Below are 57,671 nucleotides of genomic sequence, written 5' to 3'. Positions count from 1 at the left end.
GGCACCACGACGAACAATAAAAATAATTTTCAGGGGGACGCCTTTGGCAAAGGAAATGTGATCGCAAAAATTGCTTTGGCAAATGGAGACTTACGCTTTATCACTGAAGATCAAAAAAACGATGCAGAGAAAAGAATAACCGATATTGTTGCCGATCATCTTCCTGGAACTTCAGCCTCCATTAAGTTTGAAGATGGGATTCCCAGCATGCCACCTACTGCTGCTAATGAAGCTTTATTAAGACAATATAGTCAAGTGAGTGAAGACTTAGGGCAAGGGATGATACTTCCTCTTGATCCAGGAACACGAGGTGCAGGTGATATTTCACACATTGCGTCCCTGGTGGATGGTGCATTAGCTGGTTTAGGTCCTGTAGGTACAGGAGCACATTCTGCCGAAGAAACGTTAAACATTCCTTCTCTTACAACCCAAACTCAACGCGCGGCTTTATTGCTTTATCGGTTAAGCACTCAATTAAAATGAAGTCATCTTATTAACCCAAAAAATTATTCCATCTGATATATACTTATAAAAATAACACTCCCTCTTGGAGTAATTTATGAAATCAAAGATAGAAGAAGAAAAAAAGGCTGCAAAAGAACGGTACGAACAACTGTTAGAAGCATTGGCTGTGACGAATAGAGCCCACCAAAATGTATTATTTGAAATTCGACCTAATCCGACTTTTTTTGAAGAAATGTATGATAAGGGTAAAGTGACGCCGCTACATGTTGATTTTGTATCTAAAAATTCAGGCGCCAAATTTACTATAGAGAATAAATTTTATCCTGATAGCTGGGTCATTAAAATACCAGAAAATGCAACCAAGGAAGAAAAAGACTGTATCAGGGATATAACTCTTGAAGTCATTGCTCATCCTAAAAATCCAGCTCCAGGTTATCAACCTAAAATGGTAGCGTTTTTTCCTGATAATACTCCGGAAGAAGAGATTGTTGATTTTGTTAAAGCAGCTAAAGAGAAAGGAATAGCAGTTAATTTATTTATTGGAAAAAAAGAAGAATTTGACAAAATCCAAGAGGTTCATGAAAAAAAGACAAAAGAGATTATTGCATCAGGAAATTTAGATAAACTTCCAGGGTGGGATGGTTATGCAAAAACCATTCAGCGAAGTGAGGGAGGAAGAAAAGGTGAAGAATTTCTAAGCAAATATAACTCAGAACAAACTAGCTCCTTAACTCATAATTGAAATTTATTCCTTTTATTCCTTTAATTTTAGCAATGGTTCCTAACAGAGACGTTATAATATAGATAAGAGGCTCCCTTTTTTCAATTTATTGCTATTCAAGGGATTTTATTAATCATTCAAGAACATAATTTTTATGGATTGGCCCAATTTGATTTCTTCAATTTATTGCAGTTCTTATTTAAAGTTGCCCTCTAATTTTTATGAGGTGATCGCCCCAACTCCGATCGCAGCCCCATATTTCGTCAAATACAACCATGAATTAGCTGCCTATCTTGGTGCTCCCAACTCCTCTACTTCTGCTAATGAAGATGAGCTCTTATCTTTTTATGCCGGGAACTCAGTCCCCCCGCAGCTTAAAAGTATTGCCTTAGCCTATGCAGGCCATCAATTTGGGTACTATGTTCCTCTTTTAGGAGATGGTCGCGCTGTGTTGCTTGGCGAAATACGGAGTCATGATGGAAAACGATGGGACATTCAGCTCAAAGGTTCTGGAAAAACAATGTTTTCACGAATGGGTGATGGCAGGGCACCGCTTTCTGCAGTCTTAAGAGAATATCTGATCAGCGAGGCAATGCATGGATTAAACATTCCTACCACCCGTTGTTTGGCTGCAATTGCAAGCAAAGAAAAAATTTATCGCCAAAACGGCCTCGTACCTTTAGGTGTATTAACACGTGTTGCCTCCAGTAGTTTACGAGTTGGTTCCTTTGAATATGCTGCAGCTCAAAAAGACAACCACTTGCTGAAAATGCTGGCAAATTACGCCCTTGAAAGACACTATCCTGAGATTGTATCCTGTGAAAGCCCTTATCTCGAATTATTTAAAAAAGTTGTAGATCGCCAAGCATATCTAATTGCTGAATGGATGGGAGTAGGCTTTATTCATGGCGTCATGAATACCGATAATATGACGATTTCCGGCGAAACAATTGATTATGGACCTTGTGCATTTATGGATGAATTTGACTTTGGTACTGTATTTAGCTCCATTGATGTTACTGGTCGTTATGCATTTGGAAATCAAGCAACCATAGCAAAATGGAATTTAGCACAGTTTGGTAAAACCTTGTTGCCTATATTTGAAGCAGATAAAGCACCTCAACAATTACAAGAAGTTCTCGATTCGTTTAATACGCTTTTTGCTCAATATTGGAATAAAAAAATAAGAGAAAAATTGGGTTTGTCCGATAATAATACGAATCCCGCAGATCTTATTAAAAATTTCTTTGGATTATTACAAGAATATAAACCAGATTTTACCAATACCTTTCGCCTCCTCAATCAAGCAATTGATTGTGAAAGCCATCAGAACGAGTTAATCAAAGCTTTAGGAAATCAGCCTCATAGTAAGCAGTGGGTTGCTGACTGGTTAAATTGTATTAAACAGCAAGATGTTGATGTGACGGCAATAAAATCTAAGATGCATCAGGTAAATCCAGCATATATCCCAAGAAATCATTTAGTTGAAAATGCAATTAATGCAGTTATTGAAGACAATGACAGTACTTTAATGGATGCTCTTTTAGCCGTATTGAAAAATCCTTTTCAACAACAAGAAAATACCGAAAACCTACAGTGTTTGCCTTCGCCAGATGAACGAGTATATCAAACGTTTTGTGGAACTTAAGTTCATCCATTTTGCAAGAAAGCCCCGACTTCACGGCTGCAACTTAAAGAACTTCCCTTCTCCCATCGAAAGATGCCCACGAGGACAAAACTCATGGGAGGAGAAACGTTTCTCTTCATGGCAATGATGCTGTGCACAACATTCAAATTCTAAATTTTTTGGATGCTAAAACTTACTCAATTACTTTTTGATACAGAACTTCTTTTAATAATGCCCCGCCCTCATAAAACTCTTCTAATTTGGTTGCGCTTGTGGCTTCAAAACCTAAAGCATCATAAAATTTACGTGCTTGAATATTGTCTTCAAATACCCACAAAAGTATCTTTTTATATCCTTGACTTGCAAGTTCAGAAATTGCAGCCATACACAGTTTAGTCCCCAAACCTATTCGCCAATAGTCTGGATGTAAATAGATCGCACTGATTTCACCCATCGAGTTGTCTGCCCTAAAATCTCGAAAAGGACAAATGCTTGCAAAGCCAATGAGTTGACTGTTTACTTCCATCACTAATACTTTAACATCCTGTTTTATCAAATCATGCCATTGTTGCGTTCGCTCTTTTAAGGATAAGTTTTGTAATATAATTTCCGGAATGAAATCTCGATACATCTTTTGCCAGGAGCAGATATGAATCTGAGCGATCGCTTCGGCATCCTCTAATGTAGCGGTTCTAATATCGGGCGTTGAATAATTCTTAATCATAATAAAAGCTCATAAAGACGTAATTAATTTCTAACAGTCAATAATGATTCACGTTTTTTAAATTCAATATTTAAGTAATGTATTAGTGATATGCTATGTTAGAATAGAAAAATTGTCACTAAAGGATTTATCCATGAAGAAAAATAAACAAAAAGAACAGGTGATCATGGGTGCTTTGACCTTATTTATTGCGTCAATAGCTTCTGCAGATACAGTAACAAGTGATATTACCACCACAGATGGAACTGCAATAGGAACAGTTGTTTTTGAAGACAGCAAATACGGTCTGCTGATTAAACCGCAATTGACAGGACTTCCTGCTGGCATTCGTGGTTTCCATATCCATCAACATCCTGACTGTGGTGATCATGCTAAAAATGCTGGCGCTCATTTAGACCCAGCGAACACCAATAAACACCTTGGTCCTTACGGCGAAGGCCACTTAGGTGATTTGCCTGTGTTAATTGTTGATAATAATGGAACAGCCAATACTCCCACATTGGCACCACGTTTAAAAACCCAAGACATTAAGGGACATGCCGTAATGGTCCATGGAGGTGGGGATAATTATAGTGATAATCCTCCCTTGGGTGGCGGGGGTGAGCGAATTGCTTGTGGAAAAATTACGGGCTAAGCACTGAGGCGAACGTTTAGATAAATTCCTGTCATTCCTGCCCGCGCGGGAATGACACAATCACTAATTTGTCCTATAAAAAACCAATAAATGACTCAAAAAAGATGATATTTCAGCACTGCCTCATCTCCATTATTCTCATCCTAAGCCAACTAATTTTTAAGACAAAGTATTTTCTTTTTTTTTATTACTTGGCATGATACGCGCCTCAAAAATAATAAAGAGGGATAAAGTATCATGGCTGGTTTTTTTTCATCAAAGTGGAATAGATATTCTAGTCTAAGAAATAAATACGCTGAATTAATTCCTATTCCTAATCCATCCTATTTTAAACCTATTCATGAGCTTGGTGAATTTACTGACCTGCTTGTTCGCCCAATCCATAGCCCTATCTGGTTAGGAGTGAACGCCTTTTTGCTCTTTTTGAAAAGTTTTATTTACTTGGCAGCGAGTATGTTATTAGTTATACCTGCCTTGTTATTAGCAATTTTTGCCCCGAGGTCTGAAATCAGCGCCAATACCTCTTCTGCATTTAAATCGTGCGTTGCACATACTGTTGTTGATGCGGTAATGGGAATTATTGCAACCTGTGCAGCCATTGCTTCTCTTATTTTTAATCCCATCTATCTATTTACCCGATGTCTAGCCAGCGTTGTTGAACATCTCAATGATGTAACTGAAGGATGCTGCGATTTACAGATTGCCCGATTTTAATTTCTTGTAGGCTGGGAATAGCGGTGAGGCTCTTAAGTTGCGATCCAATACCCTCATCCGCCCTGGCGGGCACCTTCTCCCTATGGGGAGGGATTCTCCCCAGCCCTCACGTTCATTTTAAGAGGATTGACTGTATCTCCCAATTAATTCGGTCTGCTCTATAATATGATTTTGCATCGCCGTTTCTATCTCTTTTTTCGTCGCATGCTCACCTAAATTTAAGAAGGCATCTAAAGCATACAGCTTGAAAAAATAACGATGAGTACCGCTGGGTGGACAAGGCCCACCATAGCCTGTTTTTCCCCAACTATTTCGTGCACTAATTGTTTGAGATGGAGTGTCAGTTCCTGTTTTAAGCTCATGACAGCCAGCAGGTAGATTAAATAAAATCCAGTGCACCCATAATCCCATAGGTGCATCAGGATCATCCATAATCAAAACAAACGATTGGGTATTCTTTGGTGCATCATTCCACACTAAGGGAGGTGAATGATTGACACCATTACAGGTATATTCTTGAGGAATAAAGGCATTATGGGTAAATGCGGGACTCTCAAGTATCATAGCACACTCCTTATGCGAAAGCTTTATTTGCAATTTAGACTAATTTTGCTCAAAAATACAGGAACGTAATATAGTCCTCCTGAATTAAAACTTTAATTTCCCACTCAAAATCTGCCAGAGCATGACAAAATCTCCCATTAAACTGTATAGAGGATAATGAAATGTTGCCGGTTTATTTTTTTCATAGACATAATGTCCGATCCATGCAAATCCATAGCCTGTCACCAGCATCAGAATAAACCATAGCCAATACCAGGAAATAAGAAAAAAAAGGAAACACAAACAGGCCAAAGAAGTTCCAATAACATGCAAACGCCGGCACATTATTGTTTTATGCTCATTGAGATAAAAAGGATAGAACTCATTAAAATTCACAAATTTCTTTTCGTTCATCACCGTGTATAAAATAGCCCTAATTATTTAAAGTATAGTTTAAAATCTCATTCCGATGTTATGATTAAATAAAGATGCTTTTTTATTCATCAACGTGGCGCATGGCAAATAATGAACGAGATTAACCCAGAGCAATTAAAAAATTTACTTAGCGAAGCAACTCAAAGTATTGAGTCATCCAAAAATCTTCTCCAGGAAATACTGAACGCTCCTACAGAAGAAGACTCTTCTATGGAAGATACCATTTGCTCAATCCAATTAGTTCTCCAATATCGGTTAAATAGTCAGGATGCTCTTGCTATTCTGTTAAGCATTGATCAAAACGTACTTTTTCTCCTAGGCATTCAACCTCGACATTCCCCTAAAATGAACCTTGATCGTCTTGCCTATGCTTTAGGTAATGAAGATTTGAAGCAACTACTCCATGCGCTTTCTCTCCTCGTGAATTCCTTATTAAAAATCGCAAACCGATATCAAAAAAATCATTTAAGTTTTGAATTAAGTCATCAAAGAAAACCCAGCCGACAGAATATGCTAATTAAAGGGATGCAAAAACTAATTTCACAACAAAATCATTTTTTAAATTTGATAAAGAAACTTGAAGAAAACGTAACGCTGCTTTTAGAGTATCAGTCCGTTGGGCCACTTTTTGATCATATAGCTGCACTTAGAGGACCAATTTCACAATATTACCAAGCCATATTGAATGGTCTTGATGAAACAAAACAACTTTACGAAAAAATAAATAAGCCTGAATTGTTGGAGCACAAAGTAGAACTGCTGTTAAAACAAGCTGAAGAAGTACTCAACATCATGCCTTCCCTATACAAACCTCGCCCTTCGTACAGCCCCCAACCAAGCAAGATGTCTTCAGAACAACTGGAACAACGTGCGACTGCAAAACGTTTACGCCCTTTTTTCTAGAATGTATCTTTCTTTCATTAAGCTATCTGTCGCTCACATTCGCTATCGTCCTCGCAAACGGTCATACCGTTGCTAGGAAGAAAGTGTATGTGAACTTTCCGAAGAGTTCATTGAGTAGAATGCGCCAAATGCAGCTGTTCAAAGGGTAAAGTGGAAAGGCAGACTTAAGCTCAGATTGAACGAAAAGTATGCTAAGTAAGCGCAGCATTCAGTATGCGGGCAGTTATCCGCATATTTTTTCGTTCAACCTGAGCCAAACATGGCTTTCCAGTGAATGCTTATAAATAACAACCCACCCCATCATAACCAATCACATGGCATGACTTGTAAGCACTTTGATCCAATCGATAACTTACAGAACCATAATAAGCAATAATGTTTCCATTTTTATCTTGTTCTATATAAGGCTTTTGGAAACTTTCTGCGATATCACAATTCGTATGATTTTGTATCCAAACCCCATCTCCTGAAACAATGCGCGTTTTGCTAGGAGTTAAGGCGTTCTTTCCACAATCCTTCATTGCTAAATACTCTACTTTAGGGGCAGAAAAGATAAGATCATAACCTGCCGCAGCTGCTTTAACTGCATTTTCCGCATCTAGAATGCCATGTCCGCAAGGCTTTTTACCCACACAGGATTTATTGGGGTCAGTACTTACACCAAAATCATGGGTTGTGGTATACAGGAGTTGTTCCACTTGTTCCGGGCTCAGTCCCTTTTCACTCGCAGCTAAAATCAATCCAGCAACACCCGCAACATGTGGCGTAGCCATGCTCGTTCCTTGATAAAAATCAAACCCTGATCCATTATAACCACCACCTGGGTTCACTGTAGATAAAATCCCACCCCAAATGCCATAACGCTTATCTCCGCCTGGAGCAGCTAAGGTAACACTTGGACCATAGTTGGAAAAATAGGATCTAAGGCCTTCAGGGCCGGTAGACGCGACTTTAATGGTTCCATTACAAATTGCTGGCGCATTAAAATGCTCCCAGACGTTGTCATTTCCCGCCGCAACGGCCAATACCGCACCTTTCTTGCGTGCAAAAAAGACTGCTTCTTGTAGGGCTTGGTCACAATAATCAATTTCGTCTTTAGGGCCCCTATCCACCCCAAAGCTCATATTCAATATTTTTGCTGGATGAATGTTAGTCGGAACGCCGGGAACCTCGCCACCTACAGCCCAATAAATCGCGTTAATCACTGAACTTTCATAAAACATGCCATTAGCAGCAGGGATTTTTAAAGGAAGAATTTTTAAATCCTCACCCATACCGCTCATGACACTCCCATAGCCTGCAATGGTTCCTGCAACATGAGTACCATGATAAGAGCGGGTTTCATCGATCAAGTTATTATTATTTCCTGCAAAATTCCAACCCCATAAATTACCTACACTGTCCTTCACCAAGTTGTTGATCAGACTATCATTTAAAGCAATCCCCGTATCGAGGACGGCTACAACTATTGGCTTTTTAGAAAGCCCTGTCGTATAGGCCCAAGCACCATCTCTAAATCCAGGTTTCGATTCCAACATAATTCCGGCAGGAGGAGTAAACTCATCCCATTGGCTTTCATGAGATAATAAATTCCCTGCATCTAGAATTTCAGGATCAGGAACCGGTTTAAAGTAACTTATTCTGTCTTTAACCGCATATAAAACTTGAGGGTTTTTGCGTAAACGCTCCAAAATCGAAGAAGTTTCATCCTCATCATTTACTTTAGCCCAGGGACTGTTTGTGGTGTCTAAAATTAATAAAAAAGCACCATTCGCCATAGGATTAAATTCTTTTACAGGTAGTTGGGTTACTTGTTTTATCTGTGACTTTAAAGAAGAAACGCTGGTTATTTGTTCTTTATATTTGATAATTACTCGAACTGCATTTTGCTCCGGTGCAGCAAAAACGCCATGAGCTATTGATAAAAGACCTAGAGCTAAAATCCCTGATTTAAACATGCAAAAATCTCCTTATAATATACATCGCAATTCAGTATGCTATAAGACACAGGGCAAAACAAGGGCAAAATTGTCCAAAAATGTTACTACATTATCCCGAATGTATTAAAATAAAAACCACATTGAAATTCCTGGGATGCTCGATATACTGTATCTATCTCTTTGTTTGTATTCAACAATGTCATGGACTTGCGATCACTTTTTTTTAAATCAGCCACACGCTTGATAAGAAAATTACAATCATGGTTTGGCTTCATAACCCTTGGTTCGCGGGCTATTATTTTAAATCGTGATCATCAGATCCTTTTGGTAAAACACACATATCAACCGCATTGGTATTTACCTGGTGGTGGCGTCAAAAGCGGCGAGTCAGCTCAAGAAGCTCTAATACGTGAATTAAAAGAAGAAGTCGGAATAATTCCTGCTGAGGAACCGCAATTATTTGGTATTTATTTCCATACCTACATGGGAGTCAACGACTATCCGATCATCTTTATCGTTAAAAATTTTACCTCTGTAAAAGCGTATTCTCACGAAATTGAACAGATGGCCTGGTATGATTACGACCATTTGCCTGAGATGGTAAGCCCAGGAACGAAACGTAGGCTTGATGAGTATTTTGCTAAAAACGCATGTTCCGATAGATGGTGACTCCCTGTATTTGTAATAGGTTGGGCTACAAGCCCAACCCTCAACTAATATCGATATTGCTCAGGTTTATAAGGACCATTAATCGCCACACCTAAGTAGTCTGCTTGTTCCTTAGTGAGTTGAGTCAATTTTGCTCCGATTCTTCCTAAATGCAAACGAGCTACTTTCTCATCTAATAATTTGGGAAGAACATAGACATCTCGGTCATATTGATCCGCATTTTTAAATAATTCGATTTGAGCCAAAATTTGGTTGGAAAAAGAGGCCGACATCACAAAACTTGGATGACCTGTAGCACATCCTAAATTAACCAAGCGTCCCTCAGCCAAAAGAATTAAACGCTTACCGTCAGGAAATATTATATGATCAACCTGTGGCTTAATATTTTCCCATTGGTATTTCTTTAAACTCTGTACATCAATTTCAGAATCAAAATGACCAATGTTGCATAAAATAGCCTGATTATGCATACGCTGCATATGCTCATGAGTCACTACATGGTAATTTCCCGTTGCAGTAACAACGATATCTACCTGCTCGGCAACATCATCCAGAGTCACAACACGATATCCCTCCATTGCCGCTTGCAGCGCACAAATAGGATCAATTTCGGCGATTAAAACAATCGCACCCTGGCCACGTAATGCCTGTGCACAGCCCTTGCCTACATCCCCATAACCTAAAATTAGAGCTAATTTGCCAGCAATCATCACATCAGTAGCTCGTTTTATTCCATCCAATAAAGATTCACGACAACCGTACATGTTATCAAACTTGGATTTGGTAACTGAATCATTCACATTAATTGCAGGAATTTTTAAGGTACCGTTTCTGGCCATTTCATACAATCGGGCGACACCAGTAGTTGTTTCTTCCGAAACTCCTTTAATTCCTGATAATAATTCCGGAAACTTTTGATGTACTACTTGAGTCAAATCACCTCCATCATCCAGCAATAAATTAGGAGTCCAATGATTCGGTCCGGAAAGCGTTTGCTCAACACACCACCAATACTCTTCCTCAGTTTCACCTTTCCAAGCAAAGACCGGGATACCCTTGGCTGCTATAGCTGCGGCAGCATGATCTTGAGTAGAAAATATATTACAAGACGACCAGCGAACCTCAGCACCTAAAGCAATTAATGTTTCGATCAGTACGGCTGTTTGAATTGTCATATGCAAACAGCCTGCTATACGAGCACCTTTTAAAGGCATTTTTGCAGCAAATTCTTCACGCAACGCCATTAATCCGGGCATTTCAGTTTCAGCAATCGCTATTTCCTTACGCCCCCAAGAAGCCAGCGACATATCTGCTACTTTATAATCTTTTACCATATTGCTTCCTGCTCCTGCTTTATTGGCTAATTCCATTAGAGTCTCCTTTATAAGGCTTTACGTAGCTCCGTCACTTTATCCAATCGTTCCCATGGAAAGTTTTCACGTCCATAATGGCCGTAAGTTGCTGTTTGTTTGTAGATTGGGCGCAGTAAATCATGATGTTCAATAATACCTTGTGGCGTTAAATCAAAATGGGTATGTATTAATTCAATGATTTCACTATCTTTTAAACGACCTGTGCCAAAAGTTTCAACAAAAATAGAGGTAGGCTCAGCGACACCAATTGCATAAGAAATCTGTAACTCGCACTTATCAGCCAATCCTGCTGCAACAATGTTTTTTGCTACATGCCGTGCTGCATAAGCTGCAGATCGATCCACTTTAGAAGGATCCTTACCCGAAAAACATCCGCCGCCATGTCGCGCCATACCACCATACGTATCTACAATGATTTTGCGGCCAGTAAGTCCACAGTCTCCCAAAGGACCACCTATAACAAAACGACCTGTTGGATTAATAAAATAGCGGGTCTTATGAGTTAACCATTCGGCGGGTAACGTTGTTTTAATAATTTCCTCTCGTACCGCCTCGATTAAATCACTGTATCCAATTTCAGCCGCATGTTGCGTGGAGAATACTACCGTATCGACTTCAACAGGTATTCCCTTTTCATATTTTAAAGTTAATTGACATTTCGCATCAGGCCGTAACCAGGGTAATGCGCCTGATTTACGTAAATGAGCTTGTTTTTCCATCAAACGATGTGCATAAGCAATAGGGGCAGGCATGTAGACATCTGTTTCACGGCTGGCATAACCAAACATTAAACCTTGATCCCCTGCGCCAAGAATTCTTGTTTCTTTATTATCTACACCCTGGGCAATATCAGGAGATTGTTTACCAATAGCAGAAAGTACAGCACAAGATTCCCAGTCAAATCCCATTTGCGAGCTGTTATAACCTATTTCTTTAACTACTTGCCGCGTTACTGCTTCCACGTCCACCCAAGCTTTGGTAGTAATTTCCCCACCAACTAAGACCATTCCAGTTTTAACGAACACCTCGCAAGCAACACGCGCAGCGGGGTCTTGCATTAAAATAGCATCTAGAATTGCATCAGAAATCTGATCTGCGATTTTATCAGGATGCCCTTCAGAAACCGACTCTGAAGTAAAGACGTGAGTGTCATTCATTAGTTAATCCTCTTTAAATTTTATATATCCTATTTCATCAACTGTATAAATTCATTAAATATTATTTCTATATCATGGGGTCCAGGGCTAGCCTCAGGATGTCCTTGAAAGCCAAATGCCGGTTTTTCCTTATGCTTGATGCCTTGAAGGGTATTATCAAATAACGAACGATGTGTAATCGCGAGGCAGTCAGGCAAACTCTCTTCATCCACAGCAAATCCATGGTTCTGGCTGGTTATAAAAACACGTTTTTGCCCTTCAGTTTCAATTACAGGATGATTTGCTCCGTGATGACCAAATTTCATTTTTTTTGTCACGCCCCCACAGGCTAAAGCCAAAATCTGAAAACCCAAGCAAATGCCAAATAAAGGAATATTATGAGCCAAAAATTCTTGGGTTGCACGAATGGCATAATCACAAGCTTGTGGATCTCCTGGGCCATTTGATAAAAATACCCCATCAGGATTCATCGCTAAAACTTCTGCAGCAGAGGTTTTTGCTGGCACTAAGGTTAAATGACACCCTTTGTCATGCAAAATACGTAAAATATTGTGCTTTACTCCAAAATCATAAGCAACCACGTGGAATTGTTGAGGCTGAGAGCCTTTACCCCATTCGCCTTGCCCCTCATGCCAGCGCTCTATAGTTTTCCTAGAAACTTCTAAAGCCAAATCAACTCCCTGTAAACCAGCGAAGGAACGTGCTTTTGCCAAAACCAGCTCGGGGTCTTCTACACGGGTACTGATGCATGCACCGACAGCACCATGCTCTCGTAAACGAAGGGTCAAATCGCGAGTATCAATGTCAGCAATAGCAACTACATTATTTTTTTTGAGCCAATCAGGAAGAGAGAGTTCAGCGCGATAATTACTATGGATTATAGAGGAATTACGAATCACCAAACCCGCACCCCAAATTTTATTAGATTCCATATCCTCATGAGTGCATCCTGTATTGCCTACATGAGCTGTAGTCAAAGTAATGATTTGCCGTGCATAAGAAGGATCTGTAAGCATTTCCTGATAACCGGTTAGAGACGTATTAAAAACCAACTCTCCGACAGAATCGCCTGTTGCTCCTACCGAAATTCCTTCGTAAATGGTGCCATCGGCTAACACTAAAATTGCTGGTTGGTTCATCATGGTCTACTCTGTTAGTTATTCAAAGTGTCTTTTGAGCGGCCTTGGCGAATCCGTAGCTTAGGTAATCGAAGCGCAACTCCTGTCATCCCTCATTGCATGTGGCATGAGGTCTAAAAGATTCCGATTTCGTTTCGCTTCAACCTGGACTACAATCAATAACGATTAAAAATCCCGCAGCCAGAAAGCTCAAAAAATACACATTTAGACAAATGTGTGCAATTGTAACTTACTTGCTTCAAAATTTCATGTCTTCAAAGAATTTTTTCACACCTGCGAACCAAGAATTAGAGCGTGGAGAGTGTTTTCCTTTAGCATTTTCCAGTGATTCTTGAAATTTAGTTAATAAATCTTTTTGCTCGCGTGATAAATTCACTGGGGTTTCTACAACTACTTTACATAATAAATCGCCTTGACCATGCCCGCGTACGGATTTCATCCCCTTTCCTCTTAAACGAAACACTTTACCGGTTTGTGTTTCTTCAGGGATCTTTAAAGTAACGCGTCCTTCTAGGGTTGGTACTTCTATAGAACCACCCATGGCAGCGATAATGAAACTTATGGGTACTTCGCAATGCAAATCATTTTCATGACGTTCGAATATAGTATGTTTTTTTACACTGATTTGTACGTAAAGATCGCCCGGGCCTCCCCCATGCATACCGGCTTCGCCCTCTCCGCTTAAACGAACACGATCTCCATTATCCACCCCGGCAGGAATCTTAACTGTAAGCTTTTTGCTTTCACGGATTCGACCCTGACCATGACAATCGGAACAAGGATCAGTAATAATGGTTCCTTCACCATGACAGCTAGGACATGTTTGCTGAATGGAGAAAAAGCCTTGCTGAATTCTGACTTGCCCCATACCATTACAGGTTTCACACGTCTTTGGCTGGGTTCCTTTTTTAGCACCGCTACCACTACACGTAGCACAAGCACCATGTCGAGGAACAGTAATTTGTACTTCTTTACCCAGCGCAGCCTCTTCCAGGGTTAATTGGACATTGAATTGTAAATCAGCGCCGCGTTGGCCACGAGATTGTCGTCCTGCACCGCGTCCGCCTGAAAAGATATTTTCAAAAATGTCCTCAAAGACATCGCCAAAACCACCAAAACCGCCAAAACCTCCAGGACCACCTCTCATGGAAGGATCAACGCCCGCATGACCGTATTGATCATAGGCTGCACGCTTTTGTGGATCGGAAAGAATGCTGTAAGCGTATTGGATTTCTTTAAATTTTTCTTCAGCAGCAGAATCGTCAGGATTACGATCTGGGTGATACTTCATTGCCAATCTACGATATGCCTTTTTAATTTCGGCATCACTTGCAGTTCGACTTACCTCTAAAAGTTCATAATAATCCCGCTGTTCCATAACTACTCACATATTAAAAATTAAAATGGACAATGTAGCCTGATACGCACAACATCACTGCCTTTAGTTAAAATCTCCTCTCCCGCTTGTGGGAGAGGGTGAGGGCAAGGGTTAGTTAGCCACAATCCATTCCCTCATCAGCCCTAAGGGGCACCTTCTCCCCGCGGGGAGAAGGGAAACACATTAACTTAATAGGCAGTGACATTGTACGTATCAGGCTACATTCCTAGACGACTAAGTCACGATATAACTGATTATTTCTTATCGTCTTTAACTTCCTCGAACTCAGCATCAACAACACCTTCATCCGCTTTAGCTGATTCTTGAGCGGATGCCTGCTCTTGTTGCGCTTGACCTTGTCCTGCTTGGCCTTCAGATGCTTTTTTAGCATAAACTCGTTCAGCCATTTTTGCAGAAGCATCACTTAGCACTTTTAATTTGTCTTCAATTTGTGCTTTATCGCTGCCTTGGATCGCTTCTTTTAATTCAGCAATGGCTTTTTCAATACCTTGCTTCTCATCTTCAGCAAGTTCAGCGGCTAAATCTTTCATGGATTTTTCACAGCTGTGAATCAAACTATCAGCCTGATTGCGTAGCTCTGCCATTTCCTTAAATTTCTTGTCTTCTTCGGCATGAGACTTAGCATCTTTGACCATTGCTTCTACTTCTTCATCACTCAAACCACTTGATGCTTTAATCACAATCGATTGTGCCTTACCCGTAGCTTTATCTTTTGCAGAAACATTAAGGATACCATTCGCATCGATATCAAAAGTTACTTCAATTTGTGGTACACCACGTGGTGCAGGAGGAATATCACCTAAATCAAATCGACCCAAGGATTTATTCGCTGATGCTTGCTCTCTTTCGCCTTGCAATACATGTACAGTAACCGCAGTTTGATTATCATCAGCAGTAGAAAATACTTGATTGGCTTTGGTAGGGATTGTGGTATTTTTCTCGATGAGCTTGGTCATCACCCCACCCATAGTTTCGATACCTAAAGATAAAGGAGTTACGTCAAGTAACAGAATATCTTTCACTTCACCCGATAAAACTGCAGCTTGAATCGCAGCACCCACAGCAACTGCTTCATCAGGGTTAACGTCTTTGCGTGGTTCTTTACCAAAAAATTCTTCTACTGTTTTTTGTACCAAAGGCATACGGGTTTGACCGCCTACCAAAATAACTTCATTAATTTGGGATACATTCAATCCAGCATCTTTCAATGCGATTTTGCAAGGCTCAACGGTACGCTCAACCAATTTCTCAACCAAAGACTCCAACTTAGCGCGAGTCAATTTAATGTTTAAGTGTTTTGGTCCTGTAGCATCAGCCGTAATGTAAGGTAAGTTAACATCTGTTTGTTGGGCTGAAGAAAGTTCAATTTTCGCTTTTTCAGCTGCATCTTTCAGACGTTGTAATGCCAATGGATCATTATGCAAATCAATGCCAGTATCTTTTTTGAATTCAGAAGCCAGATAATCAATTAAAGCCAAGTCAAAGTCTTCACCTCCCAAGAAGGTATCACCATTCGTTGCGAGTACTTCAAATTGGTGTTCTCCATCAACTTCTGCAATTTCAATAATTGAAATATCAAAAGTACCACCACCGAGATCATATACAGCAATAATTGAATCACCACGTTTTTTGTCCATACCGTAGGCAAGAGCTGCAGCAGTAGGTTCGTTAATAATACGTTTGACTTCAAGTCCAGCAATACGTCCTGCATCTTTGGTGGCCTGACGTTGGGAGTCATTGAAATAAGCAGGTACGGTAATTACCGCTTCTTTCACTTCTTCGCCGAGGTAATCTTCAGCGGTTTTTTTCATCTTACGCAATACTTCAGCAGAAATTTGTGGTGGCGCTTTGTCTTGGCTTTTCACACGAACCCAAGCATCACCATTATCCGCTTTGATGATTTTGTAAGGTACCATTTTGATATCTTTTTGCACTACTGCGTCTTCAAAACGACGACCGATTAATCGCTTAATTGCAAATAAAGTATTATCAGGGTTGGTTACAGCTTGGCGTTTTGCAGATTGCCCAACCAATACCTCACCATCGTCAGTATAAGCAACGATGGAAGGCGTGGTTCGGTGGCCTTCACTGTTTTCAATTACCTTAGGTTTATCACCTTCCATTACCGCAACACATGAGTTGGTGGTACCTAAGTCGATTCCTATAATTTTAGCCATTCTATTCATGCTCCAAATTAAGTAATTTCTAATGCGATGGTTCTTATATGGGGCATAACCTGTCGATTTCAACCCATATAATCCACATTTTTATTTTTTTGCTACGACAACACGCGCCGGTCTAATCACTCGGTCGCTCAATTTATATCCTTTTTGGAATACCGCGAGCACTGTATTGGGTTCAGCACCAGGCACATCTTGCATCGACATGGCTTCGTGAAGCTGTGGATCGAAAGGCATGCCTACAGGATCGATTTGTTGCACATCAAATTTCTTCAATACATCGGTAAAAAGCTTTAAAGTTAATTCTAAACCTTCCTTCATTGATGAGTCTTCCGCTTTGACAGCCAATTGTAAAGCCTGCTCTAGACTGTCAATTACAGGTAACAAATCAGAAATCAACTTTTCAACGCCATAGCGATGCGCATTAGCTACTTCGCGCTCGGCACGACGACGTACGTTATCTAACTCAGCTTGAGCACGCACTGCTTTTTCCCAATTTTCATGAGCCTGTTGTTCAGCAAGAGTCAGTTTTTCACTCAACTCGATATAGCTTGGATGATCTAAGGAAGGTTCAGGATGTGCTATTTCTTCGGGTAAATCCAAAGTATCCTCATGATCACCTTGTTCCGATTCTTTAGATTGATGTTCTTCATTTTGATGTTGTTCTTTAAATTGATGCCAATTTTTTTTGTCTTGTTTACTCATGCAAATTACTCCTCTCCACAGCCTAGCAACGTGAAAACCACAAATGGGGGCAGCAAATAAGATTTCAAGCCCTTAATTATTTTTATTTTATTGTAGCCTGGTGAAGGCTATGCGATAACCCTGTTTTTTTATCGTCATCCCGAATGCAACAAGAGATGGCGAAAACTCCAGCAGTTGGGCCCAAGCTATCTATCCTAGAGGATAATCACTAGAATAATAAGCCGTTCGCTTGCAGTATGTGTTCATTTATTCCATACTTAGACTCAAAAAAGTTACATGGGTTTTTTATGCAAAAATGGTCGCCTACCTCTTGGCTCCAATATTCTTATTTACAAGCTGCAAATTACGCGGATGACGAACAGTTAAATAAAATTGTAGAGCAACTGAGCCTTTTACCTCCACTAGTTACCAGCAGTGAAGTAAGAAATTTGAAAAAGGAAATTGCACGTGCCGGGCGTGGAGAAGCGTTTATTCTTCAAGGTGGCGACTGTGCTGAATCGTTTAATGATTGTCGATCAGAGATCATCAGCAATAAATTAAAAATCATCTTGCAAATGAGTTTGATTCTATTGCATGGCTTACGAAAACCTATTATTCGTGTTGGACGAATTGCAGGCCAATATGCAAAGCCTCGATCTTCGGATTATGAAACAATTGAGGGTATTACTTTGCCCAGCTACCGGGGTGATCTCGTAAACTCCCCGGAGTTCACTCAAGAAGCACGTGAACCCAACCCCAAATTATTGTTGCAAGCCTACAGCTGTTCGGCTATTACTTTAAACTTTATTCGCGGCCTACTCGACAGTGGTTTTGCCAGCCTCAATCATCCTCAACAATGGGACTTGGGCTTTGTGGAACATTCCAAACAAAAAGAAGAGTACCAAACGCTGGTTAAATCAATCGCTGATGCTTTAGATTTTTTGGATACCATTGATGGGATACAGTCCAGTAATTTATCCAAGGTGGATTTTTATACTTCACATGAGGCTCTGCATTTGCACTATGAGCAGGCATTGACTCGTCAGATGGATGATGGTTTATGGTATAACCTCTCCACACACCTGCCCTGGATTGGGATGCGTACAGCACAGCTCGATAGCGCCCATTTGGAATTTTTACGTGGGGTAGAGAATCCTATTGGTATCAAAGTTGGACCAGGAGCTACTCCAGAATGGTTGGAAGAAGTATTGCAAAGAGCCAATCCGCAACGTGAAGAAGGACGTCTTTTGTTATTCACTCGTCTAGGAGCAAAGCACATAGATAGGTTGCTGCCCCCTCTTATCGAAACGGTAAGGAAAACAGGAGTGCCAGTTACCTGGTCTTGTGATCCTATGCATGGCAATACAGAAACTACATTGGATGGCATTAAAACCCGTCACTTTGACAACATTCTTTTAGAGCTGAAACAAGCTTTGGAAATTCATCGCAATATGGGCAGTTATCTCGGTGGTGTTCATTTTGAACTAACAGGCGACAACGTCACAGAGTGTATTGGTGGCGCTCGCGGGTTAGCCGCTGACGATCTAAAAAAAGCTTATCATAGCCTCGTTGATCCTCGGTTAAACTATGAACAATCAATAGAAATGGCCATTCAATTGAGTAGACAATTCAGGAACGAATAACGCCCAATTAGTTTATCTTGATTAGGGTCTGTTACAGACCCTATTACTCATCATAAGTACGCAATACTCTTAATGCCTATCCTAAGAATCAAAACACATTTTCACTTCTTCTAGATCAAACGAAAACAAGTTCTCAGCTACAAATAATAAATTCTTTAGTAAACCTATTGAACAATTAGCACTTCCTGAAAACATAGATACAGCACGTTTAGTTGCGGATTATTAGGAGGGTCTTCTTGTATCTAACTTAGCATTATTTCACTGGCATTATTTTTATTTCTCATAGAAAATCCTCTTACCATTAATAAACCTTTCCTTGACATGTAACCATTTGGTTACATATACTATAGATATGGACAACGATCTTATTTTTAAAGCATTGGCAGATAAAAGTCGGCGAACCTTGCTTGATGCATTATGTGCTCGTAACGGCCAAAACCTTAATGAGTTGTGCGAGCATTTGAGCATGAGCCGACAGGCTGTTATGAAACATCTTCATATTCTGGAGGATGCGAACCTGGTCGTTGTTCATTGGGAAGGCCGAGAAAAGTTGCACTATCTCAATCCAGTACCGCTACAAGAAACGTTCGGACGCTGGATCGCCAAGTACGAACGTAATCGGCTACTCGCTTTAGATAACTTGAAAAGTATTTTAGAACACGACAAGTCATCATCGTCACCTAAAAAAAGGAAATGAACATGAGCAAGCCACAATTCGTTTATACAACTTATATTCAAACTACAGCTGAAAAACTGTGGGACGCCTTAACGAAGGGCGAATTTACTAAAGAATACTGGGGTGGTTTTCGTATTGAAAGTGATTGGACTGTAGGGGCATCTATGAAATTTTATGCACCCGATGGCAGTCTGGCCCATTCAGATAAGGTATTGCGTGCAGATAAACCGAAGGTACTTTCATACAGTTGGAAGCCCTTAATGGAATCGATGCCTGACGAACCCGCATCAACAGTTATTTTTGAACTTGAACCCGAGGGTAATCTGGTGAAATTAACGGTCACACACAGCGGCTTTCCTGAACACTCCGAGATATTGCCCAAAATCAGTTACGGCTGGCCACTTGTTCTTAGCAGCCTTAAGAGCTTCTTGGAAACAGGCACAGCGTTGGCTTATTCGTTTAAGTCTGATTGCAGCAAGAAATAAAGTAATAAGGCCATAAAAAGACTTCAAAAGAAGTAAGATGGCGTCAACTTAAGGACGTGTAGAAAATTGTAGTCTGGCTGAAGCAATAGCGTAACCTGGGATCGCTACCCACATAAGGTTTTGATCCCGGGTTACGGCTTTGCCTTCACTCAGGCTACGTCTAAGAAAGGCATATCATAGCCTCGGTTGAACTGTGAACAATCAATAGAAATGGCCATTCAATTAAGTCGACAATTCAGGAACGAATAGCTCTCTATGAGTCCAAAAACATTTCATTCCTACCCATTACATCGTTTTTATTACTAATTATAATTTGGTTTAGCCCAGTCATCCTCATCATAAGTAGTGCTTACTTTAGTTCTATAAATATAAGAAGCATCAATCGCTTTCGTATAATGATGTTCTTCAAATAAGTTCTCAGACGCACTTAGAATAAGATCCTTTAGCAAATCGGTTGGTGATGTTTTAGGATTTGAATTTAAAAAATTTGCCACAAATTCCGGGTAAAGAGCACAGAGCTCCGATAGGCTTTTATTAAAGGGGTTGTCACTACCGCTGAATTGATTATAGAACTCTAAATACGCTTCAGTATAAGCGCGTAAGGCACGTTTCTCTTCTTGCTTATCTACTTCCTGAGTGTATTTTTTTCTTAAAAGTGACACTAATTGACAATAAAGTGTATCAAACTCCATTATTGCTTCCTGATTGTTGGCAGATATGTTGAGATAAAAAGGGTTAAGGAATTCTTTATTGTGAATCATTATTTTTTTTATACTACAAAAGGGTACAGCTAAGGCAATATGCTCTTTTTCTCGTTCCATTCGAGCAGGTAGAGTGAGGCTATTTTCACGATAGCTTGCATGGACATCAACAATATAATTGGAGAATAAAGCAGGGTCGATGGTAATAAGGCTGTCCCTTCCCCACTTTGATGCAATCTGCAGATCTTCTGACATACTCACCATATGAAAATCATTAGATAAGTTGGTTAATTTGTGCAATCTTATTTGCTCCATATCAATTACTTCAGGGAAGCATTGACAAAAAACCCCTGTAAGCAAGGTGGGCATGAGAAAAATTATTTCGGGAAGATGAACATCACCTCGATATAATGTTTCGATTGCAGAGGAAGTTTTTTCAACATGTGAAAACTCCACACATGGAAAAGACTTTATCTTGTTACTGGGAAAAAATGCTGGATATTTACTTTGCATAAGCTGTTTCATGTCAGGACAGTATTGCGCAATAATATATCATATTGATCATAATAATTAAACAATGTCAGCGCACAATACTCTTGGCAGATGGATATGTTGGACACCGAACCATAAAAAGACTTCTGTATCTATCTGTAAATGATGTATGGATGGTGCTCCTGGCAATGCAGACATCGTTCGACTAATGCTGCAGCAGGAGCAAGATACTCCAGCTTCGAAATGCTAAAACAATCAGTAATAATTATCCAAGTAAAATCTCGAGGATTCCCATGAATTAAACTCCCTCAAGTAACACATCGAGGTCAAGTGATGAATTTTTTCCAAGGTTTTTCCCATGCTCCGTGAGAAAAGCTTCAGCTGCACGACGTCCTTCGTCTCGCAACATGAGCAAAAAGTCCCATTCAGCATTGAGCTTTGAGGAAGAACTGAGTTCCAGCATAATGTCACTGCTCACCCGGTGTATTCGCATGCCCGCCCATTTAGCCCCTTCGGAATTACCTGGATGCGCCAATTGCCGTAATAAAGCAATCATGCGAAGCTCTTTAAGTAATACCGTGTTAAATGACACTTCATTTAGGCGGTTGAGGATATCTCGTGCAGACCGAGGAAAACCTGGTCGTGTTACGGGATTAATTTGGACTAAAATCGTATCTTGTGATTTACATTCTCGCACAAGCGGTGTAATTGTCGGATTTCCTGAATATCCTCCATCCCAGTAATGCTCCCCATCGATCTCGACAGCCTTGAAAATAGTGGGCAGGCATGCCGAGGCAAGAAGCACATCAGGGGTAATTTCGTTGTTGCGAAATACTCTTCCTCTACCCGTGCTCACGTTGGTCGCAGTAACAAATAATTTGATTGAGCTTTGTGATAACCGTCTGAAATCAATGAGCTCTCCTAAAATATTGTGGAGTGGATTAATCCCAAATGGATCCAGATCATATGGAGAAAACAGTCGAGACAATACATCCATGGTGATGAAAAAAGGAGAATGATCCAGAGACCATTGCCCCAGCATCATATCAAGAGGACTGCGTTGCAAGGGACTAAAGCGTGCGGCATCAGAAACATTCTTCCAGAACAATTCGAGCGCATAGCGTGCTCCTTGAGGACCATCTTTGATATATCCGTCAGCAAGAACCACCGCATTCATAGCCCCTGCTGATGTGCCAGAAATACCATCAATTCGGAGCTTCTTTTCTTCTAACAAACGGTCCAGTACGCCCCATGTAAAAGCACCATGAGCACCACCACCTTGAAGCGCTATATCAACAAGAACCTCATCCGCTATTTTTTGAGAGTGTGTCATAATAAACGACTTCCATTTCTTTGATTGTATGTATCGAAGAATCCATTTCTTGATCTATTAATGAAACAATTTATTTATAGCAACTTGACTTCACAATATCAATTAGCTTTCTTTAGAAGAGCAGTTTCTTCATAGCAAAGAATCATTACTGAATATTCGTTGGATCTTTGCTATCTAATAACTCCCAAAGCTTAACAATTTTGCCTTTATTATCAAATTCAACAATTGCAAGATCATTGATGTGCTGTTTCATTTTAGCAGTTAAAGTAATGACGCAACTTAATGCAACTTTATTTCTATCAACTAACAATTCATTCAACGGTAAAGTAATATGCATTGAAGTGTATTGAATTCTAATCTCTTCATACTGTTTATATAAATCAGCATAACCTTTCGCAACTAGTTTTCCATTCGTATAAACTTCGATATTAGGAGCATAATATTGTGCTAAATCATTTTCACTGAAACGCGTATTGGGAAGACCAATTATATTTAACCAATTCACCCATGAATAAATCAGAGTTTTTGTTTTAGTCTTAGATAGTTCTTTGCTATACCCTAAATTTTGGATAAAAAAATTCAGTATAATTATCAAACTAATAAAGAAAAGCTTATGGAATTTAAACATAAATTAACTCATTTCTTGTCACATCATTCAACATCTTTTGCATAGTAAAAATAGTGACTAGTAATTCAAGACAGTTGCTTAAATAGAAATTCTATTTTAATTTTTGTATCATATCATCAATGAGGACGACCTCATCCATTAAGGTTTTAATTCTGGACGACCAGACCATAACATTGGAGCTTTTATGGACTGGTTATTTTTGTTTTTTGCAGGAATACTCGAGATTATATGGGCTTACTGTATGAAGCAATCTTTAGGATTCACAAAACTCATTCCCTCAATTCTTACAATCCTGGCCATGGTCGCTAGTTTTACACTTTTATCAATCTCCATGAGAAGCATTCCTTTAGGAACAGCATATATCATTTGGACAGGAATAGGTGCTGTAGGGGCTTTTTTAATCGGTGTTCTTTTTCTGGGAGAAGCGGCAAATGCACTAAGAGTTACTGCCGCACTCTTCATTATTTTTGGATTGATATCGATAAAGTTGTCTTCTTAATTAAATAACCTGGCGGGCTATAAGGAGGTGAATGCATGACATGGGTAATTGGTTTGATTGGGCTTTCTCATCAAGGGAATTTAAACCAGCTAAGAACTGTCTTAAATTAACAATTTAAGACAGTTGCTATTCACTGTATTTGAGCTGACTCCCCACTTTGTTCAGAATGACGTATCTCAGATAAGGTAGATAATTGATTTAAATTCTGACTAATTATAGCCTGAGTGCTAGTGAAACCCAGGCCATAATGGATCTCAATTTTGATGATAATAAGGGCTGAATTCATGAACGGCCTCAATCATCGCAGCAACATGCTCAGGTGGTACGTCAGGAGTAACACCATGACCGAGGTTGAATATATGTCCTGAGCCGGTCCCATAGGATGCTAAAATCTTTTTAACTTGCTCTCGAATACATTGCTTTGAGGTTAACAATACCGAAGGGTCAAGATTTCCTTGTAATGCAACCTGATTACCAACTCTGCGTCGTGCTTCACCTATATCACACGTCCAATCCAGTCCTAGTGCATCACATCCGGTAACAAGCATTTTTTCCAACCATTGCCCTCCCCCTTTAGTAAATAAAATAACGGGGATTTCAGGGAAATTGGTTTTAATTTGGTGTACGATTTTCTGCATATACTGGAGAGAAAAATTTTGATAATTCTCTGGAGTTAAAATTCCCCCCCAAGTATCAAAAAGCATGACTGAATTAACACCCGCTTTGATTTGTTCTATCAGATAATCTGCAACTGATGCTGCTAATTTACTCAGTAAAATATGGGCAGCCTCACTCTCAGTGTAGATCAGAGGTAAAATGCGTTTAAATTCTCTCGTGCTTTTACCTTCAACCATATAACACGCTAAAGTCCATGGACTGCCTGCAAAACCGATTAGCGGAAGCTCTTTGGGCATTTCTTTGCGGATCAAGCGCACCGCATTCATCACGTAAGCCAAAGAATCCGGCTCCGGGATTTGTAAGTTGGCAATTGCTTGGGTATCTCGTATCGGATGTTGAAAACACGGCCCTTCGCCTTCAACGAAATATAAACCGAGCCCCATCGCATCAGGAATGGTCAAAATATCAGAAAATAAAATGGCTGCATCCAGTGCATAACGACGCAAAGGCTGTAATGTGACCTCACAAGCAAGTTCAGGATTCTTACAAAGACTTAAAAAATCACCGGCCTGTTCTCTAGTCTTGCGGTATTCGGGTAAATAACGCCCTGCTTGACGCATCATCCATACTGGAGTTCGCTCGACAGGCTGTCGTCTTAAAGCGCGTAGGAACAAAGATTGATCCCAATCATACATCATATTATCCCAACATTATCAAAATGCCCAATGCTAACATATTTACACTCTAAATTATGCAAGAATTGTTTCTGAATTGACTCTGAGCAAACTTGGAAACATAATCAGTCCCATTTTATTATCAACTAGAGCGTATTATGGGATTAACTAAAAATTTGTCAGAATCGATCGGAGCAGGATACCCCAAGAACACTGGCAGATTAAAACAGGTGCTTGGAAATTCTGAAACACCCCCAATAAAAGCTGCTTTTATGGGCGATTCTACGCTAGATAACCCCCATTGGGTAAGTGGGGAACCTTATGCAGAGAAAACACATACAGTACCGCATCAAACTGCAGAGGCGCTCGCTCGAGGTACCTCAAATTCTTACCTTATCGGTAATTTTGCTGTTGATGGCGCAACAACCGATGATTTATTGTCTGATTGTTCGTTGGGTAAAGTTCTAACCGATGAAGACCATATTCGCTCTAATTCGGTACATCAGCTCAAGGCAGTTACAGCATGGAAACCCGATGTTGTGGTGTTAAGCGTAGGAGGTAATAATTATAGAGAAGCTCTAGCGGATACTTTAATGGAAGAAATGAATTATCCTCAACTTCTTTTAAGAATTACGCCAGAAAATGCAAAACCAGCCATTCACTTAGCGTTTGAACAAGTAAAAGCCAATATATTAAAAGATTATAAACAAATTATTGATGAATTAATTGAAAATAATCCTCAACTTAGCCGTATCGTTCTCTTGTCGCAATATTATCCCTCGATTACCCAATTAACTCCTTATTTTATTTATACCGGATTTTCGCACCTGGCACGGGCGGAAGGAAAAGGACGAGCTCCTTTTACTGTAGTTGAAGAAACGATGAATGCGCTTTATAGGGAAATCCTGGCCTATGCAGCAGCTAAAGATAAAGAGATTGTTTTTGTTGATACAACCTCATCGTTAAATCCTTTAGGCGGAAAGCATGCTCTGCAGATTGAGCCTAATGAACAAGGTTCTGAGGTTATGGGGCGATTAATTGCCGGTGCGATTGAGTATAAATTTCCAGGATCTAAATCTGAGCAAGGTGAACCCTTCATTCCTAGAGTTTATTTGAGCTCTGATGAGAAGCAGATTCAAACACAGGTTTTAAATAAAAAAGATATAGAAGCATTTCGCGTCAAAAGTATAGGGCAGTTTATCAGCGAAAATCGATATCGTCATTTACGATTATTGTTTTCTCCCTCATCCAGCTTAACCGTACGTTTTGAAAGCGCTTATCGCGCAATTACAGGAAATCAGTTTGATGATGAATACACTGGATTACCTGCTTTTGGCTTACTGGATCTGACGCTACTGCCCGTTATGGCTTCTTATTTATGGCATGTTGCAGTAAATGAAAACGTTCATACCTCGTTGAGAGTAATAGCAGGTGGCGTTGCCGCCCCTATTTTATTAGGGAGAACAGTCCTTGGTTTATCATTAATGCTCGCACTTTCGTTGCCAATACTTGGATACGATAAAGCAGTACACTTGATTACGAGCCCAAATACTGAAAATCAAAAAGAGGATACTGAGACTAATAAATTAGAGGTATAAATGATCGTAGCCCCGATTAGCACAGAGTAATCCGGGGAACACACTCTATACATCATGATAACTATTTAGATAAAATCACCAATAAATCACTTCTGGATTAGTAGGAATAACATTGGATACCTTAAATATCAAAGCTCTTAATGTAAGCACCAAAATTGGTGTTTATGCATGGGAACAACGTATTCTTCAACAATTATTAATTGATATCAGTATCGATACTGATTTCAGTGACTGTCAGGAAGATTTAAGTAAGACCATAGACTACGAAGCATTGTGTAAGAATGTTACTCTTTATGTAGAATCAAAATCATTTCAACTCATTGAAACAGTTGCCAATGAAGTCGCAGATTTAATTAAAAGACAATTCAGTGTTTCGCAAGTGACAGTGGGAATCAGCAAACCTCATGCAATCAAAAATGCAGGAACCATTCAGGTCGTTGTGCGGCGCTGAAATATCTTGGGACTCCTTCATGTGTAGCCTGGGTTAGTCCAAGTCCTAACCCGGGTTTCAGCTGTTCTACCCCAGGCAATATAATTTATCCACCTCGTGTAACCATACCGTTTAGACGCTCATTTCTAGCCAAAGTCACCTGAGCTTGTTGTGCAAGAGCTCGGTTAGAATATGGACCTACCACTACACGGAACCAATTACCTTTTGCAGGATGGCTTACAGGAATTATGTATGCGCCAAAACCCTTAAGAATCAAAGAGCCTTTCATTTGTTCCGCATCTTTACGTGCCTTAAAAGAGGCCACTTGCACTAAAAACTTTCCTTTCTCAGTTGAAGCAGCATTTGATTGCGGTGGTGCTTTAGCCACATTCTGTTTCTCTGCTGGGGTTACTGAGGGTGTTGTATTTGCAATACTACCTGATGCAGTTTTTTGAGTTGCTGTAGATACTGAAGCGGCTGCCGTTACGGTAGTAGTAGGGGGATTTGTTGCCGTGGGCTGAGCCGAAGCTGTGGGGTTAGCATTGGGTTGTGTGCTAGGAACTTTTTCATTTGTGAGGAGCGTGTAAAACTCAAATTTTGGTTTAGGCGGAATCGCTGCGTGTTGTGCTTCGGGTTTGGAGGCTTCTTTTTTCATTTCATGATGAGCCAAAACCTGAGTATTTACCCAATTGCTCAACATTTCAAAATCAAAAAAAGAAGCGGTCAAATAACCTAATAAAAAGGTAAAAGTAATCGTTAGAAGCTGGTGTGGTGCATTACCGCGCGACCGTGAAGAACGCCTATTACCATATTCTCTTGTCATCACATACTCTCAGGAGCTGATACGCCCAATAAGTCCAAACCATTTTTTAACACCTGACGCACTGCCTCGAGCAAACAAAGACGAGCGCATCGTAATTGCTCATGCTCACACAAAAGTGGAACAGCATTATAATAACTATGCAAGCCATTGGCTACTTCACGTAAGTAATAAGCTACTTGATGCGGCTCACAATGTACAGCTGCTAATTCTACAATCTCGGGATAACGGCCAATTAAAGAAATCAAATGAGTTTCATGCGATTGTTCTAACAAATCGATATGTTTTAGACCAAGTGCCTTATCCCAGGATAAGCCTCGTTCCTTCAATTGTCTTAACACTGAGCATATTCTTGCGTGAGCATACTGAATATAATAAACCGGATTATCACTGGACTCTGACTTAGCTAAATCCAAATCAAAATCCATATGTTGTTCTGACTTACGTGCCACATAAAAGAAACGTGCTGCATCATTGCCTACCTCATGACGCAACTCTCTTAAAGTGACAAAAGAACCGCTGCGTGTAGACATTTGTACCCGCTCAGAACCACGATATAAAATAGCAAATTGGACAAGTAATACATCCAGTGCATTTTCATCATGTCCTAAAGCTTTAACCACGGCACGTAAGCGAGTGATATACCCATGATGATCTGCACCAAAAATATCAATTACCCGATCATAACCTCTATCGTATTTATTCCAATGGTAAGCGACATCAGAGGCAAAATAAGTAGTATGACCATTAGCACGCACCAGTACGCGATCTTTTTCATCGCCAAAATCAGTTGCTCTAAACCAAAGAGCACCTTCTTTTTCAAAAGTATGACCACTGTCTTTAAGCGCTTGAATCCCTTTTTGAATGGAACCATCTTCAAAAAGAGACTGTTCGGAAAACCAACTATTATAGTTGACACCAAATTCGGCGAGATCATCTTTGATATCATCAAGAACTGTATTCAATGCATGCTGATGAAACAGAGCAAAAACATCGGTACCTAATAATTGTTTTGCACGGTCCACCAACGCATCGATATAAATTTCTTTGTCTCCACCATGAGGTTCATCAAGGGGTAGGCCTTCAATGACAGTAGCCCATGGATGCACATACTCCTTGCCGTGCTCGGCTAAAAATTCCTGTGCTATTTCAGAAACATAATCCCCTTTATACGCATTGGCAGGAATAACCACAGGTTCGCCAGCAAGTTCCAGGTAGCGCAACCACACACTGGCAGCAAGAATGTTCATTTGCCGTCCGGCATCATTCACATAGTATTCTAAAGTAACATCATAACCCGCTGCCTTTAAAACATTTCCTAAAGTAGCGCCAAAAGCTGCTCCCCGTCCATGCCCTACATGCAGGGGACCTGTTGGATTCGCAGACACAAATTCAACCAATACTTTTTGATTTTGACCAATAGTACTTCGTCCAAAATGCTCCCCTTTTTCCAATATTTCACCAATAATTTGTGAACGAGAACTATTGCGTATGAAAAAATTAATAAACCCTGCCCCAGCAATTTCTACTTTTTCAACGGCAGAGTCAGCAGGCAAAGCCTGCACCAAAAGCTCCGCAATTTTGCGTGGTGCCTGGCGACAAGGCTTTGCTAAAATTAAAGCCAAATTACTGGCAAAATCACCATGAGCAGAATCTTTTGTACGATCAACCTTAATCTCAATATCTAAATCAGCAGGTATTTCACCCGATTTTTGTAAGGACATTAAAGCGTGTTTTAAAAGCTGCTCTACAGTATGTTTCATGCTACTCAGTTTTCCATCAAAAAATGATGCTATTATGCGCTTTTTTGCACCATATGAAAAGGTTCATAGTGGTACAATTTGCTATCGCGCTAAAAAGCAGCAAATTGTTACGGTACAAACGAAATAGGACCTAATAAACATCGATGCGATTATTCGCAAGAATGATGTATCGATTTTAATTTTGTGAATGAAAGTAGTGATGCACGTGCTCATTTCAATATAAGCCTTTTTCGATGGAACAAAATCAAAAGATGGATGTCAGACAGGATTAAAAACTTTCTCGATATTTATTGAGTCCTACTTCTGAGTTACACTTAAAACATTAACTCTTTCAATATCAGTAATAGCGTGTTATCTAACCCATGTGAATCGCTAACCGGAATCGGACCAACGCTTGCAGCAAAACTTGCTAAATGCGGTATCCATGTTGTGCGTGATTTGCTGTTTCACCTACCTTATCGCTATCAAGACAGAACTCGAGTAACACCCATTCAAGATTTAAGGCCCAATGATTGGAGTGTCATTGCAGGACGCGTGTGTAAGACAGAAATTAAACCCGGTAAACGAGCAATGCTGCATTGCTATGTTGAAGATAAGACAGGAATAATAAAGCTTCAGTTTTTTCATTTTAATAAAAGTCAAATCAATAACCTAAAGAACAGCACAATGATTCACGCCTTTGGTGAAGTGCGTGAATTCAATAATACCCTGACAATGACCCACCCAGAATATCAATTAATTGATGATGAAGAAGAATGCCAGGTCAATGAAACGCTGACTCCAATTTATCCAAGCACGCAGGGGTTAACACAGACACGATTAAGACAACTGGTGAATGTCGCCTTAAAACGTTGTGAACAGGAACTTCAGCAATTGGAATGGATGAGTGAAGAACAGTTGCGAACTTATAATTTTTTCTCGGTGGGAGAGTCAATTCAATTACTGCATAATCCCCCCCCAGATATCTCCATACAAGCTCTTGAACAAGGGCAACATCCTGCACTCAAACGATTAGTTTTTGATGAGTTGCTAGCACAACGTCTTAGCATGCAATTTGCGAGGAAATCACGGGAAGCGCTCCGTGCTGTCGCGTTGCCTGTTGATCAAAACTTAAAGCAACGTTTTTTAAACTCGCTCCCGTTTAAACTCACAAATGCACAGCAAAGAGTTGCAGAGGAAATCAGCCAAGATTTAATACAAACGAAACCCATGCTTCGCTTAGTACAAGGAGATGTCGGCGCAGGGAAAACTGTGATTGCTGCTCTTGCAGCATTACAAGCGATTGCAAATGGACAACAAGTTGCTTTTATGGCACCAACAGATTTACTGAGTGAGCAACACACCAACAATCTCATCCATTGGTTAGAACCTTTAGGTATCAGGATATTAAGATTAAGTGGAAAAATGAAGCTGAGTGAGCGTCGTATGGCCTTTGCTGCACTTGCAGATCATAGTTGCCAGCTGATTATTGGTACCCATGCCTTATTTCAGGAAGCCGTTATTTTTGCTCGTTTAGGGTTAGTCATTATCGATGAACAACATCGATTTGGCGTAGAACAAAGATTGCTTTTGCAACAAAAACGGCAACAAGAACAACTTATTCCTCATCAGTTGTTAATGACGGCTACCCCTATCCCAAGAACCTTATCTATGACTCACTTAGCCCATTTGGATATTTCGATTATTGATGAGTTACCTCCTGGACGCATACCCATTGCCACAGCCGTATTGAACCAAAATAAACGAGAATCAGTCATTGAACGATTGGAGGTTGCTCTAGCCAGTGGACGACAAATCTATTGGGTTTGTACCCTTATTGAAGAATCAGAAAAATTGCAATGTATGGCAGCTACTGAAACAGCACGGGCGTTACAAGAGCAACTGCCTGCTGCTCGCGTAGGCCTAGTCCATGGACGAATGAAACCTATAGAAAAAGAAGCCACTATGGCCGCATTTAAAAGCGGTGAAATTAATTTACTAGTGGCCACAACAGTGATTGAAGTTGGCGTTGATGTCCCTAATGCCAGCCTAATGATTATAGAAAATGCCGAACGTTTGGGTTTATCTCAACTCCACCAATTACGTGGTCGTGTGGGAAGAGGCAGTGCACAATCTCATTGCATTTTGCTTTACCAATCCCCTCTCTCGCAACACGGTGCAGAACGATTAAAAATTATGCGTGCCACCAATGATGGATTTATTATTGCAGAGAAAGACATGGAGTTAAGAGGTGCCGGTGAAGTACTGGGAATCCGGCAAACAGGCTATCGCCAATTTAAAATTGCTGACCTACAGCGCGATCGCGACCTACTGCCTCTTTTACCGTCGATAGCAAAACAATTAATAGAGGACTCACCTCAAACTGCTTACGACTTGACCCAAAGATGGTTGGGTGATTTTGAACAATTTTTGCAAGGTTAAAAATATTTTTAAAAATTCTCAAGTCAAGACTGTTTTTTATTTTTTTCTTTGTTAATATGTTCGGGCAGATTATCTAATCTTCCAAAACCTCAATTGTGGATAACTTCATTTAATCGAATGTACACTCCCAATCAAATTCTTATAGCAGATTCCCAAAAATCCTTATTTTAAAAGACTTATCGGCCATTCTATATCCTTTAGTCAAAAAATTATTTATCCACAAAATCTGTGGATAATCCTGTGAACATGATGTAAAACACCATATAAAATCAGCCTGTTTTACCTCTGCTTCCGAACTTTCCAAAGTGCTTCTAAAATTTTGCATAGATAAAAACCTTTTAATTTTTTATTTCTTTTAGTTTTTTAATCAGTAAATTTTTTAAACATCATCATGAATCAGTTTTATTGAGAATAAAATTTTTTAAAAAACACCAAGTCAAGACTGTTTTTAATTTTTTTCTTTGTTAAGATAGGCGGGTAATCTTCTTATGCTTTCAAAGCACATCCTGTGGATAACTTTCCTGGTCATATCGGTTAATAACAACTCAAACTTCCTTATGGCACCCAAAAACCCTTATTTCACAAGGCTTAGCACTTATTTACTCTTTTATTGTCCAAAATGAATTTATCCACAAAATCTGTGGATAATCCTGTGAACATGATGTAAAACACCATATAAAATCAGCCTGTTTTGCCTCTGCTTCTGAACTTTCCAAAGTGCTTCTAAAATTTTGCATAGATAAAAACCTTTTAATTTTTTATTTCTTTTAGTTTTTTAATCAGTAAATTTTTTAAACATCATCATGAATCAGTTTTATTGAGAATAAAATTTTTTAAAAAACACCAAGTCAAGACTGTTTTTAATTTTTTTCTTTGTTAAGATAGGCGGGTAATCTTCTTATGCTTTCAAAGCACATCCTGTGGATAACTTTCCTGATCATATCGGTTAATAACAACTCAAACTTCCTTATGGCACCCAAAAACCCTTATTTCACAAGGCTTAGCACTTATTTACTCTTTTATTGTCCGAAATACATTTATCCACAAAATCTGTGGATAATCCTGTGAACATGATGTAAAACACCTTGTAAAATCAGCCTGTTTCGTACCGGGCATAAAATGTACTAGACAATTACCCTTGTCTTCACTGGACCTTGGCCTAAGCTATGGCTCTCAAGAGTCCGAACAACTCAATTTAATGTAATTATTAATCTATAAAAAAATTCATAACCATGTTTAAATAGAGCCACTAGACAAAATGGACTTGAAATTTTCACTATAAAACTCAAATTCTTATTTTGTCTTACCTGATTCCATTAATTAAAAACAACATGACCCAACACGACAGATATTGGCAGGCAAAAAAAGTAACACTTTTGGGAGCTGTTTCAAATGCACTATTAGGCATTATAAAACTCATTGGCGGCTACTTTTTTCATTCTCATGCACTTGTCGCAGATGGAGTTCATTCCCTCTCTGATCTCATAACAGACGCCATGGTATTATTTGCTTCTAAATACGGAAGCCTTGATGCTGATGCCAGTCATCCTTATGGACATCAGCGTATCGAAACGGCAGCAACCCTATTATTATCACTTTTACTCATTTTTGCAGGTGTTGGTATCGCGTGGGATTCAATCTATGACTTGATCCACTCTAATTATCTCATGCCAAATTGGTTAACCCTGCCAATCATTTGCATTTCCATCATGAGCAATGAGGTTTTATTTCATTACACTCTATATATTGGAAAACGTATTAATTCCAAATTGATTACTGCCAACGCATGGCATCATCGTTCAGACGCAGCCTCTTCGCTTGTTGTATTCGTTGGTTTAATTGGCAGTATCGCGGGTTACAGTTATCTTGATGCTGCCGCTGCAATTATAGTTGGATTGATGATTGTTAAGATGGGCTGGGATTATGCTTGGAATAGTGTTAAAGAATTGGTAGACACTGCGGTCAGCCCAGAACTATTAGCATGTATTGAAGAAGTAATCCAAAATGTGGACGGAGTGGAAAAAATTCATCAATTACGAAGTCGTTCGATGGGAGAAAATGTATTAATAGATGTGCATATTTTAGTTTCGCCTAAAATATCGGTGTCTGAAGGCCATTATATTGCGCAACACGTACACCATGCACTCACCGATCAAATAGAAAGCGTCAATGATGTGATTGTACATGTTGACCCCGAAGATGATGAGAGCTCCTGCCCCTCCTTACACCTACCCAGCCGCAAGATCTTACAAGAACTGCTATCCAATGAAGTCCGTATTGATTTCCCTCAGATTTTATTTTGGAATTTACATTACCTAGATGGAACAATAGGGATTGATATCGTCTGCGATGAAACATTCAATCAATGGCAAGAATTACATGAACGGGTAATTTTAGCATTGAAGTTACAGTCTGATATTATCGAAGTTCGCTTATTTAGCTTGCATGAGACCATGCATCACAACTAAACTATGTGGTTTAGGTTAGACCGAAGCTACCTTTAAGTTATAAAAATCTAGAATAAATAACAGGATAAACAATGGTATCAGCTACCAGTTTAAAAATATTTTTTGCAATTTCTATTTTTATTGTCATTTTAATCGCGGGCTGGTATCCCTTTAGAAAACGTATTAAGGACGATCAACATATTGATTTTCCTGTCGGTGAAACCCTGGCAACGGGTGTGTTTTTGGGAGCAGGCCTTTTGCATATGTTACCAGAGGCAAATTCTCTATTTAAAAAAATGGGGTACAACTACCCTTTTGCCTTTATTATTACTGGTGCAGTTTTCCTGATTTTTCTCTGGTTTGAACATTTGGGTAAGGAACTTTATCATCATCATAATACGAAACATCCTGCTTTTGCCCTTTTAGCTTGGGGGATGCTCTCTGTTCACTCGATAATGCTGGGTGCCGCCTTAGGCTTAGCGCAATATAACTCAATGATTATTATGATTTTTCTTGCAATTATCACCCATAAATGGGCAGAAAGCTTTGCCATTGCAGTTCAATTAAATAAAAGTACGATGAGTATGAACAGCAGTCTATTCTTTTTCATTTTATTCAGCTTTATGACCCCAATTGGAATCTACTTGGGCTGGCATTTCGGTCATGGTGTAGAAACAAAATCTCTTTTTGATCCCATTTTAATGGCCGCATCTGCAGGAACATTCCTTTATTTGGGAACCCTTCATGGTTTAGAGCGCTGCGTTATGGTGGAGCGTTGTTGCAATCTCAAAGATTTTAGTTTTGTAATAATAGGTTTTTCACTTATGGCTTTGGTCGCGGCGTATGTCTAAGTTTTTACAACAAAAACCTATCATTCTTGCTTCGAGCTCGGCCATAAGATTGCAATTGCTCCAATCGCTTGGGATCGAATTTTCGGTTGTTCCTTCGCATTGTGATGAAGACGCAATTAAAGCGTCCTTCAAGTCAGAAAGCACTCTCGACTTAGGCTACGCACTTGCAGCCAGCAAGGCTTTAGAAGTGAGCCAACATCATCCAGACCATTTCATTATCGCTGCAGATCAACTGTGCTTGTTTGGCCAAACATTATTAAATAAGCCCTTGAACCATCCAACTGCCGTAGAACAGTTAAGTTTACTAAGCGGCAAAGAACACCTGCAAATTGCCTGCCTTTGCATTGCAAAAAATAATGAAGTACTTTGGCAACATCATGAAACAGCCTACTTAACACTTCATCATTTAAGTGAGAAAACAATCGAGGCCTATTTGCAAAGTGAAAAACCCTATCAGAGTTGTGGTAGTTACCACTATGAACTCCAAGGAAAATGGTTATTTAAAGAAGTTCAAGGAAATGAAGATACCATTTTGGGTTTGCCTTTGTTTTCTTTAACCCAAGCATTAATGAAGCTTGGCGCGGTTAGTTTCTAATAATTTTATGTATGTAGCCTGTGGGCAGTTCCCGTCCCGAAAATAGGTTCCGTTTGGCTACTCCCAGGCTAAACGTACATCAAAAAACCAAAACATCTACTGAATGATTTGTTTTTATTTATTACGAGCATTTTGTTATGATTCTTTACCCAATGCATTGAGGAAATGAAATGGAAGCTAAAACCGAACACCCTATAGTCCCAACGCAGAATGCATTAAGTGTGTTTGAATTTAAAACTAAACTCACAAACACCATGAAAGAATGTGCTATTTCAAAATTAACTTTTGAAATGCAAATTGACTCATCAGAATTAAAAATGAATCATGGTGCTCTTATTGAGCTACATGAACAGATGATTGCAAGGGTTAAAAAACAGATTGTAGCTTATCAAGGGCTATCTCAAGATGCAGCGTATTATGATGAATATAATAAGGAAGAATTACAGTCCCGCATTAGTAAAGAAATTGCTCGACAAACCAACTACCAGGAAAAACTACAATTAAAATTACCTCAGATAAATTCTTTAAAATTTTTATTCTCTTTACCGCCAAATGAATTATTTCAAGAAGCAGTTAAAAATAAGTCGTCTGCTTTGCTCATTATTCAAACCCCTGAATTAATTGCACAGATTGCTAATTATCAACTAGAACATATTACCCATGAAGACCATGAGATTGTTCGATCTCTAGCTTCTATTTTAGCGACACGTGAGTACACTTTTGAAACACCTAATATTTTCGCTGCCTTGAAACAACACGTTCAGGCTGAGTCGGACACACAATTTATTGCAGCAAAGGAAAATTCAGCTACCCATAATTTGTTACTCAAAATTAATAATTATCTGGATAAAAAAATAGCCCAGGCCTTAAAAGAAAATTCTAATCCCTGGGCACTAGGATATTTTGGTTCACGCCATAAAGTAAACAGTGATGGTAAAAAAGTACCTGTACCCCAAGGGGTCTATGAGTTAAAAGCACAATTAATACAACTTGGTACACGGCCTCCAACAGAAATCTTGACCAAAATGCAAGATATACTGCATACCAAGAACCTAGAAAAAAAAGATGAATCGGTATTGAAGCAGTTTATACGTTTGATCAGTTATCTTTTTGGATACTCTCAATCCCAAGAGACCGCTGATGAATATGAATATCTGGAACAAGTCACAACAGGAAAACAATCTATACCTTGACAAAAGAGGTACGGATCAAAACAATATTCGACTTTTTAACTGGTGAAAATCCATCACTTGTTCAGATTGACAAATTTTAATCGTAATCAGGACCCAACATGCAAATTACAAAAATTCAAGCCCGTGAAATTTTAGACTCTCGCGGTAATCCTACTGTAGAAGCAGACGTTATTTTAAAAAATGGAACGCAAGGAAGAGCGAGTGTTCCCTCTGGGGCATCTACCGGGAGTCGTGAAGCGTGTGAGTTACGCGATAATGATGCAAACCGTTATAATGGTAAAGGGGTACAACAAGCTGTTGCTCATGTTAATCATGAAATTAATCAAGCACTTCATCTTTTTTCTGTTGAAGATCAGGATGCTTTGGATTATCAATTGTGCCAATTAGACGGTACAGAAAATAAATCCCGTCTTGGAGCCAATGCGATTCTTGCTGTGTCACTTGCCGCTGCTCGAGCTCGTGCAAATGAACATAAGTTACCCCTGTATGCCGCATTAAATCAAGGTGAAAAAATGAGCATGCCTGTACCCATGATGAATATCTTAAATGGTGGGGCACATGCAGATAATAATGTTGATATTCAGGAATTCATGATCATGCCTGTAGGTGCTGCTGATTTTCCAACTGCATTGCAAATGGGTGCTGAAATTTTTCATGGTTTAAAATCCGTTTTAAAAAAACAAGGATTAAATACTGCAGTGGGAGATGAAGGAGGTTTTGCGCCCAATATTAAATCGAACCGTCAAGCGTTGGATCTCCTGTGTGAGGCAATAGAAAAGGTTGGATATAAGTTGGGAGATGAAATAGTCCTTGCCCTAGATGTTGCAGCCTCGGAATTGTATGATCAAGGCATGTATCATATGGCATCTGAAAATCAAAAATTCACTGCAACTCAACTCATTGATTACTATGAGAGTCTTGTCAAAAGTTATCCTATTATCAGCATCGAAGATGGTTTGGATGAAAAAGATTGGAGTGGATGGAAACAATTGACTACCCAATTAGGAGGAACGATACAATTGGTAGGTGATGATGTATTCGTTACCAATCCTAAAATTCTGCAAGAAGGCATTAACCAAAAAGTAGCGAATGCCATACTGATTAAAGTCAATCAAATCGGTACCTTAAGTGAAACCCGGCAAACGATTCAATTAGCCCTTCGAAACGGATATCGTTGCGTCATGTCACATCGCTCAGGTGAAACAGAAGATACCTTTATCGCAGATCTTGCTGTTGCTACTGGCTGTGGGCAAATTAAAACCGGTTCGCTATGCCGTACCGATCGCATCGCAAAATACAATCAACTGTTACGTATCAATGAAATGGCCGCATTGCCTTATGCAGGAAAAGCTGTATTGAAGTAAATCTAAATCATTGCTGGCGGATGCAGCTCTGCGGTGCACTGCATCCCGCCTGCAATTCCATAATATCTTAATCCTCAGAAAAATGGATATTGGTATTGTACTTGGTGCGATTAAGGCAAAAACTGCTGCGAAATACTTTAATATTTGCTTCATTTGCAAACACTCTACGCGCAAACTCATTGTAATGATTCATATCTGCAACATGAATTATGAGCAAATAATCGGTCTCACCGGATACAAAATAGCATTGTTTTACTTCTTCTTGTTCCGCCATTTTACGTTCAAAATGAGTGAGCAAGTCCTCTCTTTGTTTTTCCAAAGTAATATTTGCAAAAACAATAAGCCCTCGTCCAGCTTTAAAAGGATCGACCAAAGCAACATCATTCACAATGATGCCCTCATCACGTAATCGTTTTACACGACGAAAACAAGGAGGAGCAGAAATTCCTACTTTTTCAGCAAGCGCCAGATTGGTAATTTGATTGTCTTTTTGCAATAAATTTAAAATTTTTCTATCAATTTTATCTAAATATACCGGTTCTGCTCTATTCTCTTGTGAATACTTTTCTCCGTATTTTTTCATATATTACCCTAAAGTCAAAATTGCGCATTATAAAATGAAATAAAACATCATTAAATTAAAAATTTATTCACTTTTATTTCATGATACATTCATCACCCTGTTGAGAAAGACCAAAAAGGAAACCATTATGATAAGAACAGCACAGATTGATGAGATAAATATCTTAAACCAACTCATTGAGCATTCAGCCCGTGGGTTAAGCCAAGAAGACTATACAAATCTAGAAATTGAAGGAGCAATTCATTCCATATTTGGTGTGGATCAGGAGCTCATTACCGATCAAACCTACTATGTAATAGAAAAGGAAGGTAGCATTGTTGCCTGTGGGGGGTGGAGTAAACGGAAAACTCTTTTTGGAGGGGATCAATGCAAAACCCGGGAGGAAGGATTTTTAAATCCACACACAGATTATGCCAAAATAAGAGCTTTTTTTGTCCATCCAAACCATGCTCGACAAGGACATGGAAAAATGCTCCTGCACTATTGTGAACAACAAGCTTTATCCCATGGATTTACAAAAATGGAAATGATGGCAACTTTACCCGGTGTAAAGTTGTATCAGGTATGTGGTTATCAAATGATTAAGGCAGAATATTTTGCTCTCCCAGGCGGTAAAAAATTTAAAATGCTAAAAATGATCAAACATTTTTAACATAGAACAACTTAAGCCCTAGCCTTGTAGAGAGTAATGGGATCTTTTATCGTCATCCCGAGCGCAGCCAGGGAACTCCCAATATAACAGGTGTTCCATCATGGTGCTGCCAGGCTGCGCTCAGGATGACGAAGGGTTACGCTGCACTGAACCCAGTCTAGAAATTACCGAGGTTACAATCCATATACCAATTACTTCTTAGAGTGATACTCTGGGATTTCCTTTGGATAACAACCTTTTATAGTTCTAAAGAACTCGAGAATTTTGGGGAAATCCCTATCGATGTCTCCCGTGGGTTGGAACTTCTCATGAATTCGGAGTTCCTTAGATGCATAATCAGGTCCGACCATGACTATCGGCAGCCCTGCTTGACACGCAATATGATAAAACCCTTCTTTCCAACGTGTTACGGGACCACGCGTCCCTTCTGGGGTAATGGCCAGTTTAAACTCATCACGAGACTGGAATATTTCTACTACTTGTTCCACAGTCTTACTTTTTTTGGAGCGATCAACGGGAGCCCCTCCTAATGCTTTTAAAAATAATCCTAGAGGAAAAAAGAACAATTGATTTTTCGCTAAAAAGTTAATTTTAACACCCACCGAAAAACGAGCAAATAAACCCACTGCAAAATCCCAATTGCTTGTATGAGGAGCAACAACAACCATATATTTCTTATCTTGTGGTAGCTCACCGACAACTTTCCAACCAAACAGTTTTAAAATAAAGCGTCCAAATTTCTTCATAATCAAAATCAATAATTATTTGTTTTAGTATATACAAATTATTAGGTTGATTCACCTCCATTGCTGATGAATCTAATTCATTGAGATAGGTCTAAAGTAATAAGAATAAAAAAAATAGAACAATCCCTCTGTAGCGACATATTTTATACTAAAATGATACATATACAGGTAGAGCTATGGAGTGCCAAATGACTAAACAAGATCCCGCACTTAACTTTTCCAATTCGCGTTTACTGGCAGCCCTTTATTATGGATTACTGTCCGTTGTCGGAACGATACTTATTGATGGTTTTCTCACAACAATTGGCATAGAAGAACTTGTGCCTCTTTATAAAGCAATTATTCTGGGAATGATTGTCGCTTCTATAACTGGAGCTCTTTTTGGAAAAAATATCATCCACTGCCCCAGGCCCTACAAAGGTAAAACTTTTTTATTGGGTTTCATTATGGTATTGGTTTCCTTGCCATTTTTTGATCTTGGGCTGGTGCTCTCGATGGAGACATCAGGCAACCAGGTGCTGCCAATAAACAATTTCAATGATTTTGTCTATGCGTATCTAATCGTCCTTGGTTACAGCTACATTCTTTTTGGTGTTTGGCTCGCCATTGCGTCAGGTTTTGCCTCAATCTTTTTACGTGGCAGATTTGTTTATCAAGTCCTGCGAACCGATAAACGAGATAGCCATAGTTTACCACGCTATGTAGGCGCCTCTGACAGAACCAAACCTAAACCCGCTCGCAAAAAACCAGCAGCCAAACCCCGGGCTTTGCAGCGCAAAAAAACTTAAGTAAAATCCTTATCGCCTATGTGCAATAAAAGGAACACTGGGATCAAGTTAAGTAATGTTTCTTCTCCCCCGAGGGATAAGCTAACTAATGCCCCCTCGCCCCACCCTCTCCCACGACTGGAGAGGAGATTTCTAATGACTGCACCAGGCTACAATTAATCACCTTTGCTCTGGATTTTTATGCCCATACATACTTTCACGGATAAAGAACACCTTTTTCTTCTTTTGGCACAAAAAGCCACGGTTCTCACCCCCAATAATCGACTCAGCGATATCATACTTCAGCATTACTTTGCTCAATGTAAGAAACAAACTGTAGATAAACCGATATGTATGCCTTTTCGAGTTGCCCTAATCAAAGCCTATGAACAACTCAACTTTAACAGTGCACATCTTGACCATCCCACCTTATTAAACAACGCTCAATGTCAGTATTTATGGCGTAGAATAATCCAAGCAGAATCTCATATTATTTACAGTGACGGTCTTCTTCAAGCGGTTATTAGTGCTTGGGAACGTTGCCAACAGTGGCAAGTTAATTTGGAAGATCCAGCCTTTCATCACACGGCACAAACGCGACAATTTCAACGCTGGTGGCAATTATTTGATACGCAATTAAAACAACAAAATTTAATTACGGAATATGAACTAATTCCCTATTTACTCCATGCAAACAGTTCTTTGTTTTCCCAAGAAGTTGTGTGGGTTTGTTTTGATGATTTTACTCCCCAACAAGTACTCTTGCAGAATAACTTAGCTCAAAAAGGTATCCTTCAATATCAATACGACTTAAAGAAAAAATCATCAAAGGTCCAAGTCCTGGCTGCTCAAGATAATAAAGAAGAATATCAACAGCTCATGGCTTGGTTGCATATAAAAATAAAAGAAGGAAAGCAAAATATCGGTGTCGTTGTACCGAACTTAGAACAAGAATTTCATTCATTACAAAGAACCCTAGCCCATCATTTTGAGACTTCAGATTTTAATATTTCCTTGGGACAGCCTTTGATTAATTTCCCTTTGGTGGCCCATGCCCTATGTTGGCTTAACTTGGATGACACGCATCTAAATCCGCATCAAGCAAACTTGCTGCTGCAATCGCCTTACCTAGGCAACTCCAAAGAAGAATTCATCGCACGCTCTGAGTATTTGCAAGAAGGAACATTACTCGCAAATCATTCGATTCCCTTAAATCATTTAATCGAAGAACTACGTGTTCAGGCCCCAAAACTTGCTGATTTATTAAACCATCTTACTCCATATCCTCAAGAGGCTACGGTACAAGAATGGATACACTTATTTCAAAAACGTCTCAATAATTTAGGCTTTCCGGGCGATTATACTCTTAACTCCGAGAGTTATCAGTGTCTTAATCGTTTTATCACGGTTTTTGATGAGCTGAGACAATTTGCTTTAATTCGTCCCATTTTCACAAAATCAGAGATACTTGAAGTAGTGCACCATCTTGTCACAAATACTATTTTTCAAGCGCAAAAAACCAATGCACCAATTCAAATTTGCGGTTTACTGGAGGCATCAGGGTGTGAGTTCGACTGTTTATGGATCACTGGTTTAACGGATCAATGTTTGCCGCAAAAGGTACATTTATCTGCTTTTATTCCGCCACAGTTACAACGTGATTTATGTATGCCCCATAGCTTACCAGCTCGTGAACTGCAGTTTGCACGCCAGATTCTGCAACGATTTCAAAATAGTGCTGATTCCATAGTATTTAGCTACGCTCAACTCCAGGCCGATACGCCCAATTTACCGTGTTCTTTAATCACTGATTTAGCTGCTTTTGGACGCTTACCAACAGCTTACCTATCAAAAACAACTCCTGATTTAATGTTTCTGGATGAGTGTTTTAATGTGCCTATACTCCCCAATGAGCGCATTCATGGAGGCACAGCAATTCTTTCGAATCAAGCCAAATGTCCCTTTAAAGCATTCGCAGAACATAGACTCCGTGCAAAAGCTTCCTTACACACAACCGATGGTTTGGACAATAAAAAAAGAGGACAAATTATTCATAAGGTAATGGAGTTGTTATGGCAAAAATTGGAAACTCAGCATAAGTTACTTGATTTAGCTCCTCACATTTTGGAACAGTACATTGAAGAAGCCATTCATACTGCTTTAGCCCCACTACAAAAACAGTTTGGGGAATTATTCTTCGATTCCATTCAAGACGTGGAATACACTCGCTTGAAACGACTGGTGCAAACGTGTCTTGAATGGGAAAAACAACGCCCCCCTTTTGCCGTCGCCGCCATAGAACAATCTTATACGATTCAATTAGCAGGTCTTGATTTTCAAGTCCGCGTCGATCGCTTGGATCAAGTAGAAGATAAAAAATGGGTTATTGATTATAAAAGCAGCCTTCCCGCCAGCAAACCATGGAATGAAGAACGGCCTAAAGAATCGCAATTATTACTTTATGCGCTATTGGATGAACAGATTAATACCTTATTACTCTTACAAGTGAAAACTGGAAGGATAAACTCAATGGGACTTAGTGAAGACAAACTCAGTATGAGTGGAATTACCCCTTTAAAAAAAGAAGAGACTTGGGCGGGGTATCGGGAAGTTTGGCAAAGACAACTCATTGACTTAGTTAAGGAATTTCAAGAAGGCTATTGTGCACCTCAACCAGCTCATCTAACCATTTGCCAACATTGTGATTTTCAAAATTTATGTCGATTTCAAGTGGAAGAATAACCTTACGTCATCCCATAGCCATCACGTTAAGGAAAAAATGCACCCAATCCCTCGCTGCGCTCGGATGACGTATAGTAGTCTAGCCACGATAATCGACACGGAAACAGTCCTTAAAAAATAAGGGCACTTAATGATGTCGAACTCAGATTAATTATGATATAAGACACTAAGACCATTCAACTCAATTGAAATGGTTAAACCATGGTTTCCCGACAATAATAATAAAGAGACGAATCATGCCCGTTAATCATAGTAAATTTGAACTACGTTTAAACACCTGTGACCAAGAATTACAAGCCCTATTTGATGATGTTCAAATTGGCGAAAAAATGCAGCAAAAAATAGACGCCGTAAAAAATTATTATAACCTTTCTTATACCAAAGCAATTTCGCCAAAAAAAGTCGAGGCGATTGTAAGCAGTTATGAAACATTTATAAAACAATTAGATCAGGTAAAAAAAGGGAATCTGCCCCCCAAAAAAGCATTAGAGACCGTGGGAAGTGGTTGTGAATCAAGAAAAATTGGTGTTTTATTTCATAATCTCGCCAAAGCATGTGAATTAATGTTCTATGCAGCAACCGCATTTTCCCTGTATGCAGGAATTTTTGGGATCGCACTTCCGGTGCTGATTGTCCAACCTGTTTTAGGGGTTGCCGTAGGAATAACCATTGTTGGAGGTATGCTTGCAGCGGCATATAAAGCATTATCATGCTTTACAGAATTTAGATCATTCAGCCGTCATGATGCTGAATATACCAATGAGTCAGGTTTAATTCGTTTCTTTAAACCAGAACAACAAACAGAAAAACTTCATCCAGTTGCATTGAATGATGATTTAGAATTTTCTTGTTGCTGATCATGTTCTAGCCTACGTACAGTACGTACCCCGGATTAACTTAGGAGAATCCGGGCTCCAAAACCTCTTCAAATATCATTCCATTGTTACAATTCTGAATCCATAGGCTCTAAGTATTAAGTCATTACAATTGCGAAATTTAAGTAGATGTTTAATAATGACAAAATCACTGGACTAGGGAGTGAACATGTCACTCAAACGAACTAAAACACGAATTCTCTGCTTTGGCTTAATCACCTGTTTACTGAGTAGTTGTTTTCATCCACCTTATAATAATTTTAAACCCGTACATCCCATGCCCAAAAGAGTGGTTACCGGGGCAGTTGTCGGAACTGCCGTAGGTGCAGCGGCAACTGGACATATAGCTGGCGCACTGGCTGGAACTGTTGTCGGTGGTACTGTGGGTGCCATTGTAGGCCTTAATAAAGCCAGTCGACGCAGCATCATTAAAGAATTAAACAAAGAAAACATTCAATACGTACAGTACGGCGATACGATGACCTTAATCGTACCTGTTGATAAATACTTTATGTTTGAAAGTCCCCGCCTTAATGAAATTTGTTATCCCGGTTTGGAAAATATTATCAGGTTATTGAAGTTTTACCCATTGAGTCCTGTTTATGTTGCGGGATTCACAGATAATGTAGGTTCAGATCACCATAAAAAATTATTGTCCCAAGCACAGGCTGAAACGATGATGACCTTTTTATGGGCTAATAATATTCCAGCTCAACTGCTTAAAGCAGAAGGTTATGGCGATAAAAATGATGTAGGTGATAATAAGTTGATTCATGGCAGCGCATTTAATCGACGCATTGAAATTCAATGGTTCAATAGTTATGGTACTAAGACTTGTGCAAACTGCCCAGCTCCAGTACCATCACCTGTAGTTTATGCAACCAAGTAAGGCAAAATTAATGCGTTCAAGATTTATCGGTGGAATTCTTTTAATCGTTGGTACTTCAATCGGCGGGGGGATGCTTGCCCTGCCTGTTGCCAATGCAGCTACTGGGTTTTGGCAATCTTCAATTGTTTTATTTCTATGCTGGGTTTTTATGACTTTAGGAGCATTTTTTATTCTTGAAGCAAATCTTTATTTACCTAGAGGCAAGCATATGGTTTCTATGGCTCAAGCCACTTTAGGTAATTATGGTTTGCTTGCTGCCTGGGTAAGCTATCTTTTTTTGCTTTATACCCTTCTGTCTGCCTATATTTCTGGCGGAGCAGATGTCTTAAATAGTCTTCTTTTTAAAATAGGTTTGCATTTGACTGATTGGCAGGCAAGTTTAGTCTTTACGCTTATTTTTGGTATGGTTGTGTATGGCGGGATTCGGTATGTGGATTATGTAAATCGAGGACTGATGTTTGGAAAGTTAGCTGTTTATTTTTTGTTAATACTCCTTATCGCCCCGCATATAGAAATGCAACATTTGCATCATGGCGATATGCGATATATCGGCAGCGCGATTATGATTTTAATTACCTCTTTTGGATTTGCCATCATTGTACCCAACCTAAGAGACTATTTTGATGATGATGTAAAAAAGCTGAAAAAAGTTATTTTTATTGGCTCGTTAATTCCTTTATTCTGTTATTTAGCTTGGGATGCTGTGATTATGGGTGCCCTTCCTTCTGAAGGAAGCCAAAACCTTGAGAGCCTAATGCATAATCCGCACACCACCAGCGCGTTGGCAAGCATGCTCTCTAATAAAGTACAAAATACAACGATTAGTGCTTTATTTAATTTCTTCACGTCCATTTGTATGCTGACTGCATTCCTGGGCGTTTCCTTGTGCTTATACAGCTTTCTTGCTGATGGATTAAAATTACGCGAGCGAGGAGGCCATGGTCTTGGGTTGTTTTTACTTACTTTTGCCCCCCCTCTCCTGATAGTAGTTTATTATCCGGGGGCTTACATCCATGCTTTAGGCTACGCAGGTATCTTTTGTATCATTCTGCTACTACTTTTACCTGCTCTAATGTGTTATTTTGGCAGGAGAAAACATCATTCTGTCTTTATAGTTCCCGGCGGCAAATGGACTCAAGTCGCTGTCGTTGCTGTTTCGGTCGGACTATTAATACACGAATTTTGGAATTTGATGTAGGTACCCCTTAAGGAAGCGCCCTCATCCGCCCTGAAGGACCCCCTCTCCCTCTTATGGGAGAAAGGTTAGGGGTGAGGGAAAATTTCGTACATCACCTCTAAATGTCAAAGGGCATGATACGATTGACTTGAAATGAATAACAAAGTATCATATTGAATTATTTTTATACTATTTTGGATTATATCTTATGATCAATTCAAAACTAATAGGCGGGATATTACTGATAGTAGGAACTTCAATAGGTGGAGGAATGCTTGCCTTGCCTGTCTCTACAGCGGAAGTGGGCTTTAGCAATTCAATTTTCTTCCTATTCTTTTGCTGGCTGATCATGACTGCAGGAGCATTACTAATGCTAGAGGTCAATTTACGTCTCCCAGCAGGCAGTAATATGATTTCAATGGCAAAATCCACCTTAGGTTTACCAGGACAAATTATTGCCTGGATTACTTATTTGTTTTTACTATACACCCTCCTCTCAGCTTATATTTCAGGAGGTAGCGACGTATTCAATAGCTTATTGCATAAAATGAATATTGATTTACCTAACAGTATCACTGCAATCCTGTTTACCCTTTTATTCAGCTTGATTGTGTATAAAGGGATACGCTCTGTAGATTATGTTAATCGTGGTTTAATGTTTGGTAAATTAGGCATTTACATTTTATTAGTCGCAATTATTAGCCCTCATGCTTCTACACTGGGTTTAACTGATGGTTCTGCACGTGCTTTTACAGGCACTTTAATGATTCTAATCACTTCATTCGGTTATGCATCAATAATACCCAGCTTACGAGACTATTTCGGGGATGATATACGAAACCTAAGACGAGTTATTCTATTAGGTTCGCTTATCCCTCTTGCTTGCTACATTGTGTGGGATGCGGTAATTATGGGTGTTGTCGCACGTGAAGGAGAAAATGGACTGCTTGCACTCATGAATTCAGACCATGCTACCAGTGGATTAACTGAGGCGTTAAGCCAAGCCGTTCAAAATCAATGGATTAGCGGATTCTTTGGCTTTTTCACTTCCATATGTATGCTCACTGCTTTTTTAGGAGTTTCATTAGGATTATTTGATTTTCTGGCAGATGGATTAAAACTGAAGAAATCGGGTAATCAAGGAAAATATATTTTAGTCTTAACTTTTCTTCCTCCACTAGCAGTAGTTTTACTCAATCCGGGGATTTATCTGCATGCATTAAGCTATGCTGGCATATGTTGTGTTATTTTATTGTTATTATTGCCTGCGATCATGGCTTGGCGAGGGCGCCGCACCTTAGTCACAACTGAAAGTCACTTGGTTCCTGGAGGTAATTCCAGTCTCGCATTAATTGGTTGCATTGCTACTGGTTTACTCATCATTGCGATCCTGTATTAAGCCAATAAAAATCGTGATGTCTGGATACTGCAGCACTGTCATTAAGAAATCCCTTTGAGCCGCAGAAGGCGTTAATTGTGGCTCATGTACCCTCCCCATCTTACCTTCGCATTTCTTAAGAGGAAGAAGTTTTTTTTCAAGTTATCTCATACGGGCTATAATTTAAATGAATAATCTGTTCAATATTAACACAAGGAGGTTATTATGTTATATTGGGCCCTCATATTTTTTATTATTGCAATCATTGCTGCAGCATTTGGATTTGGTGGAATTGCAGTGGCAGCTGCAGGAATTGCAAAAATTTTATTCTTCTTATTTCTTGTTATCTTTGTCGTATTTCTGGTAATGGGGCTACTTGCTCGACGCCCACCACCACCCCCATTATAAAATAAGATAACAAACAAGTAATGAGATTTACCATCATCCCGATTGCAACGAGGGAGCTTCCCTCGTTCATCGCAACATCGTAGGATTATCTATTCAGTGGATCTACTTGTATTGATATAGATTTGAGCACAAAATGCGCGAACATGATGTGAATGAAACCGGGCTTTCATCAGGATGTAAGGCTTCCCAAGCGCCCTCTTCGCACAAGAGACGCCAAATAGCTGTTCAGTACATGGAACGTAAACAAGGTACCCAAGAGCTTTCTCGGAATAACAAAGAGTTTTATTTCATTGCTTCTAAATTAATCAAATAATTTAATTTGCATTGCTTGAGAGGAACTTTGCCAAGCTCTTTTCATGACTTCTGTATTAAAAGAAATTCCAAAATCACCATTTCGATTCAGGGCAATGACTCCCATTTCGCCATTTAACTGCTTATTGCGTTCATGTATCACATGATCGCATGCCTCTTGTAAAGGCATATCAAACTCCATCATCATAGAAATCGTATGAGCAACCACGCCCCGAATTAAATATTCACCTTCCCCTGTTCCAGATACCGCACAGGTTGCATTATTGGCATAACATCCAGCGCCAATCACGCAACTGTCACCAATTCTCCCTGGAAGGCAATTGCTGATTCCACCTGTTGAAGTCGCTGCTGCAAGGTTTCCTTGTAAATCTAAAGCCACAGCACCCACGGTTCCTTTCATTTTTTTGTTCTGAATTTCGTCCATGGTTTCTATTTTATTGAGATTTTGATACGTCTCATACTGATTTGGGGTTATAAAATAAGATTCATCTTCAAGTTCTAGACCATATTTTTTTGCAATTTCTAAAGCGCCATATCCTGAAAGAAAGACATGTCTTGTTTTCTCCATCACCAACCTTGCCAAACGAATTGGATTTTTTACGGTGCGAACCATAGACACAGCACCAGCTTGCAAATCTTGGCCACTCATAATCGAAGCATCCATTTCCACTTCACCTCGAGAATTTAATGCAGAACCTTTTCCTGCATTAAATAATGGATTATCCTCAAGGATTCCAACTGCCTCTTGCACTGCATCTAAAGCCGATCCACCTTTATCAAGTACTAAATAACCCATTTCGACCGCTTTAGCCAAACCCAGTTTAAATTCCTTTTGATGTTCTTGTAAAAAGGAATAGTTTTCACTAGCACCACCATGTACTGCGATTGCAATTTTATTCATCACGTTATTCCATCATTTAGATTGTCTATTGCCAGGGATTGCAGGGTTCGCTAGAGTTCTATCAGCAATTGAAAATTGACAGCCCTTTACCAAAAGGTGAACAATTAAATTTTCAACGAATACGGGCTCCCCCTCTTCAACATCCGTGATATTCGTTTGATCAATATTCCTGCCGTCAATAATAACTACCATACCTGAGCCATAACACTCTGCCTCAGATCCATTTCGAATGACCAGAGCAGTATCCTCGCCTAAACCAATACCCAATTGTTCTGGATTCATAATAATTGCGTGTGCAAGACGACTAAATCGTCCTCTTTTGATGAAATGAGTATCAATAATACACGACAGTAAAATTCCTAATCCGGAGGAAGTTAACAAGTTTCGATACCTTAAAGCTTCTGATAAACCGCCGCCAGTAATCATCACTGTACCCATAACCATAGCTCCAGCGCTGGTTCCAGCAATGATAAAATCACTATCTTTCAAATAGCGCTCTTTAATAATATCAACAATAGGAGTGCCCCCTAATATTGTTGATAAACGAAATTGATCTCCTCCTGTAAAAAAAATAGCGCCAGCATCTGCTGCTCTTTTTAAATATTCGTTAGTGCGCGCTTCGCTTCTTTTTTTTATAGGAAGAAATCCTATGTTGTTGTAGCCCATATTATGAAAAACTTTTTGATAAATTTTTTTTACTTCATTCTGAATTTCCGAACCTGTTGTAATAACTTCTATTTTCTTATTCGATGGAGGCAATAATTCACTCAGGATTTCATAGCGAGTAAATTCTCTTTTTTGCTCCGAAATATCCATTGGTTCATCGTGACCCTTATCCTCGGCACCACCGATAATCAATAACTTAGCTTTGGGTGTCATTATAAACCTCATTCACCATCATCAATTGTTTTTCCCTTTTCTTGAGAAAATTAGTTGTTTCAAATACATCTTCAACGGCACAAAAGATAAAAGTATTGGGTTCTGCTATCCCCATCATATGTTCAATCGCCTCAATCTCATCTGAGATAATATTGATAGACGGTTTACAATCAGAACGAAGAATTCCGGAAACCAGAAGACGGTTCATTTCATGATGAGTTCGCCCTCGCCCATCCTTATCATGACGAATAACAATTTCATCAAACATAGAGGCAGCAAGATAGCCCAACTTTTCTATGTCCTCATCACGTCGATCGCCTACTACGCCTATAATTCCGATTTTTTTATCACAATGAATCGAATCAAGATAATTTTTTAGCTCACAAAATGCACCTTCGTTATGCGCATAATCGACCATAATTTGGCAATGAGGAAATTGAAAAAGATTCATTCTGCCTGGAAGATTTTCAACTGTGGGATAGAAAACTTGGAGTGCTTCTTTTATTTTCTCTAAGGAGAAATGACTAATCACTCCAGCTAATGTTGCCGCTAAGATATTTTGGATCATGCTGGTTGCAGTACCTTGAAAACTGAGCGGAATTGATTTTATATCGGCCAGAACTATTCGTTCAGACCCTCTTTGAACGACAATATTCCCTTGATCAAGAAAAGCAGCTAATCCACCTAAGCTGCAATGTTTTCTTACCCGCGGACTATCAAACATACTAAACAAAGCAATATTGCAATCTAAATCATTTCTTAAATTATAAGTTAGAGAGTCATCTGCATTTAAAATGCTATATCCGGTTTTTTTGGTGCTGCGCGCAACAACTGCTTTGACCTGGGCCATGTCCTCAAGCGTATGAATATCATTTAACCCCAGATGATCCCCAGTAATATTCGTTATCACACTAATATCGCATGCATCAAATCCTAAGCCTGAACGCAGAATACCACCCCGAGCACATTCTAATACTGCATAATCGACCTCAGGATCATACAAAACAGCTTGTGCACTGGCAGGGCCGCTGCAATCGCCGCTGTAAATTAATTTATTATTGATATAAATACCTTCTGTAGTTGTATAACCCGTATGATGATTTGCAAAACGTGCAAGATGGGCAATCAACCTAACCACAGTTGTTTTTCCATTAGTACCAGTAACGGCGACTATTGGAATTCTTGAAGTTAAATTTTCTGGATAAAGCATTTTTAAAATTGGTTCAGCTACATTACGAGGCGTACCTTCATTGGGCGATAGATGCATTCTTAATCCTGGCCCAGCATTTACCTCAATAATAGCTCCATGGTTCTCATTCAGGGGGCAACTAATGTCTTTTGAAATCACATCAATTCCACAAATATCCAAATTCACAAGTCTTGCTACACGTTCTGTAAGAGAGATATTAAAAGGATGAACTGCATCTGTGACGTCTTTCGCTGTCCCACCAGAACTTAAATTTGCCGTTTCTTTTAAATTTAAGATATGCCCTTTGGGTAAAATACTCTCCAAGGTCAGATTATTGTGTCTTAAAATAGAGAAAGTGGATTCATCTACTTTGATCTTAGTCAGTATCTTTTCATGGGATTCACCTCGGTTGGGATCCTCATTTGCCTGCTTAATTAATTGATTAATTGTACGTTCTCCATCCCCTACAATTTGGGCTGGAGTACGTTTAGCCACCGCAACCACTTTATAGTTAACGACTAAAAATCGATAGTCATTCCCGGGTATGGAACGCTCTATAATCAATTCATTGGAAATTTTTTTTGCGAGCTCATAACCAAATCTTGCTTTATTAAGATCAGTGATATTCGTCGTTACTCCTTTTCCATGATTGGCATTAAGTGGCTTAATCACTAAGGGGAATCCTAACTGTTCCACCGCAGTTTTCAGTTCTTCCTCAGAAGTAATAATTAATCCTGTTGGTGTTGGAATAAAATTTGAATTAAGAATACTCTTGGTCAGCTCTTTATTAGAAGCGATATCAACACCAATTGAACTTGTTTTCGAAGACACGGAGGCCCATATTTTTTTTTGATTTCGACCGTATCCTAAAGTAATTAAAGAACTGTGCTCATGGCGTTTCCAAGGAATATTTCTCTTTTTTGCTTCATCCACTAGAGCCTGAGTGCTTGGGCCCAAACCCTGTTTCTTAAAAATCTCTTTTAAATGATTGATTGCTTCATCAAGAGGATATTTGTTGCCTTCAGCTATGGAATGTATAAAATCGACAGCTGTCTTTCCTGCATACAAACCAGCCTCTTCAATCTGATAGGCAAAGATAACATGATAGACTCCATAGTCCTTAGTTCCATAAGTTCTACCAAAACCACAATCCATCCCTGCGAGATACTGCAACTCCAAAGCCACATGTTCAATCACATGACCTAACCAAGTGCCTTCTTCTATTCGTTTTAAAAATCCACCTTCGATGCCTAAAGAACAACGATGACTCTGTAAACTGGGTAACTCCTGAATCAACCTCTCTTTGAATCCAGCTAAATGGCTTGTAGGAAGCTCCTCATATTTTCCTATATCGAGCTTGATGACAATGAGTTCCTTTCTGAAATTTGACCAATAATTAGGCCCATTCAAGACTTGGGTTTTTAAAATGTTCATTCGCATTCCTTGGCATAAAATGAATTACTAAAAACTCCTTTTAGCATAGGAAGAATTATTAAATTCTTCAAACTTAAATTAAAAAATAACTCACTCATGAGTCATGGTGAACTATGGATAATACTTAATTATTTAAAAAAAAAGGATTTTTTAAGGAAAGTTACCTGTATTCCTTGTCAGGGAACACAGGTAGTTTGATTATTTTTTAACATTGCACGTGATTTGTGTGCAGTCTCGACAATGCTTTTGTGCAAAAGCAAATGATTTGGCAGCAGAAGCAGCCTTTTCTGACATTATTTTATCCGCATCTTGATCTGCTCTTTTTTCACTTGAACTTGCATTAGTTGTACAAACCCAATTTGATCCCATTGATGTCTTACTATTAGCATTTGAACTGGAGCTCATATTGCTATTAGAAGAACCACTTGGATTTGAACTCATGGAATCATCATGAGCAAATGAGGTTGCAGAAATCAAAACGAAACCGCTGAATAATATACTTGATAAAATATTCATAATTTTTTACCTCCTGTATAAAATCCGGTTATTGTCGTTTTAAATTCAGGTGCTGAAAAATTTGGCCAATGATTTTTATCAAAGCCAGGAGCATCTTTCAAATGTTGCTTTTCGACATTGAGAATAAAGCAATCATCTTTATTATCATACAAAAAAAGATTCCAGGGCACCGCAAAATATTTATTTCCGAATCCCAGAAAACCACCAAAATCTAATACTAGGTAGTTTACTTTTCCGGATTGTTTATCGATAACAACTTCCGCAATCTCACCTAGACTTTCATGTGCTGGATTCATAACCTTGGAACCTGTAAGCTCTCCAGATTTAACAATTCCTCTGTTTTCCATAATTAAACTCCCTTTATTAAACACAAATACCTTTTAATTAATGATGTATTTTTCTTTGGAAATCATGCACTGCTTTTTTAGCTTGTTCTTCTGTGTAGCCATAATACTTTTGGAGTTTTCCAAAAATTTCTTGTTGATTCCCTTCTATTTGTTTGAGGTCATCGTCTGTGAGTTTTCCCCAAAATTGCTTCATTTCACCTTTGATTTCCATCCATTTGCCTTGAAATATATTTCGATTCATTATTTTCTCCCTAAAATTATAAACCTATATAGAATTTTTATAGGCTAATAAATCCTAGACAATAATTTTTAAAAATGCAAAAAAATTGAACTGAATATCCAAAAAACTGGCAAAATCATGAGGGCATGTGAGGTAATTACCTTGGAGTGATCCGATTTTTTTATATTGTAATTTCCATTACGGTAACAGGATGTCCTTTAAAACGGTCTGTATCTATGATTTTCCATCCTAAGGATTGGTAGTAATTGGGTATCGTGCGATCAAAAGCAAAAAGATAAAGTATTTCATACCCCATTCTTTTGGCTTGTTCTTTAGTTACGTCCACAAGTCTTTTGCCAAGTCCTTGGTTTTGATATTCGGGAGCTACAGTTAAAGAACCTAGCCAGGGCATCAAATCAGGACGAATTCCATCATTTTCACGTAAACTACACATCCCGATCGGTTTTTCTTTATCGAAAGCGACAAACGTGAGAGGCATCGTATCGTGGTTTGCATGGTTACGAAAACGTTGTTCTACAACTTCAAGCGGCACATCAGGTAACCAAATTTTTCCAAGACCTTCTTGCCACATGCGGGCAAGTTCAGGAATCGCATTAAGGTTATTTTTCAATAGATCAATTTTAATATCCATGCCGTATTCAAGCCTTTAGAACAAGATTTACCCCATTTTATATTTCATCTGCAGCAGAATGTAAACAACACCACTTCAAATAAGAATTTATTTGCATTATTTTATCTATTTATCTAAAAATCATCATTTATTTTGCTAAAATATTTCCTTTAAAAACAAGTAATTAAATAGAGTTGTACATAATGAAAAAATGGTTAAACAGTTTATTGATACCTCGCGCACGTTTGAATCCCTACCAATTAGCAGGATGGACACCTCATCGGGTTGCTGAATCAGGTCTTGGTTGTAAGCTTTTTGCCGATGTCATGATTCCGATGCCCGATGGTGTACATATTTCTGCCGATGTATATGTACCTAAAAAATTGGGGAGATATCCAGTCATTCTCCAATTTTCTGCCTATAATCGCGATTTGCATACCACAGGACTTCCAACTGGAAATAATGAAATTGGCTCCCCCGCTGTAATTACTGATAGGGGCTATGTGCAGGTAATTGTCACTGCGAGAGCTATTGGACGTTCTGAAGGTGAATTTCAATCTTGGCAAAATGAGCAAGAAACACAAGATCATTATCATTGTATCGAATGGGCAGCACAGCAATCTTGGTCAAATGGGGATGTCTGTTTATTTGGCACTTCATACTACGGTATGAATCAAGCCAGCGTGGCGGTACTTAACCCGCCTTCCTTACGTGCTTTTTTTGCTAATGAAATTTGTACTGATTTTTACAGACATGTCTTCCATTATGGGGGTGTTTCTAATGCTGATTTTTTAAATTTATGGGTGGGAGCTAATTTTAATCCGCCTACAGTCCGTCGTTACCTGGCGCCATGGAAAAGAGCTTTACTCAGCTATGCTATAAGTTATCCTTGGTTATGGAAAAAGCTCATAAAGCCCAAGTTAGATAAAATTACTAGTGGATTTAAAAAAAATCAGGTAATTCCTGAGGCACTCCGCTGGTACATTCATCTGATGGTGGATAGTAATTCAAGAGAAGCGACTCAAATTGCCCAAGGACCGTTTCAAAAATTAAATCAAATTCATGTTCCTTTTGTTGTCGTGCAAAATCTAGGCAATATCGCATTACATCAATTTGGCTGTTATGACCTTTTTGAACATGCCGGTACCTCGCCAAATAAAAAATGGATGATTCTTGGTCCGGCTGAATATGAGTTACCCGTTTATTCCTGGCAATTAGAGGCTCTTGCTTTTTTTGATCATATTGTCAAAGGGGTTGATAATGGTTATGCCAGTTTGCCTCCCGTACGATATTGGGTTGAAGGGAAAAATCAGTTTGAATCAGCTACAAATTTCCCTAGTCCAAAGACCAAGGTATATAAGCTTTTTCTTCAAAAGAAATCCAAGCAGTCAGAGCCTAGGGTATTACAACATCAAATACCCGATGAAAGACATGATTCCTGGATCTCTATACCTCCAGGAATTGAAGTATTACCTGGAATAGAGCAATTCGAAAAACAAAAACTGGCGTATGAATTACTTTTTCAGCAAGAAACAACAATTGCTGGCCCAATTACCCTCCAGCTTCAATACAGTTGCAATGAAATTGACTCCTATGTAATCGCCAGATTAGGGAAAATCGACAGTGAGGGAATCTATCATCCTTTATCTATGGGACACCTTCGACCGGCTACACGTACCATAGACCAAACCAGTGGTTCTCGCTGTGAATTAGCAATTAATACCTCTATAGTAACTCCTCTTGAACCTAATATTCCTGTGTTATTGCGCTTTAGTATGACGCCCGTGGCTGCATCCTATAAAAAGGGGGAACGTTTAGTTTTAGAAATTGCCAGTCGCAGTGATCAACTGTATGTCAGCATGAAAGAAGGTTTTATTGTTCCATATACCGCTGTCCCACCTTATTTCGGTCGTAACACAATTCACTATGGAGCAGATTCATTTATAGAACTCCACTGCACGCAAGAAATGCAAACGGATTAACAAGAGGAACCAAGGGATTGGCAACAGGATTCCCTGGTTCCATTTCATTTCACACCAAAGGCAATCCATCCATACTCATCTATACTAAAAATAGTTGTTCGTGAGCAAAATAAGGAATAATAATGAGCATTCATTCTGGTAGCGGTCGTGGCGATTTCCATACTCTTTATCGAGGACAATCTGTAGATGACCTGATTATTGAGTACATGGAAGAAAATCATATTCCTGGAATGTCGCTGGCAATTGTTCAAGCGCCCTATATCACCCGAGTAGTCGGTTATGGATTTGCTGATACAGAAAAAAAACTTTTGGTTTCGACACGCACACTCTTCCACGTAGGGCAATTAACCCATGCCTATACCGCAGTAGCGATAATGCAGCTACACGAAGAAGGAAAACTGCAGTTAGATGACTCTGTTTCGGATTATTTAACCCCACTCCCGCAGACATGGCAAAAAATTACCATCCGACAATTATTAACTCACAGTTCAGGAATACCCGATTA

At 39.2% G+C, this 57,671-nt stretch carries 55 protein-coding genes (2 of these 55 running past the window's edge); 30 read left to right on the top strand and 25 right to left on the bottom strand.

The features are described 5' to 3' along the window. The 3 genes from ACF8MK_RS09815 to ACF8MK_RS09805 form a co-directional block, all read left to right on the top strand. Window positions 1-483, top strand: the final stretch of a protein-coding gene (locus tag ACF8MK_RS09815; protein WP_392536496.1) for a M20/M25/M40 family metallo-hydrolase. It extends 810 nt beyond the left edge of the window; only the last 483 of its 1,293 coding nucleotides appear in the window; the start codon falls outside the window, past its left edge; it ends in the stop codon at window positions 481-483. Between the two features lie 76 nt (window positions 484-559). Beyond that, complete coding sequence (locus ACF8MK_RS09810) at window positions 560-1,207, top strand: hypothetical protein (RefSeq protein ID WP_392536495.1); 648 nt, start codon at window positions 560-562, stop codon at window positions 1,205-1,207. A 133-nt stretch (window positions 1,208-1,340) separates the two neighbouring features. After that, window positions 1,341-2,834, top strand: coding sequence for a YdiU family protein (locus ACF8MK_RS09805; RefSeq protein ID WP_392536494.1), 1,494 nt, complete (start codon window positions 1,341-1,343; stop codon window positions 2,832-2,834). 172 nt (window positions 2,835-3,006) lie between these two features. On the opposite strand, the gene ACF8MK_RS09800 is transcribed toward ACF8MK_RS09805, so the two are convergent. Next, window positions 3,007-3,537, bottom strand: coding sequence for a GNAT family N-acetyltransferase (locus tag ACF8MK_RS09800; protein WP_265704574.1), 531 nt, complete (start codon window positions 3,535-3,537; stop codon window positions 3,007-3,009). A gap of 133 nt (window positions 3,538-3,670) precedes the next feature. Between ACF8MK_RS09800 and ACF8MK_RS09795 the strand changes: the two genes are divergently transcribed. Both ACF8MK_RS09795 and ACF8MK_RS09790 read left to right on the top strand, forming a co-directional pair. After that, window positions 3,671-4,171, top strand: a complete 501-nt coding sequence (locus ACF8MK_RS09795) for a superoxide dismutase family protein (protein ID WP_392536493.1) — start codon at window positions 3,671-3,673, stop codon at window positions 4,169-4,171. A gap of 237 nt (window positions 4,172-4,408) precedes the next feature. Then, window positions 4,409-4,885 (top strand): hypothetical protein, encoded by a 477-nt coding sequence (locus ACF8MK_RS09790; protein ID WP_265704572.1) that lies wholly within the window; start codon window positions 4,409-4,411, stop codon window positions 4,883-4,885. Window positions 4,886-5,002: 117 nt separating this feature from the next. Here ACF8MK_RS09790 and ACF8MK_RS09785 read toward each other — a convergent pair whose 3' ends face one another. Together ACF8MK_RS09785 and ACF8MK_RS09780 are read right to left on the bottom strand one after the other, a co-directional pair. After that, entirely contained in the window at window positions 5,003-5,449 is a 447-nt protein-coding gene (locus tag ACF8MK_RS09785; RefSeq protein ID WP_392536492.1) for a YbhB/YbcL family Raf kinase inhibitor-like protein, read from the bottom strand. A gap of 84 nt (window positions 5,450-5,533) precedes the next feature. Continuing rightward, the gene (locus ACF8MK_RS09780) at window positions 5,534-5,824 is read right to left on the bottom strand and encodes an Mpo1-like protein (RefSeq protein ID WP_392536491.1); all 291 of its coding nucleotides are present in this window, start codon (window positions 5,822-5,824) and stop codon (window positions 5,534-5,536) included. 129 nt (window positions 5,825-5,953) lie between these two features. Between ACF8MK_RS09780 and ACF8MK_RS09775 the strand changes: the two genes are divergently transcribed. Continuing rightward, entirely contained in the window at window positions 5,954-6,766 is an 813-nt protein-coding gene (locus ACF8MK_RS09775) for a hypothetical protein (RefSeq protein WP_392536490.1), read from the top strand. Between the two features lie 278 nt (window positions 6,767-7,044). Here the strand turns inward: ACF8MK_RS09775 and ACF8MK_RS09770 are convergent, their stop codons facing one another. Beyond that, window positions 7,045-8,724, bottom strand: a complete 1,680-nt coding sequence (locus ACF8MK_RS09770; protein WP_392536489.1) for a S8 family serine peptidase — start codon at window positions 8,722-8,724, stop codon at window positions 7,045-7,047. Window positions 8,725-9,030: 306 nt separating this feature from the next. Here ACF8MK_RS09770 and ACF8MK_RS09765 point away from each other — a divergent pair, with 306 nt between their 5' ends. Beyond that, window positions 9,031-9,375 carry an NUDIX domain-containing protein gene (locus ACF8MK_RS09765; RefSeq protein ID WP_392536488.1) on the top strand — a complete coding sequence of 115 codons (345 nt, stop codon included), beginning with the start codon at window positions 9,031-9,033 and terminating at the stop codon, window positions 9,373-9,375. A 44-nt stretch (window positions 9,376-9,419) separates the two neighbouring features. On the opposite strand, the gene ahcY is transcribed toward ACF8MK_RS09765, so the two are convergent. The 6 genes from ahcY to grpE all read right to left on the bottom strand — a co-directional run bounded on the left by ahcY (window position 9,420) and on the right by grpE (window position 17,328). Next, the gene (gene ahcY, locus ACF8MK_RS09760; protein ID WP_392536487.1) at window positions 9,420-10,745 is read right to left on the bottom strand and encodes an adenosylhomocysteinase; all 1,326 of its coding nucleotides are present in this window, start codon (window positions 10,743-10,745) and stop codon (window positions 9,420-9,422) included. 11 nt (window positions 10,746-10,756) lie between these two features. Then, complete coding sequence (metK, locus tag ACF8MK_RS09755) at window positions 10,757-11,905, bottom strand: methionine adenosyltransferase (protein ID WP_392536486.1); 1,149 nt, start codon at window positions 11,903-11,905, stop codon at window positions 10,757-10,759. Window positions 11,906-11,934: 29 nt separating this feature from the next. After that, window positions 11,935-13,047 carry a glutamine-hydrolyzing carbamoyl-phosphate synthase small subunit gene (carA, locus tag ACF8MK_RS09750; protein WP_392536485.1) on the bottom strand — a complete coding sequence of 371 codons (1,113 nt, stop codon included), beginning with the start codon at window positions 13,045-13,047 and terminating at the stop codon, window positions 11,935-11,937. Between the two features lie 235 nt (window positions 13,048-13,282). Further along, window positions 13,283-14,422, bottom strand: coding sequence for a molecular chaperone DnaJ (gene dnaJ, locus ACF8MK_RS09745; RefSeq protein ID WP_265704564.1), 1,140 nt, complete (start codon window positions 14,420-14,422; stop codon window positions 13,283-13,285). A 254-nt stretch (window positions 14,423-14,676) separates the two neighbouring features. After that, window positions 14,677-16,620: a molecular chaperone DnaK gene (gene dnaK, locus ACF8MK_RS09740; RefSeq protein ID WP_392536484.1), complete on the bottom strand. Its 1,944-nt coding sequence runs from the start codon at window positions 16,618-16,620 to the stop codon at window positions 14,677-14,679. Window positions 16,621-16,710: 90 nt separating this feature from the next. Further along, window positions 16,711-17,328, bottom strand: a complete 618-nt coding sequence (grpE, locus tag ACF8MK_RS09735) for a nucleotide exchange factor GrpE (RefSeq protein ID WP_392536483.1) — start codon at window positions 17,326-17,328, stop codon at window positions 16,711-16,713. Window positions 17,329-17,615: 287 nt separating this feature from the next. Between grpE and ACF8MK_RS09730 the strand changes: the two genes are divergently transcribed. From ACF8MK_RS09730 to ACF8MK_RS09720, 3 genes are all read left to right on the top strand, one after another. Next, window positions 17,616-18,950: a 3-deoxy-7-phosphoheptulonate synthase class II gene (locus tag ACF8MK_RS09730; protein ID WP_392536482.1), complete on the top strand. Its 1,335-nt coding sequence runs from the start codon at window positions 17,616-17,618 to the stop codon at window positions 18,948-18,950. Between the two features lie 331 nt (window positions 18,951-19,281). After that, window positions 19,282-19,647, top strand: coding sequence for an ArsR/SmtB family transcription factor (locus tag ACF8MK_RS09725; protein WP_392536481.1), 366 nt, complete (start codon window positions 19,282-19,284; stop codon window positions 19,645-19,647). Window positions 19,648-19,649: 2 nt separating this feature from the next. Next, entirely contained in the window at window positions 19,650-20,111 is a 462-nt protein-coding gene (locus ACF8MK_RS09720; protein WP_392536480.1) for an SRPBCC family protein, read from the top strand. Window positions 20,112-20,413: 302 nt separating this feature from the next. Here the strand turns inward: ACF8MK_RS09720 and ACF8MK_RS09715 are convergent, their stop codons facing one another. From ACF8MK_RS09715 to ACF8MK_RS09705, 3 genes are all read right to left on the bottom strand, one after another. Continuing rightward, entirely contained in the window at window positions 20,414-21,325 is a 912-nt protein-coding gene (locus ACF8MK_RS09715; RefSeq protein ID WP_392536479.1) for a hypothetical protein, read from the bottom strand. A 277-nt stretch (window positions 21,326-21,602) separates the two neighbouring features. Beyond that, the gene (locus ACF8MK_RS09710) at window positions 21,603-22,637 is read right to left on the bottom strand and encodes a patatin-like phospholipase family protein (RefSeq protein WP_392536478.1); all 1,035 of its coding nucleotides are present in this window, start codon (window positions 22,635-22,637) and stop codon (window positions 21,603-21,605) included. 145 nt (window positions 22,638-22,782) lie between these two features. Next, entirely contained in the window at window positions 22,783-23,265 is a 483-nt protein-coding gene (locus ACF8MK_RS09705; protein WP_392536477.1) for a hypothetical protein, read from the bottom strand. Between the two features lie 184 nt (window positions 23,266-23,449). Between ACF8MK_RS09705 and ACF8MK_RS09700 the strand changes: the two genes are divergently transcribed. After that, window positions 23,450-23,764 carry a DMT family transporter gene (locus ACF8MK_RS09700; protein ID WP_392536476.1) on the top strand — a complete coding sequence of 105 codons (315 nt, stop codon included), beginning with the start codon at window positions 23,450-23,452 and terminating at the stop codon, window positions 23,762-23,764. A 254-nt stretch (window positions 23,765-24,018) separates the two neighbouring features. On the opposite strand, the gene hemE is transcribed toward ACF8MK_RS09700, so the two are convergent. Then, on the bottom strand, window positions 24,019-25,077 hold the full coding sequence (gene hemE, locus ACF8MK_RS09695; protein WP_392536475.1) for a uroporphyrinogen decarboxylase: 1,059 nt from the start codon (window positions 25,075-25,077) through the stop codon (window positions 24,019-24,021). A 137-nt stretch (window positions 25,078-25,214) separates the two neighbouring features. Between hemE and ACF8MK_RS09690 the strand changes: the two genes are divergently transcribed. Both ACF8MK_RS09690 and folB read left to right on the top strand, forming a co-directional pair. Beyond that, window positions 25,215-26,654 (top strand): SGNH/GDSL hydrolase family protein, encoded by a 1,440-nt coding sequence (locus ACF8MK_RS09690; RefSeq protein ID WP_392536474.1) that lies wholly within the window; start codon window positions 25,215-25,217, stop codon window positions 26,652-26,654. Window positions 26,655-26,766: 112 nt separating this feature from the next. After that, a complete protein-coding gene (gene folB, locus ACF8MK_RS09685; RefSeq protein ID WP_392536473.1) occupies window positions 26,767-27,105 on the top strand; it encodes a dihydroneopterin aldolase in 339 nt (112 codons plus the stop codon). A gap of 85 nt (window positions 27,106-27,190) precedes the next feature. Here the strand turns inward: folB and ACF8MK_RS09680 are convergent, their stop codons facing one another. Further along, window positions 27,191-27,907 (bottom strand): SPOR domain-containing protein, encoded by a 717-nt coding sequence (locus tag ACF8MK_RS09680; RefSeq protein WP_392536472.1) that lies wholly within the window; start codon window positions 27,905-27,907, stop codon window positions 27,191-27,193. Continuing rightward, the gene (argS, locus tag ACF8MK_RS09675; protein WP_392536471.1) at window positions 27,907-29,667 is read right to left on the bottom strand and encodes an arginine--tRNA ligase; all 1,761 of its coding nucleotides are present in this window, start codon (window positions 29,665-29,667) and stop codon (window positions 27,907-27,909) included. The genes ACF8MK_RS09680 and argS overlap by 1 nt, the downstream gene beginning before the upstream one ends. Before the next feature lie 348 nt (window positions 29,668-30,015). On the opposite strand from argS, the gene recG reads away from it, so the two are divergent. From recG to eno, 6 genes are all read left to right on the top strand, one after another. Further along, complete coding sequence (gene recG / locus ACF8MK_RS09670) at window positions 30,016-32,088, top strand: ATP-dependent DNA helicase RecG (RefSeq protein ID WP_392536470.1); 2,073 nt, start codon at window positions 30,016-30,018, stop codon at window positions 32,086-32,088. Window positions 32,089-33,419: 1,331 nt separating this feature from the next. Next, window positions 33,420-34,556 (top strand): cation diffusion facilitator family transporter, encoded by a 1,137-nt coding sequence (locus ACF8MK_RS09665; protein ID WP_392536469.1) that lies wholly within the window; start codon window positions 33,420-33,422, stop codon window positions 34,554-34,556. 71 nt (window positions 34,557-34,627) lie between these two features. Then, entirely contained in the window at window positions 34,628-35,386 is a 759-nt protein-coding gene (locus tag ACF8MK_RS09660) for a ZIP family metal transporter (RefSeq protein WP_392536468.1), read from the top strand. Further along, complete coding sequence (locus ACF8MK_RS09655; protein WP_392536467.1) at window positions 35,379-35,981, top strand: Maf family protein; 603 nt, start codon at window positions 35,379-35,381, stop codon at window positions 35,979-35,981. Before ACF8MK_RS09660 ends, ACF8MK_RS09655 begins: the two co-directional genes overlap by 8 nt. A 170-nt stretch (window positions 35,982-36,151) precedes the next feature. After that, window positions 36,152-37,174 (top strand): hypothetical protein, encoded by a 1,023-nt coding sequence (locus tag ACF8MK_RS09650; RefSeq protein ID WP_392536466.1) that lies wholly within the window; start codon window positions 36,152-36,154, stop codon window positions 37,172-37,174. A gap of 98 nt (window positions 37,175-37,272) precedes the next feature. Beyond that, window positions 37,273-38,538 (top strand): phosphopyruvate hydratase, encoded by a 1,266-nt coding sequence (gene eno / locus ACF8MK_RS09645; protein ID WP_392536465.1) that lies wholly within the window; start codon window positions 37,273-37,275, stop codon window positions 38,536-38,538. 67 nt (window positions 38,539-38,605) lie between these two features. On the opposite strand, the gene ACF8MK_RS09640 is transcribed toward eno, so the two are convergent. Further along, window positions 38,606-39,121 carry an Lrp/AsnC family transcriptional regulator gene (locus ACF8MK_RS09640; protein WP_392536464.1) on the bottom strand — a complete coding sequence of 172 codons (516 nt, stop codon included), beginning with the start codon at window positions 39,119-39,121 and terminating at the stop codon, window positions 38,606-38,608. Window positions 39,122-39,248: 127 nt separating this feature from the next. On the opposite strand from ACF8MK_RS09640, the gene ACF8MK_RS09635 reads away from it, so the two are divergent. Further along, window positions 39,249-39,773 carry a GNAT family N-acetyltransferase gene (locus ACF8MK_RS09635; RefSeq protein WP_058388000.1) on the top strand — a complete coding sequence of 175 codons (525 nt, stop codon included), beginning with the start codon at window positions 39,249-39,251 and terminating at the stop codon, window positions 39,771-39,773. 191 nt (window positions 39,774-39,964) lie between these two features. Here ACF8MK_RS09635 and ACF8MK_RS09630 read toward each other — a convergent pair whose 3' ends face one another. Continuing rightward, window positions 39,965-40,519, bottom strand: coding sequence for a lysophospholipid acyltransferase family protein (locus tag ACF8MK_RS09630; protein WP_392536463.1), 555 nt, complete (start codon window positions 40,517-40,519; stop codon window positions 39,965-39,967). A 188-nt stretch (window positions 40,520-40,707) separates the two neighbouring features. Between ACF8MK_RS09630 and ACF8MK_RS09625 the strand changes: the two genes are divergently transcribed. The 8 genes from ACF8MK_RS09625 (at window position 40,708) to ACF8MK_RS09590 (ending at window position 49,068) form a co-directional block, all read left to right on the top strand. Further along, the gene (locus ACF8MK_RS09625) at window positions 40,708-41,307 is read left to right on the top strand and encodes a hypothetical protein (protein ID WP_392536462.1); all 600 of its coding nucleotides are present in this window, start codon (window positions 40,708-40,710) and stop codon (window positions 41,305-41,307) included. A 180-nt stretch (window positions 41,308-41,487) separates the two neighbouring features. After that, window positions 41,488-44,028 (top strand): PD-(D/E)XK nuclease family protein, encoded by a 2,541-nt coding sequence (locus tag ACF8MK_RS09620; RefSeq protein ID WP_392536461.1) that lies wholly within the window; start codon window positions 41,488-41,490, stop codon window positions 44,026-44,028. A 236-nt stretch (window positions 44,029-44,264) separates the two neighbouring features. Next, window positions 44,265-44,885, top strand: coding sequence for a DUF5638 domain-containing protein (locus tag ACF8MK_RS09615; protein WP_392536460.1), 621 nt, complete (start codon window positions 44,265-44,267; stop codon window positions 44,883-44,885). A gap of 187 nt (window positions 44,886-45,072) precedes the next feature. Continuing rightward, window positions 45,073-45,792, top strand: a complete 720-nt coding sequence (cmpA, locus tag ACF8MK_RS09610) for a C-OmpA-like family protein CmpA (RefSeq protein WP_392536459.1) — start codon at window positions 45,073-45,075, stop codon at window positions 45,790-45,792. A gap of 10 nt (window positions 45,793-45,802) precedes the next feature. Then, window positions 45,803-46,990, top strand: a complete 1,188-nt coding sequence (locus ACF8MK_RS09605; RefSeq protein WP_392536458.1) for an amino acid permease — start codon at window positions 45,803-45,805, stop codon at window positions 46,988-46,990. Between the two features lie 187 nt (window positions 46,991-47,177). Beyond that, window positions 47,178-48,368, top strand: coding sequence for an amino acid permease (locus tag ACF8MK_RS09600; RefSeq protein WP_265704537.1), 1,191 nt, complete (start codon window positions 47,178-47,180; stop codon window positions 48,366-48,368). A gap of 204 nt (window positions 48,369-48,572) precedes the next feature. Continuing rightward, on the top strand, window positions 48,573-48,755 hold the full coding sequence (locus tag ACF8MK_RS09595; RefSeq protein ID WP_265704536.1) for a DUF1328 family protein: 183 nt from the start codon (window positions 48,573-48,575) through the stop codon (window positions 48,753-48,755). Window positions 48,756-48,888: 133 nt separating this feature from the next. After that, window positions 48,889-49,068: a hypothetical protein gene (locus ACF8MK_RS09590; RefSeq protein WP_392536457.1), complete on the top strand. Its 180-nt coding sequence runs from the start codon at window positions 48,889-48,891 to the stop codon at window positions 49,066-49,068. On the opposite strand, the gene ACF8MK_RS09585 is transcribed toward ACF8MK_RS09590, so the two are convergent. The 7 genes from ACF8MK_RS09585 to ACF8MK_RS09555 all read right to left on the bottom strand — a co-directional run bounded on the left by ACF8MK_RS09585 (window position 49,057) and on the right by ACF8MK_RS09555 (window position 55,205). Continuing rightward, window positions 49,057-49,968 (bottom strand): isoaspartyl peptidase/L-asparaginase family protein, encoded by a 912-nt coding sequence (locus tag ACF8MK_RS09585; protein ID WP_392536456.1) that lies wholly within the window; start codon window positions 49,966-49,968, stop codon window positions 49,057-49,059. The genes ACF8MK_RS09590 and ACF8MK_RS09585 overlap by 12 nt on opposite strands. Window positions 49,969-49,980: 12 nt before the next feature. Beyond that, a complete protein-coding gene (locus ACF8MK_RS09580; RefSeq protein WP_392536455.1) occupies window positions 49,981-50,847 on the bottom strand; it encodes a cyanophycinase in 867 nt (288 codons plus the stop codon). After that, window positions 50,831-53,470, bottom strand: coding sequence for a cyanophycin synthetase (cphA, locus tag ACF8MK_RS09575; protein WP_392536454.1), 2,640 nt, complete (start codon window positions 53,468-53,470; stop codon window positions 50,831-50,833). Before cphA ends, ACF8MK_RS09580 begins: the two co-directional genes overlap by 17 nt. A gap of 198 nt (window positions 53,471-53,668) precedes the next feature. Next, window positions 53,669-53,986, bottom strand: coding sequence for a hypothetical protein (locus ACF8MK_RS09570; RefSeq protein ID WP_392536453.1), 318 nt, complete (start codon window positions 53,984-53,986; stop codon window positions 53,669-53,671). Beyond that, window positions 53,983-54,333: a PRC-barrel domain-containing protein gene (locus ACF8MK_RS09565; RefSeq protein ID WP_265704531.1), complete on the bottom strand. Its 351-nt coding sequence runs from the start codon at window positions 54,331-54,333 to the stop codon at window positions 53,983-53,985. The genes ACF8MK_RS09570 and ACF8MK_RS09565 overlap by 4 nt, the downstream gene beginning before the upstream one ends. Window positions 54,334-54,370: 37 nt before the next feature. After that, a complete protein-coding gene (locus ACF8MK_RS09560; RefSeq protein WP_028379838.1) occupies window positions 54,371-54,574 on the bottom strand; it encodes a CsbD family protein in 204 nt (67 codons plus the stop codon). A 160-nt stretch (window positions 54,575-54,734) separates the two neighbouring features. Beyond that, the gene (locus ACF8MK_RS09555) at window positions 54,735-55,205 is read right to left on the bottom strand and encodes a GNAT family N-acetyltransferase (RefSeq protein ID WP_392536452.1); all 471 of its coding nucleotides are present in this window, start codon (window positions 55,203-55,205) and stop codon (window positions 54,735-54,737) included. Window positions 55,206-55,387: 182 nt separating this feature from the next. Between ACF8MK_RS09555 and ACF8MK_RS09550 the strand changes: the two genes are divergently transcribed. Both ACF8MK_RS09550 and ACF8MK_RS09545 read left to right on the top strand, forming a co-directional pair. Further along, window positions 55,388-57,166 carry a CocE/NonD family hydrolase gene (locus ACF8MK_RS09550; RefSeq protein WP_392536451.1) on the top strand — a complete coding sequence of 593 codons (1,779 nt, stop codon included), beginning with the start codon at window positions 55,388-55,390 and terminating at the stop codon, window positions 57,164-57,166. Window positions 57,167-57,288: 122 nt separating this feature from the next. Continuing rightward, window positions 57,289-57,671, top strand: partial view of a serine hydrolase gene (locus ACF8MK_RS09545; protein ID WP_392536450.1) — the beginning only. It continues 1,141 nt past the right edge of the window; the window shows 383 of its 1,524 coding nt (coding positions 1-383); the start codon lies at window positions 57,289-57,291; its stop codon lies off the right edge, out of view.

Source organism: Legionella sp. 227 (assembly GCF_043161935.1).
Classification (GTDB): domain Bacteria; phylum Pseudomonadota; class Gammaproteobacteria; order Legionellales; family Legionellaceae; genus Legionella; species Legionella sheltonii.
The sequence above is the reverse complement of the archived record's forward strand: the minus strand, read 5'-3'. Positions and strand labels throughout refer to the sequence as shown.

What these genes read in the sequence shown, in the direction of transcription:
- cphA (WP_392536454.1), bottom strand. Translation starts at nt 53,470, where the DNA reads ATGAACATTTTAAAAACCCAAGTCTTGAATGGGCCTAATTATTGGTCA.
- ACF8MK_RS09595 (WP_265704536.1), top strand. Translation starts at nt 48,573, where the DNA reads ATGTTATATTGGGCCCTCATATTTTTTATTATTGCAATCATTGCTGCA.
- ACF8MK_RS09650 (WP_392536466.1), top strand. Translation starts at nt 36,152, where the DNA reads ATGGAAGCTAAAACCGAACACCCTATAGTCCCAACGCAGAATGCATTA.
- ACF8MK_RS09680 (WP_392536472.1), bottom strand. Translation starts at nt 27,907, where the DNA reads ATGACAAGAGAATATGGTAATAGGCGTTCTTCACGGTCGCGCGGTAAT.
- metK (WP_392536486.1), bottom strand. Translation starts at nt 11,905, where the DNA reads ATGAATGACACTCACGTCTTTACTTCAGAGTCGGTTTCTGAAGGGCAT.
- ACF8MK_RS09600 (WP_265704537.1), top strand. Translation starts at nt 47,178, where the DNA reads ATGATCAATTCAAAACTAATAGGCGGGATATTACTGATAGTAGGAACT.
- hemE (WP_392536475.1), bottom strand. Translation starts at nt 25,077, where the DNA reads ATGTATGATTGGGATCAATCTTTGTTCCTACGCGCTTTAAGACGACAG.
- ACF8MK_RS09560 (WP_028379838.1), bottom strand. Translation starts at nt 54,574, where the DNA reads ATGAATCGAAATATATTTCAAGGCAAATGGATGGAAATCAAAGGTGAA.
- ACF8MK_RS09690 (WP_392536474.1), top strand. Translation starts at nt 25,215, where the DNA reads ATGGGATTAACTAAAAATTTGTCAGAATCGATCGGAGCAGGATACCCC.
- ACF8MK_RS09665 (WP_392536469.1), top strand. Translation starts at nt 33,420, where the DNA reads ATGACCCAACACGACAGATATTGGCAGGCAAAAAAAGTAACACTTTTG.
- ACF8MK_RS09565 (WP_265704531.1), bottom strand. Translation starts at nt 54,333, where the DNA reads ATGGAAAACAGAGGAATTGTTAAATCTGGAGAGCTTACAGGTTCCAAG.
- ACF8MK_RS09715 (WP_392536479.1), bottom strand. Translation starts at nt 21,325, where the DNA reads ATGCAAAGTAAATATCCAGCATTTTTTCCCAGTAACAAGATAAAGTCT.
- argS (WP_392536471.1), bottom strand. Translation starts at nt 29,667, where the DNA reads ATGAAACATACTGTAGAGCAGCTTTTAAAACACGCTTTAATGTCCTTA.
- ACF8MK_RS09770 (WP_392536489.1), bottom strand. Translation starts at nt 8,724, where the DNA reads ATGTTTAAATCAGGGATTTTAGCTCTAGGTCTTTTATCAATAGCTCAT.
- ACF8MK_RS09795 (WP_392536493.1), top strand. Translation starts at nt 3,671, where the DNA reads ATGAAGAAAAATAAACAAAAAGAACAGGTGATCATGGGTGCTTTGACC.
- cmpA (WP_392536459.1), top strand. Translation starts at nt 45,073, where the DNA reads ATGTCACTCAAACGAACTAAAACACGAATTCTCTGCTTTGGCTTAATC.
- ACF8MK_RS09800 (WP_265704574.1), bottom strand. Translation starts at nt 3,537, where the DNA reads ATGATTAAGAATTATTCAACGCCCGATATTAGAACCGCTACATTAGAG.
- ahcY (WP_392536487.1), bottom strand. Translation starts at nt 10,745, where the DNA reads ATGGAATTAGCCAATAAAGCAGGAGCAGGAAGCAATATGGTAAAAGAT.
- ACF8MK_RS09580 (WP_392536455.1), bottom strand. Translation starts at nt 50,847, where the DNA reads ATGACACCCAAAGCTAAGTTATTGATTATCGGTGGTGCCGAGGATAAG.
- ACF8MK_RS09785 (WP_392536492.1), bottom strand. Translation starts at nt 5,449, where the DNA reads ATGATACTTGAGAGTCCCGCATTTACCCATAATGCCTTTATTCCTCAA.
- ACF8MK_RS09640 (WP_392536464.1), bottom strand. Translation starts at nt 39,121, where the DNA reads ATGAAAAAATACGGAGAAAAGTATTCACAAGAGAATAGAGCAGAACCG.
- ACF8MK_RS09570 (WP_392536453.1), bottom strand. Translation starts at nt 53,986, where the DNA reads ATGAATATTTTATCAAGTATATTATTCAGCGGTTTCGTTTTGATTTCT.
- ACF8MK_RS09615 (WP_392536460.1), top strand. Translation starts at nt 44,265, where the DNA reads ATGCCCGTTAATCATAGTAAATTTGAACTACGTTTAAACACCTGTGAC.
- eno (WP_392536465.1), top strand. Translation starts at nt 37,273, where the DNA reads ATGCAAATTACAAAAATTCAAGCCCGTGAAATTTTAGACTCTCGCGGT.
- ACF8MK_RS09585 (WP_392536456.1), bottom strand. Translation starts at nt 49,968, where the DNA reads ATGAATAAAATTGCAATCGCAGTACATGGTGGTGCTAGTGAAAACTAT.
- ACF8MK_RS09720 (WP_392536480.1), top strand. Translation starts at nt 19,650, where the DNA reads ATGAGCAAGCCACAATTCGTTTATACAACTTATATTCAAACTACAGCT.
- ACF8MK_RS09790 (WP_265704572.1), top strand. Translation starts at nt 4,409, where the DNA reads ATGGCTGGTTTTTTTTCATCAAAGTGGAATAGATATTCTAGTCTAAGA.
- ACF8MK_RS09775 (WP_392536490.1), top strand. Translation starts at nt 5,954, where the DNA reads ATGAACGAGATTAACCCAGAGCAATTAAAAAATTTACTTAGCGAAGCA.
- ACF8MK_RS09605 (WP_392536458.1), top strand. Translation starts at nt 45,803, where the DNA reads ATGCGTTCAAGATTTATCGGTGGAATTCTTTTAATCGTTGGTACTTCA.
- ACF8MK_RS09625 (WP_392536462.1), top strand. Translation starts at nt 40,708, where the DNA reads ATGACTAAACAAGATCCCGCACTTAACTTTTCCAATTCGCGTTTACTG.
- ACF8MK_RS09810 (WP_392536495.1), top strand. Translation starts at nt 560, where the DNA reads ATGAAATCAAAGATAGAAGAAGAAAAAAAGGCTGCAAAAGAACGGTAC.
- dnaK (WP_392536484.1), bottom strand. Translation starts at nt 16,620, where the DNA reads ATGGCTAAAATTATAGGAATCGACTTAGGTACCACCAACTCATGTGTT.
- carA (WP_392536485.1), bottom strand. Translation starts at nt 13,047, where the DNA reads ATGATGAACCAACCAGCAATTTTAGTGTTAGCCGATGGCACCATTTAC.
- ACF8MK_RS09550 (WP_392536451.1), top strand. Translation starts at nt 55,388, where the DNA reads ATGAAAAAATGGTTAAACAGTTTATTGATACCTCGCGCACGTTTGAAT.
- dnaJ (WP_265704564.1), bottom strand. Translation starts at nt 14,422, where the DNA reads ATGGAACAGCGGGATTATTATGAACTTTTAGAGGTAAGTCGAACTGCA.
- ACF8MK_RS09700 (WP_392536476.1), top strand. Translation starts at nt 23,450, where the DNA reads ATGGACTGGTTATTTTTGTTTTTTGCAGGAATACTCGAGATTATATGG.
- ACF8MK_RS09635 (WP_058388000.1), top strand. Translation starts at nt 39,249, where the DNA reads ATGATAAGAACAGCACAGATTGATGAGATAAATATCTTAAACCAACTC.
- grpE (WP_392536483.1), bottom strand. Translation starts at nt 17,328, where the DNA reads ATGAGTAAACAAGACAAAAAAAATTGGCATCAATTTAAAGAACAACAT.
- ACF8MK_RS09660 (WP_392536468.1), top strand. Translation starts at nt 34,628, where the DNA reads ATGGTATCAGCTACCAGTTTAAAAATATTTTTTGCAATTTCTATTTTT.
- ACF8MK_RS09655 (WP_392536467.1), top strand. Translation starts at nt 35,379, where the DNA reads ATGTCTAAGTTTTTACAACAAAAACCTATCATTCTTGCTTCGAGCTCG.
- ACF8MK_RS09705 (WP_392536477.1), bottom strand. Translation starts at nt 23,265, where the DNA reads ATGTTTAAATTCCATAAGCTTTTCTTTATTAGTTTGATAATTATACTG.
- ACF8MK_RS09730 (WP_392536482.1), top strand. Translation starts at nt 17,616, where the DNA reads ATGCAAAAATGGTCGCCTACCTCTTGGCTCCAATATTCTTATTTACAA.
- ACF8MK_RS09590 (WP_392536457.1), top strand. Translation starts at nt 48,889, where the DNA reads ATGCGCGAACATGATGTGAATGAAACCGGGCTTTCATCAGGATGTAAG.
- ACF8MK_RS09630 (WP_392536463.1), bottom strand. Translation starts at nt 40,519, where the DNA reads ATGAAGAAATTTGGACGCTTTATTTTAAAACTGTTTGGTTGGAAAGTT.
- ACF8MK_RS09805 (WP_392536494.1), top strand. Translation starts at nt 1,341, where the DNA reads ATGGATTGGCCCAATTTGATTTCTTCAATTTATTGCAGTTCTTATTTA.
- ACF8MK_RS09555 (WP_392536452.1), bottom strand. Translation starts at nt 55,205, where the DNA reads ATGGATATTAAAATTGATCTATTGAAAAATAACCTTAATGCGATTCCT.
- ACF8MK_RS09710 (WP_392536478.1), bottom strand. Translation starts at nt 22,637, where the DNA reads ATGACACACTCTCAAAAAATAGCGGATGAGGTTCTTGTTGATATAGCG.
- ACF8MK_RS09620 (WP_392536461.1), top strand. Translation starts at nt 41,488, where the DNA reads ATGCCCATACATACTTTCACGGATAAAGAACACCTTTTTCTTCTTTTG.